Origin of the sequence: Sphingomonas trueperi, from assembly GCF_040545665.1 — a bacterium.
GTDB classification, from domain to species: domain Bacteria; phylum Pseudomonadota; class Alphaproteobacteria; order Sphingomonadales; family Sphingomonadaceae; genus Sphingomonas; species Sphingomonas trueperi_B.
In genome coordinates, this window is sequence record NZ_JBEPMH010000008.1 from 57264 (window position 1) to 114934 (window position 57671).

Consider the following 57671-nt stretch of genomic DNA (forward strand, 5'->3'; position numbering starts at 1 on the left):
TGTCGGATGAGCGCGACCATCCGGAGCTCTGGCCGGTATTCCCGCAATTCCTCGATCATTTTCCCGACCTGATCAGCCCCGTCGCGTTGCGCCTGAAAGTCGAGCGCGAACCGCGCGCGGTAGCGGCGCTGACGGTAGTGCTCGCGCTCTGCCATGGCGCGCTGGGGCAGGCGGCAGCAGGCGTGCAGGAGATCAACCGGTGCGCGGCGCAACGGCCGAGCGCATTGCTCGCCGGCGCGCGCCAGCACCTGATCGGCCTGGCAGCGACGGACGCGGCCGGGCAGCCCGATCTCGCGCTCATCTGGTCCCCTGCCGCCGAGGTCATTCTGCAGCGCGAGCATATCTACCTCGCACACGAATGGCGGGTAGAGGGCGTGTTCGCCTATGGCGAAACCGTGCGCATCCCCGGCGCGTGGCGCCCGGAACGCTTCGCATCGATGCCGCGTGGCGGCTGCGCGAATTTCGGCGCCTTCACCTATTGCCAGTCGCCGGGGCTGGTGCTGCCGTTCGAAGCCGGACGCTATTGTTCGATCGCGCTCGGCACGCGGGTGATGGGCCCGGCGCATCCAACCGATTGGGTGTCGACCCATTTCTGGCCGTGGCGCTGGCACATGAACGCGCTGTCGCAAAGGGCGTTCGGGCGCGACGTGCCGATACAGCCTTTTCAGAGCGATCTGGGACCCGTGCGGATCGGCAACGACGTGTGGATCGGGCAGGATGTGTTGATCAAGCCCGGCATCACGATCGGCGACGGGGCGATCGTCGCGGCGGGATCGGTGGTCAGCAAGGACGTGCCGCCCTATGCGATCGTCGGCGGCGTTCCCGCCAAGGTCATCCGCCAGCGCTTTGACGACGTTACCGTCGCGCGGCTCCGCGCGAGCCGCTGGTGGGACTATAAATATGCGGACTTTGCCGAACTGGATCCGACGGACCCCAATCGCTTCCTGGACGGCCTGGAACCGATGATCGCCAATGGCAAAATCGAGCGCTTCGAACCCGGGCGTGTCGCGGTCGCGGCACTGCTGCGCGCCGAGTTAGGGTAAGACGCTCACGCCGCGAACACATTCTCCACTGCTGCCCGCAGCGCGCTCGGCGAGCAGGGCTTGGAGCATACCACCGCCTGCGGATAGCGGTCGCGCAGCGAGGTTGCGTCGGCATGGCCCGAATGGAAGATGATCGGCACGCCCGCGTCGCGCAGCACGTCGGCGGCGGGAAACACCTCGCCGTCGGTCAGCCGGACGTCGAGGATCGCGCAGCCGGGCAGGTGGCTCGCCACCGCCTCCAGCGCCTCGGCGACCGAGACATAGGGGCCTTCCACCGCGAAGCCCGCTTCTTCCACCACGTCCTGCACGTCCAGCGCTACGAAAAGCTCATCCTCGATGAGCATCACCGTCTTCGTCATTCGCAAGCACTTTCGCAGGCAGATGGATCTGGATGGCGAAGACATGGTCCTCCGCCAATCGGGTGACCGCCACGCCCAGTTGGCGCGACGAGGTTTGTACCAGAATTGTGCCGAAGCCGGTGCCCGATTCCACCGAAACGGGTCGGTCTCCGGTCTCGCGCCAGTCGAGCCGAACCCCGTCGGGCACGCGTTCCCAGCGCACGGAGAGTTCCCCGCCGCTCGCACCGAGTGCCCCATATTTGACAGCGTTGGTCGCCCATTCGTGCAGCATCAACGCAAGCGGCGACAAACAGGTCCGGTGAATCTGCACGGCCGGGCCATTTATTTCGATGCTGGCATGATTCCGGTAGGGAGCGAGCGTCGCTTCGACCAGCTCAGCGAGGTCGATCGACTGCACCGCACCGGCCGGCGCCGCGAGCGAATGGGCGCGGCCGAGTGCGGCGATCCGCTCGCGCATGTCGTTGGCGAAGCGGATCACGTCGTCATGGCTGCGCGCACCGGCCGAGATCATCCCGCTGACGATCGCGAACAGGTTCTTCACCCGGTGGTTCATCTCGCGGAGCATCAGCTCGCGAGTTTCGGCGAGCTGATATTCGGGGGTGACGTCGATAGACACCCCTACCAGCCGACGCGGCCCGGCATCGTCCACCAGCCGGCCGAAGGTCTTGATCCGGCGAACTTTATCGTCGGAGAGAATGCGATAGCTGATCTCGAGATCGCCACCCTCGTCGACGACGCGCGCCAGCCTGGCTTCGAAGACCGGACGGTCCTCCGGGTGCATCCGGTCAAGCCGCGCTTCGGGGTCGTTGAGCGCCACCCCGGCGGGGATGCCGAGCACGTCGCGGGCATAATCGTCGACCACGGTTTCGCCGGTATCGACGCGATATTCCCACACCGCGATGCCGCCGGCACGGATCGCCATGTCGAGCCGCTCGCGCTCGGCCGCCAGCGCGCGTTCGAGCGACAGCGCGTCGGTGATGTCGGTCAGCACCAGCGTCGCGCCGTCGGTAGCGCCGTTCTGCGCGCGATAGGGCAGGGTGCGCATCGACAGCGTGCGGCTGCCGTCCTGGGTGGTCACCCGGCGCTGGAGCGGGCCCTCGCCGGCGATCACCGCGCGGGCATCCGTCAGATAGTCGTTGCCCGCCAGACGGCTGGCGACGTCCGCCAGCGGACGGCCGCGGTCGCTCGGCTGGAGCGGGAACAGCGCGGTGGCGGCTTCGGTGAAGCTGCGGATGCGCATCTCGGCATCGAGCACCACCACCGCGAGATCGGTCGATTCGAAGAAATTGCGCAGATCCGAATTGGCGACGGTGAGCTGGTCGACCTTCCCCTTCAGCTCGTCGTTGACCGTGGACAGCTCCTCGTTGGTCGACTGAAGCTCCTCGTTCATCGACATCATTTCTTCGTTGGAGCTCTTCAGCTCCTCGTTCGCGGTCTCCAGTTCCTCGACGGTGGTGCGCAGGCGGTGGCGGGTGACGCGCAGCTCGTCTTCCAGCGCATCGAGATGGTCGTCGCCTGCATCGAGCTCGGCGACATCCTCGTCGAGTGCGGGGCGGAAGGGCGCGGTTTCGCGGAACACGAAGAGCAGCGTGCCGTCGGGCATCGGATCGCAGACCACGTCAATCGTCTGGCTGCCATATTCGGACTCGACGGTGACGTCGCGCGCGACCACCCGCTTGCGCCGATCGCGACCGGCGCGGAGCAGCGGGCCCAGCACGTTGCGCAGGCCCGGGCGGGCGAGGCCGATCGCGCTCGATCCGCCGGTGCGGGTGACGGGAAAGTCGAAATAGCGGCCGAGCCGGCCATAGGCGGCGATGATCACGCCTTCCTGGTCGAGCACCAGGCTGGCGGGCGCATAGCGATCGATCAGCCGGCGGACCGCCGCGGTTTCCTCGGCGCCGACCCGGCCGGACTGGCGCTCGTGCCGGTCTTCGCGCGGGCTGCGGGCGCGGGAGCTGCCGGGGAGGTCGATCGGATAGTTGGGCGCACCCGGCGAACGCTGGAAGATGCGCGCCTGGCCATCGATCGCCGGGAACAGATGCTCGAACCGGCCGATCGTCTCGGAAGGCCCGAGGAACAGATAGCCCTCGGGCCGGATCGCATAGTGGAGCAGCGGCATCACCGATTGCTGCAGGCGATCGTCGAAATAGATCAGAAGGTTGCGGCACGAGACCAGATCGATCCGCGAAAAGGGCGGATCCTTGACCAGGCTGTGGTTGGAAAAGCGGATCATGTCGCGGATCTGCGGCACGATCTGGAAGCGGTCGCTGTGCGGCAGCGTGTAGCGCTCGCGCATCGCCGGCGGCAGGTCGATCATCGCCGAGGTCGGATAGACGCCGTTGCGGGCGATCTGCAGCATCTGCTCGTCGATATCGGTCGCGAAGATCTGCACGCCGGTGGAGGACAGCGCGAGCTTGCGCGCCGCCTCGGCGAACAGCATCGCGATGCTGTAGGCCTCCTCGCCCGAGGAGCAGCCGGGGATCCAGACGCGGATGTCCTCCTCGCCGGTCCAGCTGCGCATCAGCGGCTCGATCACCTGGGTGCGCAGGCGGTCGAACAGGTCGGCGTCGCGGAAGAAGCGGGTGACGTTGATCAGCAGGTCGCGGAACAGCGCCTCGCATTCGTCCGCGTCGGACTTGGCGCGGGCGAGATAGGCGCGCCCGCTGGTGATGCCGAGCACGTGCATCCGCCGCTCGATCCGGCGGATCAGCGTGGTGCGCTTGTAGCCCGAGAAATCATGGCCGACGGCGGTGCGCAGCACCTTGCACAATTCGTCGACATGGTCGGCGACGAGCGACGCCTCTTCCTTCTGCTCCTCGCCGCCGCTGCGGTGGAAGAAGGCGTGGAGGCAGTCGAGCATCTGGCCCGGCGCCTTGACGAAATCGACAAGGCCGGTGCCCACCGCCGACAGCGGCATGCCGTCATAACGCGCGCTTTCCGGCTCCTGCACCAGGCAGACGCCGCCATGTTCCTTCACCGCGCGCAGCCCGATCGTGCCGTCGGCGCCGGTGCCCGAGAGGATCACGCAAGCGGCATTGCCCTGCTGGTCGGCGGCGAGCGAGAGGAAGAAATCGTCGATCGGGCGGCGCAGCCCGCGCGGCTGGGCGAAATCGGTCAGCTCGAGCGTGCCGCCGCGGATGACGAGCCCGTGGCCGGGCGGGATGATGTAGACCTTGTCCGCCTCGATCCGCTCGCCGCCTTCGCACTGGAGCACTTCGAGATTGGTCTGCCGGTCGAGCAGCTGCGCCAGCATGCTCTCATGGTTGGGATCGAGATGCTGGACGATCACGAACGCCATGCCGGTCGGCGCACGCGCGGGCGCGAGCATCTCGCGCAGCGCTTCCAGCCCGCCGGCCGAAGCGCCGATACCTACGACCGGCAGCGTGGTGGTCTTGGCGTCGAAGGGCGCGTTCACAGATAGCTGCTCGTATCGAGGTCGGAGAGCGTCATCTTCGCCTGCGCGATCGTCGCCGCGGTGTTGGCAATGGTGATCAGCGTGCCCTCTACCGCGATGCCGCTTTCGGCGACCACCGGCGCGAGTCGCGCAATCGTTTGCCCCAGCGCTTGGTCATAGTCCGCGAGCCGTTCGGGCTGGGTGCGGCTGACGTCGAACTGCGAGGCGAAGATATAGCGCGTCTCACCGGTCAGCGCGCGCAGCTTCGACATGTAGAGCAGGTTCACGAAGGGGGTGCCGTCCTTGCGGAAATTGACGATCGCAGTGCGCACGCTGGTCTGCGCGTCGTCGTCGAGAAAGGCGTGGATGCGGGTGCGTGCTTCCCGGTTGTCGCTGTCACCCTGGAGAAAGCGGCAATTCTTTCCGGCGATTTCGTTCGAGGCATAGCCGGTAAGGTCGCGGAACCGCTGGTTGGTGAGCAGCAGCGGATGGTCGCCGGCCGCCTCGCCGAGCGAAAGGGCGACGGGCGAGCTCTCGAAATAGTCGCGGAGCGCGGGGGGAAGTTGCTGGGTCATGTCTGCTGGGCCTCGGTGGGAAGCAGAACGACCTGTCCCGGAAACTGATCCAGGATAGGCACGATTCAGGCACGAAACAACCCGAGACAAAGGGCCGGTGGTCGCTAGCGATTTGATTTCGCAGGTGTTCCGACTATCGGCGGAAGGCAGCGTCACCCCATACGATCGGCAGTCGCTCATTCACGGCACCGGCAGAGCGCGCCACCAGCTCGACCAGCTTCACGCCCGCGACATTGACGGTGAGCGGCTTGGCAGCCGTGCCGCGGCGAATGGGGGCAGAGGTGGCGAGCAGCCGGCCATCGCCATAGAGCTGGAAGGTGACGGCATGCGCCGCATCGGTCGCCGAATCGTCGACGCCGACCGAGACGCTGAGCTGGCGATAGCCGGCGTTGCGTACCTCCAGTCGTGAATTGGCGAGCACGCCCAGCCCGGCGTTGAAGTGTTTGCCGGCTACGGCGAGCTCGCGGCCATAGGGTGTCGAGTCCGCCTGCGCGCCGCCCCAGCCGGCGTAGAGCGGGCGCTGTCCCGCGCCGCGCGTGCCGCTCCAGGAGACCACCGCGCGGTGGATCATCGGATCGGCCATCGGCGCGGTGACGCCGTCCACCGCCGGGTTCACGCTGCCGGGCATTTCGGACAAATACAGCCCGTCGGCGAGCAGCCGCGTGCCCTTGGCGCGGAACACCAGGGTTTCGTGCGGGGCGAGCTTGAACTTGGTTTCCTTGCTGAAGCTGGAGGCGGCGCCGGTCCAAAGATCGGTCAGCGCAATGGGCGCATCGTCGCGCAGCTTGAGGTGCTGCGCGGTGAGGATCGCCTCGGTCGGCGCGGCGCTGCGGTTGAACAGCGCGACCGCCTTGTCGCCGTCCGCCAGCGTCTTGACGAGGATCTGGAAGTCGTCGCTGTCGAAGGCGAGGACCGCCTGGTTGCCGGCGGGGTCCTGGTCGATCGCGATCAGCGCGGCATTGCCGAAAATGTCCATCAGCGCTTGCGGGGTGGTGCGCAGGTCGGCGCCGATCAGCAGCGGCGCGGAGACCATCGCCCAGAGCGCGAAATGGGCGCGCGCCTCGGTCAGATGCTCGGCGTCGAACTCGCCCTTGCCGATGAACAGCATGTCGGGATCGTTCCACGATCCGGGATGCGCATAGAGCGGCCGGCGCGCGGCCGTGTCGAAATTGGTGAGCAGCCGCGTCCAGTGCGGGGTGATGTCGTCGCTGGTGCGCGAGATGTTGCCGACATCCTTGGCCCAGCTGCGCACGTCCGCCGAGCCCCAGATGCACAGCGACAGGAGATAGTCCTCGTCCGGATCGGCGCGGACCAGCGCGGCCTTCACCTGCGCGAACATCGCCCGCACTGCCGGGATGTTCGAGCGGTTGACGCTGTCCAGGTCGAGGATCGGGGCGAGGGCGCGGTGGCGGCCGGCGCGGACCAGCGGGCTGTCCTCGCCAAAGGCGCGCAGCCCGCAGCCGTCGATCTTGATATAGTCGAAGCCCCATTCGCCGAAATAGAGCGCGATGTCCTGGTCGATATGGCCGTAGAGCCCGACCTCGCGCTCAAGCACGCTGCCGCGCGGCAACTGGGGCTCGTTGGGGCCATAGGCCTGGGCGCAGGTGTTGCGGCCCAGATCGGTGTAGATGCCGGCCTTGAGGCCCATGGCGTGCAGCCGATCGGTGAACGGCTTGAACGAAGTAGCGCCGTCGGCGGTACGGGCGGAGGGGAACTTGTCCGCGCGCACCAGCATGCGACCATCGGCGCGGCGATGGTCCCACCAGCCTTCGTCGAGGTTGATATAGCGATAGCCCTTGGCCGCGAGTCCGGTGTCGACGATCTTCTGCGCCGAGGCGAGCACCTTCTCCTCGTCGACATCGGTGGCGAAGGCGTTCCAGCTGTTCCAGCCCATCGGCGGCGTGGCGGCGCGGCCATCGGTGTTGGCGGACCAGCGGCCGGTGGGGGCGAGCGGGTCGCGCGGCGCGGCCTGCACGCTCGCCGATGCCAGCAGTGCGATCGCCATGCCCGCCAACGTCCTGATCGCCATGCGTCTTCTCCCCCTGTTTATTTGTCGGACTAACCGGAGCGTCGGGGGCGAGGCAAATGCTTTCCGCCGCTCTACGACCATTGCCCGGCCCGCCGCCGCGCCGTAGCGTGGGCCGATGAACCCCATGCGGCGGATCCTGATCCTGGGCGGCGGCACCGCGGGCTGGCTCACCGCCGCCTATCTCGCCCGCTATCTCGACATCGCCCACCAGCGCCGCTTCGCGATCACGCTGCTCGAATCCCCTGCGCTGGGGATCGTCGGCGTGGGCGAGGGGGGCTTCCCGACCATCCGCGAGACGCTGCAGTTCCTCGGCATCGACGAGCGCAGCTTCGTCCGCCAGGCCAGCGCCACCTTCAAGCAGGGCATCCGCTTCGACGACTGGTTGCACGCGCCCCAGCCCGACGGCACCCGCCACCACTTCCTCCATCCGTTCGAGGCGCCGTTCCACACCGAGGGGGCGGGGCTGGTGCCGTATTGGCTGCTCCAGCCCGAGGCGCGCCGGGCGCCCTTCGCCGAGGCGATGACGATCCAGAACCGCGTCGCGGCGCAGGGCCGGGCGCCCAAGCGCGCCGAGGAGGCGGGGTTCGGCGGGCCGCTCACCTATGCCTATCATTTCGACGCGGTGCGGCTGGCGCAGCTGCTCCGCGACCGGGCGATCGAACTCGGCGTGACGCATCTGGAGGGCGAAGTCTTCTCCGCCCACACCGATGCCGAAGGGGCGATCGACCGGATCGAGACGCGCGAGCATGGCAGCCTGACCGCCGATCTCTATATCGACTGCTCGGGTTTCGAGGCGGCGCTGATCGGCAAGGCGCTGGGTTCGCCCTTCACGTCGGTGCGCCACCAGCTGTTCACCGACCGCGCGCTGGCCTGCAAGCTGCCCTATGCCGATCCCGACGCGCCGATCGCCACCACCACCGTCGCCGCGGCGCACGAGGGCGGCTGGACCTGGGACATCGGCCTCCAGCATGCGCGGGGCATCGGCTGCGTCTATTCCTCGGCGCATCTGGACGACGACCGCGCGGCGGAGATCCTCGACGCGCATCTCGGCGGTGCACCGCACGAGGCGCGGCTGATCCGCTTCGAGCCCGGCTATCGCCGCGCGCCCTGGGTGAAGAACTGCGTTGCCGTCGGGCTATCGGGCGGATTCCTCGAGCCGCTCGAGGCGACGGGCGTGGTGCTGATCGAAGCCGCCGCGGCGATGATCGCCGAGCTGTTTCCGCATGCCGGCCCGATCGACGCGCCGGCCGCGCGGTTCAACGCGCTGATGACCGCGCGCTACGAGCGGATCGCCGATTTCCTCAAGCTCCATTATTGCCTCAGCCGCCGCGAGGAGCCGTTCTGGCGCGACAATCGCGATCCGGCGACCATTCCCGACACGCTGCGGATGCTGCTGGAGCAGTGGCGCCACCGCCCGCCGAGCCGGTTCGATTTCCTGCTCGACGTCGAGAGCTTCGCCTTCTTCAACTATCAGTACATCCTCTACGGGATGGACTTCCGCACCGACCTCTCCGGCGCGCGCGACGGCTTCCCGCATGCCGAGGCCGCCGCGCGCCAGTTCGCCCGCATCCGCGGCTTCGGCGAACAGGCTGTGGCGGACCTGCCCGCGCATCGCGAGCTGATCCGGCAGCTCGCGGAGTAGCGGCGGCGGGCTTTCGTCCGAACGGGGGCACGGCGAGAATAAGTGATTTCGCGCAGAGGCGCATAGAGCGCAGAGGTGTTGGTCCCGCGCGCGAAGCGCTGGAAACCGAAAGGGCGCAGCGAGACTTGAGCGCGGAGGAAGACAGTCCGCCGGAGCGGGCAATCTCCCTCTGCGCTCTCTGCGCCTCTGCGCGAAACAAAACTCTCAGAGGCTCAAACCGTCGCCAGCTGCCCGTCGATCGCGTCGAGCTCGCCGCTCGCCCGCGCCTTGCGGCCGTAGACCGCCTCGAACAGCGGAGTGGCCATCACGGTCGTCACGATCGCCATCAGCACGAGCATCGAGAACAAAGTCGGGCCGATGATGCCCTTTTGCAGCCCGATATTGATGATGATCAGTTCCATCAGCCCACGCGAGTTCATCAGCGCGCCGATGCCGAGCGCGGTGCGGTTGTCCTCGCCGGCGAGCCGCGCCGCCGCCCAGCAGGCGCCGAACTTGGCGAGCACCGACACTGCCAGGATGCCGAGCGCGATCAGCAGCAGCGGCACCGAGTTGACCATGTCCATCCGGGTGTTGAGCCCCGAATAGGTGAAGAACATCGGCAGCAGCAGCACCACGGCGAGCGGCTCCACCTTGCGCTTGAGCTCGGCGACGAACAGCCCGCGCGGCATGCACACGCCCATCAGGAAGCCGCCGAAGATCGCGTGGATGCCTATTGCGTCCATGACGAAGGCCGACAGGCAGAACAGCATCATGGTGACGGCAAGCACGCCGCTCGTCATTTCGCCGCGCGCCTCGACGATCCGGCCGAGCGGCGCGAGCAGGCGGCGGCCGAAGACCAGCATGAAGCCGGCGTAGAGCACCGCGCCGCCGATCGCGAGCACCGCCACGCCGGGGCCCGCGCCGAAGGTCGCCAGCACCAGCGCAAGCACGCACCAGGAGGCGGCATCGTCGAACGCGCCGGCGGTCAGCGACAGCGTGCCGAGCGCCGAATTGGCGAGGCCGCGCTCGTTGATGATCCGGGCGAGCATCGGGAAGGCGGTCAGCGCGATGCAGGCGCCCATGAACAGCGTCGCATTGGCCTGGCTGATGCCCGGCGTGAACAGCCCCGGCACGGTGAGCAGGCTCGGCGTGATCAGCGCGGCGAGCAGGAAGGGCGCGGCGATCCCGGCGGCGGAGACGCCCGCGGCGCTCTTGGCCTTGGACTGGAAATGGTCCAGCCGAAGCGTCAGCCCGACCATGAACATGTAGAGCCCGACGCCGAGCTGCGCGCCCGCATAGAGCACGTTGCGCGTTTCCTTGGGGAAGATCGCCAGCTGCAGATCGGGCGCGACCAGCCCGAGCAGCGACGGCCCGAGCACCACGCCCGCGATCATCTCGCCGACCACCTGGGGCTGCTTGAGGAATTTCTGCCCCGCCCAGCCGACCACGCGGCAGGCGAGCAGGATGATCGCGAGCTGCAGGAAGAAGTGGATGCTGAAATCGCCGGGCGCAAAGGTCTTGGCGGCGTGCACCGCCGGGCCGTGCGGATTGAGGACGTCGGTCAGCGCATGCCAGGCGCCGGTCAGCAGCTCGTTCATCTGGATCCCCTCTTGCGCCCGACATCTCCCGCGTCGGCGCAAGGCCTTAGGAACCCCGCGCAAACGCGCTCGGCAAGAGCCGATCTGCCCGTGACCTTCATTTTTCCGGCGGCCTGGGGCCGACTGTTGCCGCGGGTCCACAAGGTAGGTACGTACCTACAGAATGGTGCCTAGACAGTGGCAGGGACAGGGTGCGCGATGAAGGTGATCACCAGCCGCGACTTCAACCAGGACGTCAGCGCAGCGAAGCGATTCGCTCGCACCGAGCCGGTCTTCATCACCGACCGGGGCAAGCCCACCCATGTGCTGATGAGCATCGCCAGCTTTCGCGCCTTTACCGGCGAGCGCGAGAGCATCGTCGACGCGCTGGCGGCGGCCGAGCCGTTCGACGTCGAACCCGGGCGCTGGTGAATGTACCTGCTCGACACCGCGGTGCTGCTCGACCTCCGCCACGCGCGCGCCGGCACCGCCGATCCGCGCCTGGCGGCATGGGCGGTCGCCGTGCCGCGCGAGCAGCTGTTCGCCTCGGTGCTGGTGCTGGCCGAGATCGAGGCGCAGGCGGCGCGCGCACCCCGCGGCGACGATGCAAATGCGCTGCGACGCTGGATCGACGACCAGCTCGTTCCCGCGTTCGGCGCGCATCTGCTGCCGGTCGATACCGCGGTGGCGCGGCGGCGCGGGCAGGTGGCGCTGGCGAGCGACCGGCATGCGCTGGTCGCCGCCACCGCGCTCGAACATGCGCTGACGCTGGTCACCTATGACGCCGCCGCCTATCGCGGCGTGCGGCTCAAGCTGTTCGACCCGCGCCGCTATGATCCCGACGACTCGGTGGACGACTGGCGCGCCGCGGCCGCGCGCAGCGGCCCGGTGTGGTTCCGCAATCTCTTCCTGCGCAGCTGATGCGCTGCAACCGGCGTGTCCCCCAAGCATTTGTCTGCCAAGGAGAAACGCGATGGCCGACGACAAGCAAGCGACCCTTTACCGCATGGTCCTGCCCGACCATGTCTGCCCCTTCGGCGTCCGCGCCCGCGAGCTGCTGCTCGAGCGCGGCTATGACATCGACGACCGCGTGCTGCGCACCCGTGACGAGGTGGAGGCGGTGAAGGACGAGTTCGGCGTCGCCACCACCCCGGTGATCTTCCTCGGCGAGGAGCGGTTCGACGGGGCCGACGCGCTCGCACACGCGCTGGCCCGTCGCTGACCGCGCCTCAGGCGACCGAGGCCGCCGCTTCCAGGATGACCTTCGCCACCGCCTCCGGCTGCGAGAGCAGCGAAAGGTGACCTGCGGCGAGTTCGGTCGTCGTCGCTTTCATCCGCGCGGCGAATTCGCGCTCCAGCTCTACGCTCACCACCCGGTCCTCGGTGGAGACGATGTACCAGCTCGGCACCGTTTCCCACGCCGCCTGGCTGATGACGTCGCCGAACGTGCTGGCGGGGAGCGGCGGCTGGAGCACCGCCAGCACGCGCGCCTCGGCCTCGGGCAGATCGTTCGCGACGTCCTCCACCCAGCCTTCGGTGCTGAGGGTGAGGTTGCCCTTGCCGTCGTCCTGAATCTTGCCGAGCGCGGGCGGGTTCGGATATTTGCCGACCAGCGGGCCCAGCGCCTCGCCGGCGGCGGGTGCGAAGGCGGCGACATAGACCAGCGCCTTCACCTTGGGATCGGTGCCGGCCTCGGTAATCACCGCCCCGCCCCAGCTATGGCCGACCAGCACCACCGGCCCCTCGACCGCGTCGAGCGCCTGGCGGGTCGCGGCGACGTCGCCCGCGAGCGACTGGGTGGGGTTCTGCACCGCGACCACCTTGTGGCCGGCGCCCAGCAGGATCGGGATCACGCGCTGCCAGCTCGATCCGTCGGCCCAGGCGCCATGGACGAGCAGGATCGTGGGCGAAGAAGTGGTCGTCATGCGAAAAGCCTCCATGCAGGATGTTGCTGCAGGATCTAAGTCACGGGAAGCACGGCGGATTGTCGTATCCGCCGGTTTCTTGGCGGTTCTGCCCGCGCACTCGGCTCGTCGCGTCCGCGGTACGCTCTCGGAACAAAGTGCCGCGTCGTTGATTTTCGCAGCCAACGATTTTCGACTGTACCAACGTAAAAGGGTAATGATGATGAAGAAGATGCTCGTGCTCGGTGCCGCTGCCGGCCTGATCGCGCTCTCGGCGTGCAACAACACCCCGCGGGAGCAGGCGGCCGACAACATCGAAGCGAACGCCGAAGCGCGCGCTGACAACATCGAGGCGATGGCCAGCAACGCCACGACCGATGCGGCGCAGGACAATCTTGAGAACAAGGCCGATGCCGTGCGCGCCGAGGGCGACGCCAAGGCCAAGGACATGCGCACCCACGACGCAGACACCAACCTGCACAACGGGATGTAATTCCGGAAGCTTTCCGGTCCGGGTTCCCGCCGTTCCCACGCAGGCGGCGGGCCCTAGCGAAGGGCGCTCGCAATTGCGGGCGCCCTTTTGCGTTTGCGCCTTTTGCTCCACTTCGATTGCAATCGATTGTTGCTCCGTGTCGCTAAACCTTCCATAAAGGAAGGCTAGAACAAACGGGCCCGGTGGAGAGGCGCGACGATGAACCCTGCTAGCGCGAAGCCGCGCCTTTCGCTGTGGCGCATCCTGGAGATGAACCTTGGCTTCCTGGGCCTGCAGTTCAGTTTCGGGCTGCAGCAGGGCAACATGGCGCCGATCTATTCCTATCTCGGCGCCTCCGAAGCCTCGCTGCCGTTGCTCCAGCTGGCGGGACCGATGACCGGGCTGCTCGTCCAGCCGTTGATCGGCGCGATGAGCGACCGTACCGACAGCCGCTGGGGCCGCCGCACTCCCTATTTCCTGGCCGGCGCGGTGCTGTGCTCGGCGGGGCTGTTCTGGATGCCGCTCAGCAGTTCGATCGTGATGGCGGTGTCGCTGCTCTGGCTGCTCGATGCCGGCAACAACATCACGATGGAGCCGTATCGCGCCTATGTGTCCGATCGGCTTGACCCCAGCCAGCACGGGCTGGGCTTCCTCACCCAGAGCGCGTTTACCGGCCTCGCGCAGATGCTCGCCTTCCTCACGCCCTCGCTGCTCGTCTGGGCGGGGATGAGCCAGGACTGGGTCGATGCGCATCACATCCCCTATACGGCGCGGGTCGCCTTCATGGTCGGCGCGGTGCTGGCGCTGGGCACGATCCTCTGGTCGGTGCTGCGCGTGCCGGAGTTGCCGCTGACCCCGGCCGAGCGTGCGCATATCGCCGCACAGCCCAAGTCGCTGGGCGCCACCCTTGCCGAGATCGGCGGCGCGATCCGCGACATGCCGCCGGCGATGCGCAAGCTCGCGCTGATGAGCCTGTTTCAGTGGTACGCGATGATGGCGTACTGGACCTATGTCATCCTGGCCATCGCCCGATCGGTCTATGGCACGGCGGATTCCACCGCGCCGGGTTTCCGTTCCGCCGTTCTCACCAATGGCGAGATCGCCGCCTTCTACAACGCCGTCGCCTTCGTCGCCGCCTTCGCGATGGTGCCGATCGCGCGTCGGATCGGCGCCGCGCGGCTCCATGCCGCCTGCCTGGTCTGCGCCGGGATCGGCATGTTCTGGCTGCCCCAGGTGCAGGACAAGGCGCTGCTGTTCGTCCCCGCGATCGGCCTCGGCCTCGGCTGGGCGAGCATGATGGGCAATCCGTACGTGATCCTCGCCGGATCGATCCCGCCCGCGCGGACCGGGGTCTATATGGGCATTTTCAACATGATGATCGTGATTCCGATGCTGCTGTTCTCCGTCACCCTGCCGTTCCTCTACGGGCCGCTGCTGGGCGGCGACGCGCGCAACGTGCTGCGCCTGTGCGGGCTGCTGCTGTTCTGCGCCGCGCTCGCGGTGTGGACCGTACGCGAGCGCAAAACAGCATGAACGCAACCGCCGAATGGACGCGTGCGGCGGTTGCCGGAGTCGCTACGCAGGCCGGCGCGGCATTGCCGCTGCTCGCGCCGGGTGGGAAATCGCCGGTGCCGGGCATGGACCTGTGGGACATGTGGCCAATCGCCGATCCCGAGGGCCGCACGGTGCTGCGCGGCGGGCGTAGCTGGTGGTTCTTCCTCGCCGCGCCCCGGCTCGACGATCCCGAAGGCCGGCACGACGTCGCCCGCATCCGGCTTACCAGCCATGGCGACGATGGCTGGCGAGACCATGGCGACGCCTTCCCCGATGGCTTCACGCCGGGCTCGCGTGAATGGTCCGGCTCGGCGGTGCTGGCGGCGGATGGGGTTACGCTGACACACTATTTCACCGCCGCGGGCCGCCGCGGCCAAGCGACCAGCTATGAGCAGCGGCTGTTCGTAAGCCAGGGCCGGTTCGTGCTCGACGGCGAGTCCCCGCGGATCGAGGACTGGACTGCGCCGCAGGAGATCGTCGCGGCCGATGGCGTGCTGTACACGGTCGCGGACGAGACGGTTGCCCCGGCGCACGGCATCCAGGGCTTTCGCGACCCCGGCTATTTTCGCGATCCCGCCGATGGCGCGGACTATGTCCTGTTCACCGCCAATGCCGCCTGGAGCGACGCCCGAGTCAACGGCGTGATCGGCATCGCGCGCCGCGCGGGGGATGGCTGGAGCCTTCAGGCGCCGCTGCTCTCGGCGATTGACGTCAGTAGCGAGCTCGAACGGCCGCACATCGTCGTCCGCGACGGACTCTATTATCTGTTCTGGAGCACCCAGGCGCGCCGCTTTGCCGAGGGCCTCGCCGCGCCTACGGGGCTGTACGCGATGGTCGCCGAGGGGATGGCGGGTCCATGGTGCCCGGTCAACGGCACCGGCCTCGTCGCCGGCAATCCGCCCGAGGCGCCGACCCAGGCCTATTGCTGGTGGGTGACGGGGGAGGGCGAGGTGCTCAGCTTCGTCGACTATCCCGGGGTGGCGCCCGCGGACGCGGCGCTGCTCGCCGATCCCGCCCAGCGTCGCCGCATCTTCGGCGGGGTGGCCGCACCGTTCTTCCGCCTGGCCTTCGACGGCGACCGGGTAACGATCGCGCCTTAAGCCGAGTCCCGCACCACCAGTTCGGGCGCCATCACCAGCGACGGCGCATCCTGCCCGGCGATCCGCGCGAACAGCCGCTCGACCATCGCGCGGGCGCCTCTCGCGATGTCCTGCCGCACCGTAGTGAGGCGCGGTACGGTCTGCAGGCCGAGCGGCAGGTCGTCATAGCCGATCACCGGCACGTCACTCGGCACCGCCATGCCCTGGTCGGCGAGCGCGCGCAGCGTCGTCATCGCGATCATGTCCGATCCGGCGGCAATGCCGTCGATCCGGTCGAGGTGGCGGGTGAGGTGGGCGGCGATCTCCTGCTCCATCATCTCGGAAGCGAGATGGGTGTCGAGCTGGAGCGGCGCGGGCAGCCCTGCCGCGGCCGCCGCGGCGCACACGCCCTCGAAGCGCGCGCGGATTTCAGGTGCGCGCAGTTCGCCGAGAAACGCGATCCGCCGCACGCCACGCGCGATCAGATGCTCGGCGGCGATCCGGCCGCCGGCGACATTCTCGGTGCCGACCGCGCAATGCACCTGCCCGGGCAGGCTGCTGCCCCAGGCGACCAGCGGGCGATAGCGCCGCGCGACCCGCTCGATCGCCTCCATCTGGTCCGACTGGCCGATCAGCAATACGCCGTCGAGCATGCCGGAATCGACGATCCGCTCCAGCCAGTCCGCGGCGTCGGGAATGACGCGCGAGAGCATCACGTCATAGCCATTCTCGGTCAGTGCGTCGGCGAGATGGCCGAGGATGGTCATGAAGAACGGGTCGGAGAGATGCTGGCGGCGTTCATGCCCCAACGGCACGACGACGCCGATCACGCCGGTCTTCTGCGTGCGCAGCCGCCTCGCCATCTGGTTGACCCGGAAGTCGTGCGCGGCGGCAAGCGCCTGGATCCGCTCGCGCGTCTCCGCATTGACCAGGCTGCTGCCCGCCAGCGCGCGCGAGACGGTGCCGGTCGAAACCCCGGCAAGGCGCGCGATATCGGCCAGCGTGCGGGCCGGCCGATCGGAAGGCGGTGCATCTTGGCTCACGACCAAGGTGTGGCCGGATTGGCGGGAAACCGCAAGATCGCGCCGCTCCGGACAAATACGGGGCTTGTTGCAATCGATTGCAATAGGGGATATACGGATTTGTGAAGGGTTCCCAGCAAGGAGAGCCCGGATCAGGGAGAGAGGCTCATGGCCATGTCTGTGCGCGCGAACCAATTGCGTCGTCTGCTGCTGATCGGCAGCATGCTGGCGATCCCCAGCGTCCCCGCCTTCGCGCAGGACGCGATCCCGCCGCAGGAAGTGGAAGCGTCCAACTATACCGAAATCGTCGTCACTGCCGTGGCCCGCGGCCGTGACCGGCTCGACACCGCCGTGTCGACCAGCTCGCTCAAGGCCGACGACATCCAGAAGGCGGCGCCGCGCTCGGTGGCGGAAATCTTCCGCAGCCTGCCGGGCATCCGCTCGGAAAGCTCGGGCGGCGAGGGCAATGCCAATATCTCGATCCGCGGCCTGCCGATCGCCTCGGGCGGCGCCAAGTTCCTGCAGTTGCAGGAAGACGGGCTGCCGGTGCTCGAATTCGGCGACATCACCTTCGGCAATGCCGACATCTTCCTGCGCGCCGACCTCAACCTGGCGCAGGTGGAGTCGATCCGCGGCGGCTCGGCCTCGACCTTCGCGTCGAACTCGCCCGGCGGCGTGATCAACATGATCTCCAAGACCGGCGACACGGAAGGCGGCGCGGTGCAGGCGAGCACCGGGCTCGATTACAAGGACTATCGCCTCGACTTCGATTACGGCGCCAAGCTGAGCGATAGCCTGCGCTTTCACATGGGCGGCTTCTACCGCCAGGGCACCGGCCCGCGCCGCATCGGCTATGACGGCAACAAGGGCGGCCAGTTCAAGTTCAACGTCACCAAGGACTTCGAGGGCGGCCATATCCGCCTGTACGGCAAGTTCCTCGACGATCGCGCGGTCGGCTATCTGCCGATGCCGGTGCGGGTGACCGGCACCAACGCCAACCCGAGCTATCAGGACCTTCCCAATTTTCGCTCCAACCGTGACCAGCTGCTGACGCCCAACTTCACGCGCAACGTGACGCTGGACGGCAACAACAACCTGGTGACCGACGATCTCCGCGACGGCCAGCACCCGCTGGTCAAGTCGATCGGCTTCGAGGCGGAGACGACGCTCGCCGGCTGGACGGTCACCGACCGCTTCCGCTATTCGGACATTTCCGGCCGGTTCATCTCGAACTTCCCGGCCGCGGTGGACAGCGCCAGCACCATCGCCACCTCGATGGGCGGGGCAGGGGCGACGCTCGCCTATGCCAGCGGCCCGAGCGCGGGCAAGGCGATCACCAATCTCGCCGGGCTCAACGGCAACGGGCTGCTCGCACAGATCGTGGTGTTCGACACCAAGCTCAACAGCCTCGACAACATCACCAACGACCTGCGCGCGAGCCGGGCGTTCGATGTCGGCACCGGCAAGCTCACCGCCACCGCCGGCTTCTACAAGTCGCGCCAGACGATCGACACCGATTGGCTGTGGACCTCGATCCTCACCGACGTGCGCGGCGGTGGCGACGCGGCGCTGGTCAATGTCCGCCGCGCCAACGGGACGGCGGTCACCCAGGACGGCTTCTACGGCTACAGCGCCGCCTATTTCGGCGGGTGCTGCCGGCGCAGCTACAATGTCGACTATAACGTCAACGCGCCCTTCGCCTCGCTCAACTACCAGGTCGGCAAGGTCTCGATCGGCGGCAGCGTGCGCTATGATTTCGGCGATGCGAGCGGCTCGATCGCTGGTGCCGATCTCGGCGGCGGCCGGGTCGGCACCACCAGCCGCGACATCAACGGCGACGGCGTGATTTCCGATGCCGAGACGCGCGTCGCGGTGATCCCGCTGACCAGCCCCGCGCCGGTCAACTACAGCTATAACTATTGGAGCTATTCGGCGGGCATCAACTATCGCTTCGTCGATTATATGTCGGTCTTCGCCCGCTACAGCCGCGGCGGCCGCGCCAATGCCGATCGGCTGCTGTTCGGTCCGGCGGTGAGCACCACCGACGGCCATCTGGTGAGCTCGGCGGCGGCGGTGGACTTCGTCAACCAGGCCGAGCTCGGCGTGAAGTATCGCGAGGGTCCGCTGACGCTCAACCTCACCGGCTTCTGGGCGCGCACCGAGGAGCAGAATTACGAGGCGACGCGCCAGGTGTTCATCGATCGCACCTACCGTGCCTATGGCCTCGAATTTGACGGCGCGGTGCGGCAGGGGCCGTTCAGCCTGACCGCGGGTGCGACCTGGACCCATTCCCGGATCGTCGCCGATGCGCTCACGCCCGCATCCGTCGGCAACACCCCGCGGCGCCAGGCGAGCCTGATCTTCCAGGCGACGCCGCAGGTGGAACTGGGCCGCGCCTCGATCGGCGCCAATGTGATCGGCACGACCAGCAGCTATGCGCAGGACAACAATCAGCTCAAGCTGCCGGGCTATACCCAGGTCAACGCCTTCGCCCAGTTCCGGCCGATCCCGAAGCTGCTGGTGTCCCTGAACGCCAACAACCTGTTCAACGTGCGTGGCTTCACCGAGGCGGAGGAGGGGGCGATCCCGGCCAACGGCATCGTCCGGGCGCGCTCGATCAACGGTCGCACGATCAGCACCTCGGTGCGGATCGACTTCTGAAGCCGACCAATCCTCCCCCTGGCGGGGGAGGATTTTACGGGCTTACCAGATCCGCACGCGATCCGCGGGCGCGACATATTGCTTCTGGCTGGGATCGATGTTCCACGCCGCATACCAGGCATCGACGTTGCGCAGTGGGTTCACCGCGCGGATCTGCCCGGGCGAGTGCGGATCGCTGACCAGCTGCTGGCGCAGCGCCTCGTTACGGAACAGCGTGCGCCACACCTGGCCCCAGCCGAGGAAGAAGCGCTGGTCACCGGTAAAGCCGTCGAGCACCGGCGCCGGCTTGCCGCCGAGCGAGGCGTGATAGGCATCGAGCGCGATCATCACGCCGCCGAGATCGCCGATATTCTCGCCCATCGAGGCGCGGCCGTTGATGTGGAGGCCCGGCAGCCCCTCGAAGCTGTACGCCTCGTACTGCGCACCCAGACGCACCGCCTGCGCCTCGAACTTGGTCGCATCCTCGGCGGTCCACCAGTCGCGCAGCACGCCGTTGCCGTCGGACTTACGGCCCTGGTCGTCGAAGCCGTGGCTGATCTCGTGGCCGATCACCCCGCCGATGCCGCCATAATTGACCGCGTCGTCGGCCTTGGGATCGAAGAAGGGCGGCTGCAGGATCGCCGCCGGGAACACGATCTCGTTCTTGACCGAGTTGTAGTATGCGTTGACCGTCTGCGGCGTCATGCCCCACTCGGCCTTGTCGACCGGGCCGCCCAGCCGGTTGCGGCGATAGTCCCATTCGAACTTGCCGGCGCGCTCGGCATTGCCGACCAGATCGCCCGGGCGGACCTCCAGCGCAGTGTAATCGCGCCACTTGCTCGGATAGCCGACCTTGACGGTGAAGCCCTGCAGCTTGGCGAGCGCCTGCTCCTTGGTCGCCGGGCTCATCCAGGCGAGGTTCTTGATGCGGCCGGCGAGCGCCACGCGCAGATTGCCGACCAGCACGTCCATCTTCGCCTTGCTCTCGGGCGGGAAGTAGAGCGCGACATAGTCGCGGCCGACGCCTTCGCCGATCCCGCGCTCGGTGAACGAGACCGCGCGCTTCCAGCGCTCGCGCTGCTGGGGCTGGCCGTTGAGGAAGCGCGAGCGGAAGTCGAACTGCGCGTCGGCGAAGCGCTTCGAGAGCAGCGGCGAAATGTCGTCGGCGATGCGGAAGGCCTGCCACGCCTTGAGCGTTTCCAGGTCGGTATCGGCGAAGACCTGCGCGATCTTCGGCACCGCGCTGTTCTGCGCGACGATCACCCGGCTCGCCTTGGTGAGCCCGGCCGCCTGCCAGAACGGATCCCAGGCGAAGCCCGGCGCCTGCGCCTTGAGCTCGGCGACGCTGACGGGGTTGTAGGTCTTGTCGCGGTCGCGGCTCTGCGCGCGCGTCCAGTGCGCCTCGGCAATGCGCGTCTCCATCGCGACGACCTTGTCGGCTGCCGCTGCCGCATCGGGCCAGCCCGCCATGCCGAGCAGCTGCGCGACATATTGGCGGTAACGCGCGACTTGCGGCGCGAACTTGGGATCGAGATACAGGTCGCGGTCGCCCAGCCCCAAGCCGCCCTGGCGCAGGTACAGCGCATAGGTGTCGGGCTGCTTGGCATCGTCGCTCACGCCGACGCCGAAGAAGCTCGCGCCGAACCCGCCCATCGAGGCGCCCATCTGCGCGGCGAGCGCCGCCTTGGTCGTCGCCGCCTTGACCGGCGCGAGGCGCTGGGTGAGCGGCTGGGCATCGAGCTTCTCGATCGTCGCCTCGTCCATATAGCCGCGGTAGAGCGTCGCGGCCTTCCGGCGATCGGGGTTGGCGGCGTCGGTGGGGCTATAGCCTTCGATCAGCCCGCGCAGCCGCATCTCGGAGAGGTCGCGCAGCACGATGAACGCGCCGAAGGAGGAGCGGTCGTCGGGGATCTTGGTGCGATCGATCCAGGCGCCGTTGACGAAGCGGTACCAGTCGTCGCCCGGCTTCACGCTGCGATCCATGCCCGACAGGTCGAAGCCCCAGCTGCCATAGCGAGTCGCTTCTGCGCTGGGCGCGGCGGGGGCGGTCTGTTGCGGCTTGCGGCTGAGCGCGGGGGCGGCCAGCGCCGCGATCGACAGGGTAGAGGCCAGGAGGACGTGCTTCAGCGCCAAGGAAAGTCTCCAAATCAGTCGGTTAGCCGACAATTAAGCCTAGTCTACACAGTGGCGGGCGGCTGGCAATCCGTCGCGGGAAATTGGCGGTTGGGCGCAGGGGACGGGCTTGCCGATCGTGCGGGCGGCGGTAGAGCAGGCGGCGATGCAGACCTCGCCCGAACTCGCCATCCGCATGGCCCGCGCCGCCTTCAACCGCGCGCTGGCGGCGGCTGACCTGGCCGCGATCGGACCCTTGCTCGCGCCGGACGTGGTGCTGGTCGCCGGCACCGACAGCGCGGTGATCACCGGCCGCAAGGCGCAGCTCCAGGCGTGGAAGCATGAGTTCGCCGCGCGCGAGCGCAGCATCTACAGCCGGGTCCCGGAAACGGTGCTCGTCTCACCCGTTGCCCCGATCGCCTTCGAGCATGGCTATTGGCAGGGCGTGTCGGCCGCAGACGGGGCGGTGCAAGCCAGCGGCGGCTACACCGCCAAGTGGCGCGAGATCGGCGGCGCCTGGATGATCGAGGCCGAGCTCTACCTCACGCTCGCCTGAGCGAACGCCGAGGAACGAAAGGCGCGCGGCATCGGTTGAAGCGACTACCTCCGCCCCTGTGGGACGTGCCGTCGTCCCGGGAGATGCGCCCATGCCAAGTTCCCGTTCCTTCTTCGAACGCCGTGCCCAGGAAGAGCGCGCCCGCGCCGCATCGTGCGGGAACCCGGTCGTTGCCGCCGCCTTTCGCAGGCGGGCAGAGGCATTCCAGCATCGCGCCAATGCGCAGTTCGAGGACGGTCTCGAGCTGCGATAAGGCGCTCCGCGCTGCGTTTCCGCCCCCCAATCTTTTCTTTCCTGCATTCCCAGCCGGAAGATGGGAAATCACCTGCAGACAAGAACGAGATCAAGGGGTTGACCATGCGTACCATTCGCCACGCGCTGCTGATCGCAGCCTCCACCGCGGCATTGGCCTCCGGCACCGCGCAGGCACAGCAGACGAGCGCCGAGCCGGCGCAGGCGGGCGCCGCGGGCAATGGTGGCGGCGACGAGATCGTCGTCACCGGTACGCGCAGCCAGGGCCGCTCGCGACTCGACACGGCCTCGCCGGTCGACGTGCTGAGCAGCGAGGCACTGGGCCGCCAGGGCACGACCGAGCTTGGCGCCGCGGTGGCCGCAGTCGCGCCGTCGATCGACTTCCCGCGTCCCTCCGCCACCGACGGCACCGATGCGATCCGCCCGGCGACGCTGCGCGGTCTCTCGCCCGACCAGGTGCTGGTGCTGGTCAACGGGGTGCGGGTGAACAGCTCCGCGCTGCTCAACATCAACGGCTCGGTCGGGCGCGGCTCGGCGGCGGTCGACCTCAACACCATCCCGACCGCAGCGCTGGAGCGGATCGAGGTGCTGCGCGACGGGGCGTCGGCGCAATATGGCTCGGATGCGATCGCCGGCGTGATCAACCTGCGGCTGCGTGAGGCGCGCTCGGGCGGCGCGGCCTCGGCCACCTACGGCGTCTATCGCACCGATATCGACACGGCGCGCGGCAGCCGCAGCACCACCGGCGAGCCGGCCTTGACCGCCTCGGTCTGGCAGGGTTTCGGCCTCGGCGAGGACGGGTTCGTCACGGTCACCGGTGAGTATGTGAGCCGCCAGGCGACCAATCGCGCCGACTTCGACCCGCGCGTCACGCCCACCCGCGTCACCGGCCGCTTCGGCGATCCGCAGGTCGAGCAGTACACCGGCACGGTCAATGCCGGGAAGGGCATCGGCGGCGGCTGGAGCCTCTATGGCTGGGGCAGCTACCAGGATCGCGACACCCGCAGCGCCGCCTTCCCGCGACTGGCCAGCGCCGCCACCGCGCTGGCAGGGTACCCGGACGGCTTCCTGCCGATCATCAACACCAAGTCGACCAACGCCGTCGGCGCGGTCGGCGTGAAGGGCGATCTCGGCGACTGGGGTATCGACCTGCACGCCGGCTATGGCCGCAACAAGATCGCCTATCGCACGGCCAATTCGGCGAACTATGCCTATGGCGCGGCGACGCCGAAGAATTTCTACGACGGCGCGCTGATCTTCGACCAGTGGGTGGCGGGGCTCGACGTGCGACGCAAGTTCGACGTGCTGCAGTCGCTCAACCTCGCCTTCGGCGCCGAGGGGCGGCGCGAGGGCTACAAGATCACGCCGGGCGAGGCGGCGTCCTATGGTGCGCCGGCTACCGGCGCGGTCGCCGGTGCGTCGCCGGGCGCGCAGGGCTTTGGCGGCTTCGCGCCGGTCAACGCGGTCGAGCGGTCGCGGCGCAGCGTCTCGGGCTATCTCGACCTCGAGGCGCAGGTGACCCAGGCCTTCCTCGTCGACGTCGCGGTGCGCGGCGAGCATTATTCGGACTTCGGTGACACCGCCAACGGCAAGCTCTCGGCGCGCTACGACGTGGCGCCCTGGTTCGCATTGCGCGGCACCGTCTCGACCGGCTTCCGCGCGCCGAGCCTGCAGCAGCAATATTTCACCTCGATCGCGCAGGTCGTCCAGAACGGCACCCCGATCCTCACCGGCACCTTCCCGTCCACTGCGCCCGTCGCCGCTGCCTTGGGCGGCAAGCCGCTCCAGCCGGAGAAGTCGACCAATTTCTCGGTCGGTACGGTGATCCGTGCGGGCGGCTTCGACCTCAGCGTCGACGCCTATGAGATCCGGCTGCGCGACCAGCTTGGCCTGTCCGAGAACATCCAGGCGAGCTTCAGCCCGCAGGTGGCGGCGATCCTCAATCCGTTCAACGTGCCGTCGGCGCGCTTCTTCATCAACGGCCTGCGCTCGCGTACCCGTGGCATCGATGCGGTGGCGCATTACCGGCTGGGCAACGCCGCCGATCCGGCGGGCGCGTTCGACTTCACGCTGGCGGGCAACGTCAACGAGATCGTGGTGACCCGCGTGCCGACCAACACCGCGACGGTGAACCCGGCGCCGGTGCTGTTCGCGCGCAGCCGCGTGCTGACGATCGAGCAGGGCACCCCCGGCGAGAAGGTGACCGGCACGATCGACTGGGCGAAGGGCCCGATCGGGCTGACGCTGCGCGGCACCTATTATGGCGACGTCAACCAGCCGGGCACGACGCCGGCGGCCGACATCCATACGGGCCAGCACCTGATCAGCGACCTCGAACTGCGCTTCCAGCCCCGCAAGGGCGCCCAGATCGCGCTGGGCGCGAGCAACCTGTTCGACGTGTATCCCGACCGGACGATCCCGGCGAACAATTCGACCGGCGTGGTGGGCTTTCCCTATTATTCGCCGTTCGGGTTCAACGGGCGCTATCTCTATGCCCGGCTCGGCGTGAACTGGTAAGGCCTGTGCGTGGGTGCGGGCGGTGGTGTCCGCCCGCACCCGGGCCCGCACTGGCTTTACATAAGATGTATTATCGATGCTATGCCTCGTTGCGTTCGCCGCCCCCGCGCACCACACCTAAACTGCCGTATGATTTCCGCGCCGTCTCCTTGCGCGCCAAGTTGGGCAGTCGATGGTGGAGAAGAAGATGGCCGGTTCGGACAAGCCCGTGGACGGCGTCGCCCCCTATGGTGGGCCGGCCGGCGGCTGGGGCGCCCTGCGCGCCGTGGCCCTGGCCGTGAAGAACGAGATGGGTGCCAGCGCGCGGGCGCGGGCGTTGCTCGAGGTCAACCAACCCGAAGGCTTTGACTGCCCCGGCTGCGCCTGGCCCGACCCCAAGCACACCTCTTCCTTCGAGTTCTGCGAGAACGGCGCCAAGGCCGTCACCTGGGAAGCGACCGAGAAGCGCGTCGATGCGGATTTCTTCGCCTCGCACACGGTGTCCGAGCTTTGGGACTGGTCCGATCACGCGCTGGAACAGGCCGGGCGGCTGGTCCACCCCTTGCGCTACGACGCGGCGACCGACCATTTCGTGCCCATCGCATGGGAGGAAGCCTTCGGGCGCGCCGGCGCGGTGCTGCGCGGGCTGGACGATCCGAACGAGGCGGAATTCTACACCTCCGGCCGCGCCTCGAACGAGGCGGCGTTCCTATACCAGCTGTTCGTCCGCGCGTTCGGGACCAACAATTTTCCCGATTGCTCCAACATGTGCCACGAGGCCACCAGCGTTGGCCTCCCCCAGTCGATCGGGGTGGGCAAGGGCACCGTCACGCTCGACGATTTCGAGCATGCCGACGCGATCTTCTGCATGGGGCACAATCCCGGTACCAACCATCCGCGCATGCTGGGGACGCTGCGCGAGGCCTCGCGGCGCGGCGTGCCGATCATCGTCATCAACCCGATGCGCGAGCGCGGGCTGGAGCGTTTCCAGGACCCGCAGGCGCCGCTCCAGATGCTCACCAACGGCTCGACCCCGCTGGCCTCGGCCTATCACCTGGTGAAGGTGGGCGGCGACGTCGCGCTGCTGAAGGGCGTGATGAAGGCGCTGCTCGCCAAGGATCGGGCGCAGCAGGCGGAAGGCGGCCCGGCGGTATTCGACCATGCATTCATCGCGGCGCATACCGCAGGCTTCACCGATCTGGTCGAGGACCTGGACCGGCAGGCCTGGCCCGCGCTGGAGCGGCGGTCCGGGCTCACCCAGGCCGCGATGGAGAGCATCGCCGAGGTCTATGCCCGCGCCGACCGGGTGATCCTCTGCTACGGCATGGGCATCACCCAGCACCGGCATGGCACCGAAACCGTCCAGCAGATGGCCAATCTGCTGTTGCTGCGCGGCAATATCGGGCGCGAGGGCGCCGGGATCTGCCCCTTGCGCGGCCATTCCAACGTCCAGGGCGACCGGACGGTGGGCATCACCGAAATCCCGGCCGAGCCGTTCCTGGCCCGCCTCGATGCGCACTTCGGCATCACCAGCCCGCGCGCGCATGGCCACAATGCGGTCGAAGCGGTGGCGGCGATGCAGGCGGGGCGCGCAAAGGCGTTCATCGGGCTCGGCGGCAATTTCGCGGTCGCGATGAGCGATCCGCAGACGACCTTCGCGGCGTTCCGCAAGCTGGACCTCAACGTCCAGATCTGCACCAAGCTCAACCGCACCTGCCTGCTGACGGGGCGCGAGAGCATCATCCTGCCCTGCCTCGGACGGACCGAAAGCGACGTGCAGGCCGCTGGCGAGCAACGGATCACCGTCGAGGATTCGATGTCGATGGTGCACGCGTCGCGCGGCTTCCTGAAGCCCGTCTCGGACCAGCTTCGCTCGGAACCGGCGATCATCGCCGGGCTCGCCAAGGCCGCGGTGCCGGCGGCGCCGATCGATTGGGATGCGCTGGTCGGCGACTATGCCCGCATCCGCGAGGCGATCGAGGCGGTGTTCCCAGACTTCGCCGATTTCAACGCGCGGATCCAGGTGAAAGGCGGGTTCCGGCTGCGGGTAGGCGCATCGGCGCGCGAGTGGGACACCCCCGATGGCAAGGCGCATTTCCTGGTCTATCCGTCCACCCAGGAAGATCCCGACGCCGCCGACGACCAGCTGACGCTCACCACGATCCGCAGCCATGACCAGTACAACACGACGATCTACAGCCTCAACGACCGCTATCGCGGCGTGACCGGGCGGCGGGACGTGGTGTTCGCCAATGCCGAGGATCTGGCGGCCCATGGCCTGGCGCATGGCGACCGGGTGGACCTGGTAGCGGGCGACCGGGTGCTCGCCGGCCAGACCGTCCTCGCCCATGCGATCGCGCGCGGGTCGCTCGCGGCTTATTATCCCGAGGCCAATTGCCTGTTGCCGCTGGCGGACTTTGACGGGCGCAGCGGCACGCCTTCGTACAAGTCGATTCCGGTACGGCTGCGCAAAGCCGTCGAAGCCGTCGGCGGATAGCGCGCGCGGTCTTGACGATTAAATCTATATATGTTGAAAACGACATATGTCGCGGACTCGTGCCCATCCCTGTAGATGCTGACGCTGCTGGCGGCGCTCGATGAACGTTCGCCCCTTGGGTGGCATAGCTATGAGTTGGCGAAGGTAACCGCCCTGCTTTCGGGCATTGTCTATCCCCTGCTGATGCGGATGGCCGGTCAGGTTTTGGTCGAGGTGGAGTGGCGTTCGCCCGAGCAGCCGGGGCGAACGCCCCGGCATGCCTATCGACTGACCGCGACGTGTGGCGTTGGCACGCGAATGCGCAGAGCCGGGGCGGCGTGCGGTCCGCGGCATGATCCGCCTTCTCTCCCGATGGATCCCGGCGCTGGCGGTGGGCAGTCTGGGCACGCATCGCAGGGGCTGGGGGCACGCGATGTTTTGCAAGAGGGGCACTGACCCCCGATCAGATGGAGGGGTGGATGACGCGTGTAAAGGCAGCCTTGTCGAACGTTCGGGCGCGATCGCTGGCGATGGTCGCGACGGTCTTGCTGGCACCCTGGCCGGCGAGCGCGCAGCCGCAGGACCTGACGCTCGGCGCCAGCGACTGGGCGATCTGGGGAGCAGCCTATCGCCACCAGCGCGACACTGCGGTGCCGGGCCACGGCATCGTTGTCCCGCAGCCCGACGCGTACCCGAAGGTCGCCTGGTCGAGCGGGGCAACCATGCCGATCCCCTCCGCAATCGCTGCGGGAGAGCAGGTGACGGCGGTGTTCTGGGCGCGAGCGGCGCGACCGATTCTAATGACGATCGCGCTGCAAGGCGGGGCTCCGGGCTATACCCGGTTCGGAAGCGCCGACCTCCGCTTGACCTCACGCTGGCAGTCGGTCTCTGTTCGCGGCACGGCGCCGCCGACCTTTGCCGCGAACTCCCAATCCCTGTCTGTACCGCTCGGGGAAACCGGTGCGGCCGTCGAGCTGGGGCCCGTCGCCTTCCTCCGCGGCACGCCGAGCAAGGCCGCCGTCGCGCGCGCCTTCGCCGCCTTCCGCCCGTCCGAGGTGGCGACCGACATACGCATCGTCTCCGAGCCCGGCGTGACGCTGGCAGGCACACTCCACCTGCCCGTCGGGACCGGCCATGCGCCCTACCCGCTTGCGATCGTGCTTCAGGGGCATGGGCCCAATGGTCGCGGCGGGTACACGGAAATCATCCGCCGCCTGACGGCGCACGGCATCGCGGCACTGGAATATGACAAGCGCGGCATCGGCCAGTCGACGGGCATCTTCCAGGAGGATGTCGAAAGGCTGACGGCCGACGCCAGGGCCGCGGTGGCGACGATGCGCCGCAATCCGGCAATCGACGGCCGCCGCATCGCACTGGTCGGCCACAGCCAGGGCGGTGTGATCGCGCCTGCCGTCGCCGCTGCCGACCCGACGATTGCCGCGGTCGTCACGCTTGCGGGCTCGGTCGGCGACGGCCTGCCCTATCTCCGCCAGGCAATGCTCAGTCAGATGCGCGCCGCCGGTCGGCCCCAGGCGGTCGCCGAGCCTGCGGCGGACGCCGCCCTGGCGCTGCTCCAGGCGCGGGTCGACCGCAAGGATGCGGCCACGATCGCGCAGCGCCGCGCAGAGGTGATCGCGCGGTTCGAGGCGGCGGGCTTTCCCCGGCCGCTGGCCGAAGGCGCGCTCGCGAGGATCGATACCGAGGAAGTCTGGCGGGCGGACAAGCTCCGCTCCGCGTCCGATCTCAAGGCGCTGCAGATGCCGGTACTCGCCGTCTTCGCCGAAAAGGATCCGCTGGTGGTGGCGTCGATCGAAGCGGCGGACGCGCGCAAGGCGCTCGCCGCGAATCCGCAGGCGTCGGTGGTGGTGCTCGGCGGGCTGAGCCACTGGTTCCAGGAGGGCGCGGTCACCGGCGGCGAGGAGGAGGTTGCGAAACTGGGCCCCAATGCGGGATCGCCCCGGCTGGTGGCGCTGGTGGGGGATTGGCTCGACCGCGTACTCGGCGAGAAGCCGCAGGTCGCAGCGACCGCCCCGCCCCGCTAGTCGGCTGGGCTCAGACGGTGCAGGTGCGTACCGCCTGGGCGAGCGCGGTCAGCGGGTCGCCGGTCGGCATGAACTCGTGCGCGAAATAGCCTTGGAAGCCGAGATCGGCGATGCTCTTCGCCACCGCGTGCCAGTCGACTTCCTGGCTGTCGTCGAGATTGTGGCGGCCGGGCACGCCGCCGGTGTGGAAATGGCCGATCCACGGCAGGCTCTCGCGGATCGTGGCGATCAGGTCGCCCTCCATGATCTGCATATGGTAGATGTCGTAGAGCAGCTTCACCCGCGGCGAGCCGACTTCCTTGGCGACCTGCACCCCCCAGGCGGTGTGGTCGGCCATGTAATCGTGATGGTCGCGCTTGCTGTTGAGCAACTCGACGCAGATCGTCACGCCGTGATCCTCGGCGATCGGCGCGAGCCGCTTGAGCCCGGCAATGGTGTTCTCCGCCCCCTCGGCATCGGACATGCCCTGGCGATTGCCGGAAAAGGCGATGACGTTGGGCACGCCGGCCTTGGCCGCCTGCGGGATGCCGGTGCGGAATGCCTGCTCGAACGCGGCGTGATGCTCGCGCCGGTTGAGGCCGTGGGCGATCGTCATCCCCGGGGCGGCATAGCCCATGGTGCAGCGCAGGCCGTAGCGGCGCGGCGTCTCATAGTCGGCGGGTTCGAGCAGATCGATGCCCTGCAGGCCCATCTTCGCAGCGGCCGCGCACAGCGTGTCGAGCGGAATGTCCTGATAGCACCAGCGGCTCACCGACTGCTTGAGCCGACCGGCGGGCGCCGAGCAGGCGGGCACGGCAGACAGCGCCCAGGTCGCCAGAGACGAAGCCATCAGTCCGCGCCGCGTGATCATTGCAATCCCTCTCCTCTTGTGCGGCCGAGGATAGGCACTGCGTCGCATTTGTCATCTAATTCGTTGCTGCGGGACTCAGATCCGCGCGATCGAGGCATGGATCGGCAGCAGCGCGGCACCCAAGGCCGATCCCGCGCCGCCCAGCTGCGAGATTTCGATCGGGTAGCGCCCGCGCTCGCTTGTCGAGACATGGTCGCCCCAGGCGATCGCGCGGCGGTTCAGCCGCTCGGCCAGGCCGTGCATGATCGGCGCGGGCAGCGGGCTCATCAGCCGGATCGCGCCGGGATCGAGCCACGCCAGCGCCGAGTTGATCGTCTGGAGCAGCTGGTCGGCGGCGCGCTCCTGCCAGCCTTCGACGATCGCCTCATAGCCGGGGATCGCCTCCTCGAAATCCGCGAGCGACTCCACCGGGCAGCCCGCCGCCTGCAGCGTCGCGATCAGGTCGAGCGTGGTCGGGCGCGGCCGGTCGCCGGGGTAGAACATGCCGATCTCCCCTGCCCCGCCTGACTCGCCACGCATCAGCCGCCCTTCATGGACGATCCCCGCCCCGACGCCGTGGCCGAGCAGAATTACAACGGCGGTGGTGCAGCGCTGGATGAGCCCGCCCAGATAATATTCGGCGAGCGCAGCCGCGGTCGCGTCGTTCTCGATCCACACCGGCAGGCGCAGCGTTTCCTCGAACAGGTCGCGCAGCGGCGCGTCCTTCCAGCCGGGCAGGTTGCGGACGATGTGCCAGCGATTGCCGTCGCGCGACAGCGCCGGTCCGGGCGCGGCGAAGCCGATGCCATAGAGTCGGCGGCCGAGCAGGCGATGCTCGAGCGCGAGATCGTGGATGCGGCGGTCGACATGGCGCGCGAACCCCTGCGGATCGAGCGGCGCGATCTTCTCGGACGTGAGCGCGATGGTGCCGCCAGCATAGTCGACCACGGCGATCTCCAATATGCCTGCATAGAGCGCCAGGCCCACGGCATAGCCACCCGAGGGGGAGATGCGCAGCGGCACCGTCGGCCGTCCGCGCCCGGCCAGCGGCGCGGCAGGCAGTTCCTCGATCAGCGCCTGCCCGATCAGCGCCTTGGTCAGCTTCGAGATCGCCGCGTTGCTGATCTGCAGCACATTCGCCAGGTCCGAGCGAGACTGGGGGCCATGGGTGCGCAGCTGCCAAAGCAGGCGCTTCTCCTCGTCGAGCAGCGAGACCGGCGGATATCTCATGATAGGTACGCGGATAACGATTGGTGATTAATTTTCCCAGGAATAAATAAATCTGTCATCGACCCCGCGCATCGGCGCATCCAAGTTCAGAACAACTCGGGGGAACGATCCGATGAAGAAGCACCATTTCGCCACCGGCTGCGCCGTGCTCGCGCTCAGCCTCGCCGCCGTACCCGCCTTCGCGCAGACCAGCGACGCGCCCGCCGCCGATCCGGCCCAGGCCGATGCGGATACCGGCGGCGACATCATCGTCACCGGCTCAGCCCGCGCGCAGCGCCGCTTCGACGTCTCCTATGCGATCAACTCGCTGAGCCAGGCTGACGTCCAGAAGATCGCGCCGAAGAGCTTCGCCGATCTGCTCGGCACCGTCCCCGGCATCCAGGTCGAGGCGACCGGCGGCGAGGTGCAGAACATCACCCGCATCCGCGGCATCCCGACCGATCGCGGCTATCTGATCTTCCAGCAGGACGGCCTGCCGCTCTACCACGAGATCGACGGTGTGTTCTTCAACTCCGGCGAAGGCATGAACCGCTACGACCTGATGACCGAGCGGGTCGAGATCGTCCGCGGCGGCCCGGCGCCGATCTATGCGAGCAGCGCTGCGGCGATCGCCAACAACATCACCGTCTCGGGCACCCAGCAGGCACGCGGCAAGGCGCAGCTGACGCTGGGCGATACCGGCCTCTACCGGCTCGACGCGATGCAGTCGGGCCCGCTCAGCGACAACACCACCTACGCGATCGGCGGCTTTATCCGCCAGCATGACGGCTATCGCTATGGTGGCTTCCCGAGCGACAAGGGCGGCCAGATCCGCGCCAACCTCAAGCGCCAGCTGAGCAACGGCACGCTCAAGGTCTCGGCCGAGTACGTCAACGACCACAACGTCTTCTATCTGCCGATCCCGACCAACGATCCGCGCAATCCGTCGGTGTCGCTCAACAACTATATCGACTATTTCGAAGGCACGCTGAACTCGCCGTCGCTGCGCAACGTCAACATCAAGTATCGCGACGGTTCGGGTGCGCTGCAGAGCATGACCCGCGACCTCTCCAACGGCCGCCACATGCGCTTCTTCAACGCGGCGATCGACTATGATGCGGACTTCAACGGCTGGCAGGTCTCGGCCAAGATCGGCGGGACCAAGGGCAAGTCGAGCTTCGACGCCTTCTACTCGACCACCAACCCGGCCGATGCGGCGACCTTCGCCGCCGGCTATCTGACCGCCGCGCGCACCGCCTTCGGCCCCAATGTCGCGCGGCTCGGCTATGCGTTCGCGGGGACAAACGGCGCGTCGGTCTACGATCCGTCGACCGCCTCGGGCCTCGTCATGTCCGGCCAGTATCGCGCCTCGGAATCGGACTTCTACTCGGTCCAGGGCGACCTCAGCGTCACCCGCAAGTTCGAGACCGGCCTGGGCAGCCACGACGTGCGCGTCGGCGTGTACAGCGCCTTCTACGGCAACACGCTGCTCCAGGCCTATCAGGACATGCTGATCGAAGTGCGCAGCCAGCCGCGCACGCTTGACCTGCTCGCCTATTCGGCGACCGGCCAGGTGCTGGGCTCGGTCACCCAGAACGGCGTGCTGCGCTACACCACCACGCTCAACCAGGGCGAAGGCGACGCGCAGATGATCGCCTTCTACGCCAACGACACCTGGGAGATCACCCGGGGCCTCCGCGTCGATGGCGGCATCCGCACCGAGATGTACGACTACAAGGGCATCGCGCTGCCTACGACGCAGGTGAACCTGGGCGACGCTACCACGCTGGCCGACGACACCACCCGCGCCTTCACCGGCCAGGTGCTTGACCAGCGCCTGAAGCCCAAGGCGACCAACTGGACGGTCGGCGTCAACTACGACCTCAACGGCCATTTCGGCGCCTATGGCCGCATCTCGAACCTGGAAGTGCCGCCGCAGCTCGGCGTGGTGACCGGCATCAACGCCACGATCCTCAAGACCAAGGCGCGCCAGTATGAAGTCGGCCTCAAGGCGAGCTTCGGCCCCAACTATCTCTATGCCACCGGCTTCTACACCAAGTTCAACCCGTTCAACGCCTCGTTCGCGGCGTTCAACCCGCTGACCGGCCGCAACGACCAGACGCTGCCGTTCATCGGCGAGGCCTCGGTCAAGGGCGTCGAGGTCGACGGCCGCGTCTCGCCGATCCGCTGGTTTGCACTTGATGGCTCGGTGACCTGGCAGAACCCCGAATATGCCAATCTCCAGAACACCTCCGGTGCGGATCCGAGCGCGGTCAACGGCAACCAGATCATCCGCGAGGCCAAGTTCTTCGGCAATCTGCGCCCGAGCGTCGATTTCGCGCTGGGCGAGCAGAAGGTCTCGATCTTCGGCCGCTACGAATGGGTCGGCAAGCGCTATGTCGACCTGTTCAACCGCACCGCGATGCCGGGCTACCAGACGATCGGCGGCGGTGCCTCGCTCGACTGGGGCGCGTGGCACTTCCAGGTGGTCGGCGACAATCTGTTCAACGCGCACGGCCTGACCGAGGGCAATACCCGCACCGACCAGTTCGCCGGCCAGGGCTCGAGCCAGGCGATCTACGGCCGCCCGCTGTTCGGCCGCAACTTCCGCTTCATCGTCAGCCGCAGCTGGTGATGCGGGCAATGCTCGCCACCGCGGCGCTGGCGGTGACCGTGTTCGCCGTCCCGGCATGGGCGTCGGACGATGCGGTGATGGCGGCGCTGTCGGCACGGCTGTTCCCCACCCTCGACGCCGCCGGGCACGACCCGGCGGCGCTCGATCGGATCGCCAAGGCGCCGGGGATGGAGGGCGTGCTGCGCGCGCGGCGGGAGCGTCGCGCTGCGTGCGGGCAGGATCTGGCCTGCCGTGCGCAGGCGCTGCTGTGGAGCGAGATTGAGGCGGCGGCGCTGCGCACTGCGGTGGCGGGCGAGGCCCGCCTCCCCGCGGCCGAGGACGGGCGCGCCGCGCAGCTCGACCGCGAGATCGCCGGCATCAACGGGATCGTGCGCGTCTATGCGCTCGGTGCCGCCCCGGCGACGCCGATCGACGGCCCCGGCCCGATCGCACCCAAGGACCTCGCCGCCCGGCTCCAGGCAGCCGACTGGCTTGCCGAGACGCCGCGCGACGGATCGGTGCAGCGGCTCGACCCCAGCATCGACTATGTCCTCGCGCTGCTCGATGCGAGCGACCGCACCGATGCGATCGGCCATGAACCGCTGACCGGCGGCGCCAACGCCGCGCCGATGGCGCGGGCAAAGAAGCTGGATTGGAAGCGCTATCGCTACAGCGCGATGATCGTCACCGGTGTTGGCCCGGAGATCGAGGGCGAGCCGCTCAGCCCCTTCGGCAAATACCATCTCCGCCTTGCCGCGCAGCGGTTCGCACGCGGCGACATCGCCTTTGTTCTCGTCACCGGCGGCCGGGCCCACCCGCGCGCGACGCCGTTCACCGAGGCCGACGAGATGCGCAAGGCACTGATCGAGCGCTACGGCATCCCCGCTGACGCCATCGTCAGCGAGCCCTATGCCCGCCACACCACCACCAACCTGCGCAACGCCAGCCGACTTCTCGCCGCCATGGGCGCACCGCTGGCGATGGAGACGGTGATCGTCTGCAACCCGCTGCAAAGCGGCTATATCGAAAGCGCCCGGTTCACCGAGCGCAACGCCGCCGAGCTCGGCTACCAGCCCGGCAAGGTCGTCCGCCGCGTCTCGCCCACCGAACTCGTGTTCCGCCCGTCGCGCGCGTCTGAGCGCGTCGACCCGCGCGATCCCCTCGACCCCTGAAAGAACCCGCCATGCGCCGCTTCGCCCTGGCCGCCGCCTTGCTGCTCGCCCCCGCCGTCGCCCATGCCTGGGGGCATACCGCGCATGCGGTGATCGACCGCGCGGCGATCCAGGCGATTCCCGAGGGCGGCCCGACCTTCCTGCGCCGCTATGCCGACTATATCGCGACCTCTGCGACGCTGCCCGACAGCTGGCGCGGCGATTCCGAAGGCTTCTCGAAGATCGAGGAGGATCCCAACCATGGCTGGTTCCGCGAGCAGTTCGCCTTCCTCAAGCCGATCCCGCGTTCGCGCTATGCCTTCGTGATCGCGCTCTACAAACACTATGAGACGATCAAGGACAGCGATCCCGCCACTGCCGCGCGGACCAATGTCCGCTGGACCGGCACGCTGCCCTATGCGGCGATGGAGGCCTATGAGCGGGTAATCGTCTGCATGCGCGCGATCCGCGCGGCGCAGGCGAGCGGCGGCGATGCCGCGGTGCCTGAGCAGCACTGCGCTTTCGACGTGATCCGGCTTGGCCATTATATCGGCGACGGCGCGCAGCCGCTCCACGACTCAATCAACTCGGACGGCTGGCTCGGGCCCAACCCCAACAACTATACCCGCGACCGCAGCATCCATGGCCGCTTCGAGAGCCGCTTCGTCGATGCGATCGGGCTGACCCCGGCCGATATCGCCTCGCGGATCGCCGCCCCCGCGCACCAGCAGGGCGACATGTTCACCGCCGTGCTCGGCTTTCTCGACCAGTCGGGCGACCGGATGGAGCGCGTCTACCAGCTCGAGAAGCGCGACGGCTTCGCCAACGCCGCCGACCAGGACGTGCGCGCGCTGGTCTATGAACGGACCGCGGCGGGGGCGGCGATGCTGCGCGACATGCTCTGCCGTGCCTGGGCAGAGAGTGCGCGGCCGCCTGCCAAGGTGACGCCGTCGCCGCTCGACTTCTCCAACCCCAAGTTCGATCCCGAAACCGGCTCGGCACCCGCCTGACGCCGGGCCAGCGCGCGCAGCAGCCGTGCGTGCTGGGCATGGCCGAGCGTGAAGCGGCGGAGCAGCAGCAACGCCAGCAGTGCGCCCGCCAGCGGCACGCCGAGGCCCAGGCCCAGCATGCCGAGGCGGACGCCCGCCGGTTGGATCGCACCGGGAATATAGCCGAGCCCGCCCAGCACCCAGCCGATCATCGCGGTCGAGGCGGCGCCGCTCGCCTTCACCAGCACCAGGTAGAAGGCGAACAGCCCGGTTTCGTAGCGCCGTCCGTGCCGCCACTCTACGACGTCCACCGCGTCGGCGAGCAGTCCCCAGGGCAGCATAAACACGCTCGCGAAACCGAAGCCGATCAGCACGGCACCGGCCATCTGTCCCGAGGGCCAGGCGGTGCAGAGCGCGAAGACCAGCAGGCCGGCGGCACTCACGCCGTGTCCGGCGGCGAGCAGGCGGCTCTTGCCGAAGCGATGGGTCAGCGCGGTCCAGGCGAGCACGCCGCCGAATTGCCCGACGGTCATCGCGCCGAGCAGCAGCGTCACCGCGCCCGGCCGCGCGAGCACATAGGTCCCCAGATACATCAGCATCCGGCCGAAACAGGGCATCGCGAAGCCGGTGATCAGCGCCAGCGCGCCCATCCCCAGCACCATCGGGTCGCGCAGCGGCACCGCGATCCGGTCGCCGCAGAGTGCCGGCGCAGCGCCGCGCTGCCCGCCACACGCCCAGACGCAGAGCAGCATCGTCAGCGCGAAGGTAAGCCCCGCGCCGATGCCGGTGAGCGCCAACGCGCCGAACTGACGCGCATGTCCCGCCTGCTGCACCAGCGGCGTGAGCACACCGGCGATCGCCAGCGCGCTCGCGGTGCTGAAGAACAGCCGGTAGCCGGAGACTCGCCCACGCGCGCGGCTGTCGCGGCTTACCTGCGCCATCAGCGCGTTGTGCGGCACGTCGACCACCGCATAGGCACCGCGAAACACCAGGATCGCCGCCGCCAGCATCCAGCCGCGATGCAGCCCCAGCGCGGGCACCGCATAGATCAGCGCGAAGGCGGCGCCGCACGGGATCGCGGCAAAGCCCACCGCCCAGCGATAGCCACGCCCTGCCGCCCGCCAGCGCAGCACCAGCCGCGCGGCGAGCAGGTCGAACACCAGGTCGCCGAGCAGCGCGAACAGCATCAGCCCCGCCGCCCGCGCGCCGTCCAGCCCCAGCACATCGGTGAGCAGGAACAGGATCGTCAGGTCGGCACCGCTGAACAGCAGCGCCTTGCCGAAATTGCCGGCGGCATAGGCCAGCATCCGGCCTTCGGTGGCGAGCGTCGCGATCGGAGGCGTCCTTCGTGCGGAAACGTTGGCGTTTCTCGCCTAGGTCAATTCCATTGCAGTTTGGCGACGCGTCTTCCGTCAATAAGCCCAGTCCATCTGCAGCCAGAAGCGGCTGGTGTCGGTAGCGAAGCGGTCCGCCTCGTAGCGGGCGTAGCGGACCGAGAGCTGGGTCTTGCGCAGCTTGGCGGTGGCGAGCAGGTTCCACTCGTCGCCATAATGCTGGTTCAGCCGGTCGCTCTGGTAGCGGTGCCACACCGCCTGCAGCGACAGCGCATCGATCCGCCCCAGCTTCTTCCAGCCATAGCCACCACCCGCATAGAAATCGCGCACGCCGTTGGGCGGGGTGACCGTCAGCTTGTCGGCCCAGCCCTGAAACTTGAACACGCTGCCGAGCGGGGTCTGGAAGCTGGCGAGCGGCTGCCCGCCATCGGCGCCTAGCACTTCATAGCCGGTGTTGAGCGTCCAGCCGCGCACGTCCAGCGCCGCATCGGCGAGCCAATAGTCCGCCCGATATCGGGTCGGGTTGTGGTGATAGTCGGACTGGCGCGCCCAGCTCAGCTGGTAGCGCAGCTTGGCCTGCGGGGCGAGCGCGCGGCTGCCGGCCAGCCGCACGCCATAGCTCTGGCTGGACAGGCGGAAGCCCTGCACCTCGGCCTCGTCCTGGTCGATCAGATAGGCGAAGCCGGTCAGCGTGCCGAGCGGGGTCGCGGCGCCGAGATTGGCGAAGACATTGTGGCCGCCCACCCCGCGCTGGCGCGCTCCCCGCCCCTCGGTGCCCCAGATGGTCCGCACGTCCCAGGCATAGGTGAGGTCGAGCTTGAGGCCCTTTACCGGCACGATCTCGGTGCGGACGGCATCGAAGGTCTGGGCGTTGTTGCGGATCTGCGCGCCGCCGACGAAGCGCTCGTCGTCGAGCGTGATCCGCTGGCGCCCGGCGGTGACCGTGAGCGGCGCCGAGCGATATTGCAGCTGCGCGCGGTAGATCGCGACATTCTCGGGATCGCCGATCGTCGGGCGATTGGCCGGGCCGTGCAGCCCGTCATAATAGTCGCCGATCACCGCGAGATTGCCCTGCGCCTCGCCCAGCGCGACCCAGCGGCCGCGGGTCATCTCGGCGCCGGCGCGGACGCGGATCGTCACGGCATCGGAGGCGTCGGCGAATTCGGCCTGGTCGAGATGCTCGTAGCGGGTACGCGCCTCGATCAGCGGCTTGATGGCGACCTCTTGCGCGCAGGCCGGCGTTGCGGCGGCGAGCGTCGCCGCGGTGGTGATCCAGAGCCGCATCTATCCCCCATTTCACGAAACGGCGGCGCTAGCCGCACGTTCGCCCCTCTCCCAGTTACAAAGTTTGTCCGAGCAGGGGCTTGCAGGTCAAGTTTGTGGAGAAGCCCGGGAGGTTTTGGGCTAGCTAGGCGGGAACAACCGCGTGGGAGCGAGGCGCATGAAGGCATGGAAAGCAGCGTTGATCGGCGGCATGGCGGCATGGATGCTGCCCGGTGCCGCGCTGGCGCAGGCAGGCGGCCCGGTGGTCGCGACGCAGAGCGGCCAGGTGCAGGGCGCGATCGAGGACAGCGTAGTAAGCTGGAAGGGAATCCCCTTCGCCGCGCCGCCGGTCGGTCCGTTGCGCTGGCGCGCGCCCCAGCCCGTCGCAGCATGGAGCGGCATCCGCCCGGCGACCGAATACAGCCATGACTGCATGCAGAAGCCCTTCCCCAGCGATGCCGCGCCGCTCGGCACCGCGCCCGCCGAGGATTGCCTCTATCTCAACGTCTGGAAGCCCGCGGCGGCAAAGGCCAAGCTGCCGGTGATGGTGTGGATCTATGGCGGCGGCTTCGTCAACGGCGGCTCGTCGCCGCCCACCTATGCCGGCGCCAACATGGCGAAGCAGGGCGTGCTGTTCGTCAGCTTCAACTACCGCGTCGGCCGGTTCGGCAGCTTCGCGCTGCCCCAGCTCAGCGCCGCGAATCCCGACGGGCTGTTCGGCAACTACAATTTCATGGACCAGATCGCCGCGCTCAAATGGGTGCAGCAGAACATCGCCGCGTTCGGCGGCGACCCGGCGAACGTGACGATCATCGGCGAGAGCGCGGGCGGGATGTCCGTCCACACGCTGGTCACCTCGCCGCTCGCGCGCGGGCTGTTCCACAAGGCGGTGGTGATGTCGGGCGGCAATGCCCGGACCGCGACGAGCGCGACCCTCAAGGAGGCCGAGGCGATCGGCGAGAATCTCGCGCGGGCTCATGGCATCGATCCCGCCGCGCCCGATGCGCTCGACAAGCTCCGCGCACTGAGCGCCGAGCAGGTGACCGACGGGCTCAGCATGATCGAGCTGTTCCAGCCCAAGCCCGGCCCGCGTACCTATGGCGGGCCGATGCGCGACGGGACGCTGCTGGTCGACCAGGAACAGGCCTATGCCAGCGGCAAGTTCGCGAAGGTGCCGATGCTGATCGGCGCGACTAGCGCGGACATGGGCGGCAAAACCGGCTTCATGATCGCCGGCGCGCGCGAGGCCAGCGCCCGCATCGCCGCGCAGAAGGTGCCGGTGTGGGAATATCGCTTCTCCTATGTGGCGGACTCGGTCGGCAAGCCCGGCGCCGGCCACGCCACCGACATCCCCTTCTTCTTCGACAATGCCGCGATCAAATATGGCGCGGCGACGACGCCGCGGGACGTGCAGATGGGCAGGACGATCAGCGCCTATCTCGCCAACTTCGCAAGGAAGGGCGATCCGAACGGCGCCGGGCTGCCGGCCTGGCCGCGCTTCACGGCCAAGGACGACACGATCCTCGACTTCACCCCCGACGGCAAGGCGGTGGCGGGGCGCGATCCCTGGGGCGCGGAAATCGACGCGGCAGGCCCTTCGCAGCGCTAGAGCCAGCCATTCGCCCGCGCGGTGCGGCCAGCCTCGATCCGGTTGGCCGCACCGAGCTTGCCCGCGGCTTCGGACAGGTAGTTGCGCACCGTGCCGGGCGAGAGGCCCAGGCGGCGCGCGATGTCCTTGTTCGACAGCCCCTCCTCGGCGAGCCGCAGCGCGTCGCGCTCGCGATCGGTGAGCGGGTCGCTGCCCGCTTCCCAGGCGGCCGCGGCGAGTTCGGGCGGAATCACCCGCCCGCCGGCGGCGACGGTGCGGATCGCGGCGACCAGCGTGTCGACCGGCGCGTCCTTGAGCAGATAGCCGCGCACCCCCGCCGCCCGTGCGCGGGCGAGATAGCCGGGGCGCGCGAAGGTGGTGACGATCACCACCGCCGTGCGCGCCTTCTCGGCCGCGAGGACCTGCGCGCAGTCGAGCCCGGTGCGTCCGGGCATCTCGATATCGGTGAGCAGAATGTCGGGCGTGTGCGCGCGGACCAGCGCAAGCGCCGCATCCCCATCGGCTGCGCGGCCGACGATCTCGAAGTCGCTCTCCAGCGCCAGCAGCGCGGCGATGGCGCCGAGCACCAGCCCCTGGTCCTCGGCGATGACGATGCGGATGGTCATGCCGGCACGCTCGCTTCCAGCCGGGTGCCGGGCTGGAGCGCCTGCAGCTCCAGCCGCCCGCCCGCCGCGACCAGCCGCTGGCGCATGCCGCGCAGGCCATTGCCCTCGCGGAAGGAGAGCCCGACGCCGTCGTCCTCCACCACCAGCCGGGCGTCTCCCTCGGCGGACTCGAAGCCGATCGCGCAGCGTCGCGCCCCGGCATGGCGGATCACGTTGGTCACCGCCTCGCGCAGCGTCATCGCCAGGATCGCCCCGGCATCGGCGGGCACCGCCGTGGGATCGCCGGTGACGACGGGCTCGATCCCCGCGGTCTCGAGCGCGGCCAGCGAGGCGCTGGCCTCGGTCGCGAGCGAGCCGCCCAATTGCCCGGTCAGCGCCGCCCGCACTTCCGCAAGGCCCGAGCGGGCCGCCGCCGCGATCGCTGCCAGCTCTTCCCGGGCGGCAGCGGCATCACGGTCGACCAGCCGCGCCGCGAGGTCCGCCTTGAGCGCGACCAGCGTCAGCGTGCGCCCGACCACGTCGTGCAGGTCGCGGGTGATCCGCTCGCGCTCGGCGGTGCCGGCGAGGCGGCGGACCTCTTCCTGGCTCGCGAGCAGCGCCTGGGTGCGCTCGTAAAAGGCGAAGCTCGACATGGTGGCGACGCCGCTCATCACCACGAAAAGCACGCCGGGCGCGAACCACAGGATCGGCTGGTGCCAGGCAAGGCCGGTCACCGCAGTGACCGCAGCGATGGCGCCGATGCCGATGCCGGCACGCCGGCGCGACCGCAGCCGGGCGGCCGTCACCCCTGCATAGATGCAGAAGGTCGTCCAGCCCAGCGGCAGGCCCGCGACCGCGATGCCGAGCGCCAGCATGGCCAGCGCGATGGGGATCAGCGCGCGGTCCGGAACCCGGGTCGAGGCCAGATAGAGCGGCAGGAACAGGCCGATCGCCACTGCCGCCACGAGCATGGTGGTGGCGTCCGGCTTGGCCCAGAGCCAGGGGAAGGGCACGAAGATCAGATAGGCGAGCCAGGGCCAGCCATTCCCCCGCAACCGCTGATAGGACGTCTCGCTCTGCATCGTGCCAGCCTCGCGGAGGACGGGGTGCGCGGTCAAGCCGGGCTCCGCCGCCAGCCGGTCCAGGCCCAGGCGGCGTCGGCGAGCGTCATCGCGAGGATGGCGGCGGCATGCATCCAGGGGCTGCCGATGGTGTCCGCGCCGACGATTCCGCGTGCGAGCTGGCCGAGGTGGTAGGATGGCGTCCAAGCGCCGATCGTCTGCATCCAGCCGGGCAGCAGCCGGCTCGGGATCCAAAGCCCGCCCAGCACCGAGCAGCCGAGGAACAGCGCGTTGGCCACCGCCACCGCCCCCTTGGCGCTCATCCGCATCCCCATGCCGAAGCCGATCAGTGCGAAAGGTATGGCGGAGGCGAGGTGGAGCAACGTAAGCAGCGCCCAGGTGCCCGCGGAGAGCCGCACGCCCGCGACGATCGACAACGCGTCGATCAGCACCAGCGCCAGCGCAGTCATCGCCACGGCGGCGGTCAGCTTCGCGGCGACATAGGCGCCGGCGGGCATGGGCGAGACGCGCTTGAGCTCGATCAGCCCCTGTTCGCGCTCCACCGCCACGCCGGCACCGAAGCCGAACAGCGCCGGGCCGGTCGCGGCGAACACGCCGTACCCCGCCAGCGTCGCCGCGGCGAATCCGGGCGCGGGATCATGCGACAGCGCGAGGGTGAACAGGCCGTAGAAGCCGGCGGGTGTCAGCACCGTCGGCAGCAGGAATTGCGGCAGGCGCAGGCTGCGCTTCACTTCGGTAAGCGCCTCGCGACGCCAGACGCCGTGCGGGAGGGCAAGGGCGGTCATGCGGCGATCCTTTCCTGGACGGGCGCGAGCAAGGTCGCGATGGCGTCTTCGAGCGTTGCGTCGGCGATCCGCAGCGCGGTGAGCGCCGGATCGGCATCGAGCAGCGCGCGGACGGTAGCGGCGGCATCGGCGCTGACGATGCGCAAGTCCGCGCCCTCCATCTCGGCATCGCGCGCGGCAGGCAGCAGCGCGGCGGCCGCGGGGATCAACCTCGTGCGGCAGCGGATCACCGAGCCCCCTGCCCGCGCCCGCAGCGCCGCCGGGGTGTCGTCGGCGACGACCCGGCCGGCGTCCATCACCAGCACGCGGTCGGCCAGCGCATCGGCCTCGGCAAGATCGTGGCTGGTCAGCAGCACCGCGGCACCGTCGTCGGCAAGATCGCGGACCGTGCCCCACAAGGTGCGGGCCGAACCTCGGTCCATCGCCGCGGTAGGTTCGTCGAGCACCAGCAGGTCGGCGCGGCCGCAGATCGCCAGCGCATATTGCACCCGCCGCGCCTGCCCGCCCGACAGCGCGCCGCAGCGGCGATCGGCGAGGTCGGCGATCCCGGCCAGCGCCAGCACTTCGTCGATCGGGCGCGGATCGGGGTAGTAGCCGGCGTGCAACGTCACCAGCTCGCGGATGGTCAGCACGTCGGGCAGCCCCGCGCTCTGCAGCATCACGCCCAGACGGCGGCGCGCGGCGGGACGGCGCGGATCGAGCCCGAACAACTGCGCGGTGCCCGCATCGGGCGCCAGTCGGCCGGTGAGCAGCGCGACCGAGGTCGTTTTCCCCGCCCCGTTGGGCCCCAGCAGCGCGGTCACTTCGCCGGCGCGGATCGTCAGGTCGAGGCGATCGAGCACTGCCCGCCCGCCCAGCCGCTTCGATACGCCGGACAGCCGCGCGACGGCGGCGAGATCGTCGATCATCGGTCGAAACCCCTTTCAAGAACGCGGCGAACCTGCCCTGTCGCGGGGGACGGGCCCAGTGACAGATGTCACCCGCGGGGCATGCCATCGCGCACCGGGCTCCTTCGGAACGCATCGGCGGTTCCGCGGTTTTGCTCCCTTGTTCCGGTTGGGCAACAAGGGGAAGCGGATGCGCGGGCAGGTTTATTCGGCGCTGCTGCTGCTCGCGCTGGCCGGTTGTTCCGGCAATCGCGGCGGCGGCGCGCCGCCCCACGCCAAGGACCGGATCGAGGTAAAGCCCGAACTCTCCACCCTCACTTTGCCGCTGGAGGCCAATCTCGACGACCTCGCCGCCACGCTGGAGCGGGCGGTGCCGCGGCAGCTCTGGGCGATCGACAAGCCCGACCAGCCCTGCGTGCGCCCCAAGAAGCTCGATCTCGGCATCGCCAAGGTGAAGACGCCGACGATCAAGTGCCGCATCGTCGGCGAGGTGACGCGCGGGCGGATGACGATCGGCGGCCAGGGCCAGGTGATCCGGCTGGCGATGCCGCTCCACGCCGTGGTCCGCGCCGAAGACATCGGCGGCGTGCTCAAGCGCGAAACCGCGACGGCAGATGCGATGGCGCACGCGGTGATCACGCTGTCGCTCGGCCCCGACTGGAACCCGCGCGGCAAGATCGACATCGACTATGACTGGGCCAACGTCCCTCATGTCGACATCCTCGGCCAGCGGATCGAGTTCACCGACAAGGCCGACCAGAAGCTGGCGCCGGTGATCGCCAAGCTGGAGCGCGAACTGCCGGGCGAGCTGCAGAAGCTCGGCGTGCGCCAGAAGATCGACGATGCCTGGCGCTCGGCCTTCACCACGCTGTCTCTGAACCGCGAGAATCCGCCGGTATGGATGCGGGTGACGCCCAAGCAGCTGCGCTATGGCGGCTATGCCATCACCGGACGGCGGCTCGAGCTGCGGCTCGGCATGGAGGCGATCACGGAGACCTTCGTCGGCCAGAAGCCTGCGGATCCCGCCCCCACGCCGCTGCCGCCGATGCAGCCGCTGCAGGGGTCGATCGGCAAGGTCTCGCTGTTCCTGCCGGTGATCGCCGATTATCGCGAGCTGGAGCCGGTGCTGATGAAGGCGCTGGTCAAGCGCCAGGCGCGGCCCTTCGACGTGCCCGGCGTCGGCCCGGTGCGCGCGCAGTTCGAGAAGGCGACGATCTACGGTACCAAGGGCGGGCAGATGGCGGTGGGCCTGTTGTTCGCGGCGGAAGACGTGGGCGGGAAGATCGGCCGGACGCGCGGCACCGTGTGGCTGACCGCCACGCCGGTCAACCTGCCCAATTCGCGCAAGGTCGACTTCCAGAATCTCGGCGTCAGCGGCACCACCGACATGACCGGCGGCGACCTGATCCTACAGCTGATGAACGCGCCCGGCATGAGCAGCTTCATCGCCGCCGCGCTCAGCCAGAATTTCGAGCGCGATTATGGCGAGCTGCTCGGCAAGGTCAGCCGCGCGATCTCCAGCCGGCGCGAAGGCGTCCTGCGCATCGATGCCAGGCTGGAGCGCACCCGCACCGGCACGCTGCAGGCCTCGGGACGGGGGCTGTACCTGCCGGTCTGGGCCGAGGGCACGGCAACCGTGCGCCTCGCCAGCCCCGGCTCAGGCGGAGAGGAACACCACGCCCGGTAAGGCCACACCCTTGGCAGCGGTGCCGAGTTTCCCGTCCGCGCCGATCGCCAGCCGGGCGATATTGCCCGAACGCTCGTTGGCGACGAGCATCTCGCGCTCGCCTTCGCGGAGCAGGAAAAGCCGCGGCCAATGCCCGCCGCTGCCCGCGTGCTGGAGCGGGGTCAGCCCGCCGTCGCGCTGGATCGCGAACACCGCGATGCTGTCATGCCCGCGATTGGAAATGTACAGCCGCGTGCCGGCGGCGTTCACCGCGATGTGCGCGGCGGCCGAGGCGCCCGTGAAGCCCTTGGGCAGCGTCGACAGCGTCGCCAGCGCGGTGAAGCGGCCATCGGGGAGAGCGCGCAGCACCGTCACCGTGTTGGCCAGCTCGGTAACGAGATAGGCGATCGGCAGCTTCGGATGGCGGGCGATATGGCGCGGACCCGCACCCGCTTCGGTGCGATAGGCGATGCTGGTGTCGACCGCGCCGCCCGCGCCCAGCCGGTGCAGGAACACCGCGTCGGCACCGAGATCGACCGAGTGCAGCTGATTGGCGCCAGAGAAGCCCACCCAATGCGCGTGCGGGCCGGCCTGCCGCTCGCGATTGGGGCCGCTGCCCTCATGCTGGATGCGGCGCGCGTCGCCCGCTAGGCGGCCGGTGCGGTCGAGATCGAACAGCGCGACGCTGCCGCTCGAATAATTGGCGACGGCAAGGTGGCGGCCATCGGCGGAAAGCGCGGCGTGGCACGGGTCAGCGCCTAGCGTCGAGGCGGTGCCCAGCTTGGCGAGACCGGCCGTGTACACGCCGACCGCGCCCTGGGTCTGCTCGTCGAGCAGGTAGCGCATGCCCGTGGTGGCCGAGCGGACGCCGAACGAGGCGTTGCGGATCGCCGCCACCGGGGCGCCGAGCTGCCAGCCTTGCGCGCCGTGCGTCAGCGGCATCAGTCCGGGCCCGCCCTCGTTGACATAGGTGCCGGCGATCAGCCCGCCGCTGGTGCGGGCGAGCAGCGCGGTCGGGCAGGCGCCGAGCGCCATTGTGGCGCCGACCAGCGCACGGCGCGTCAGCGGAAATGCGGAGATAGTCATATCCTATTGAAGCCTTTCGGTTTCTTTGCCGTCAACGCTGAACCTTCGCCGGTCTTGCGCGCTGAACCCGATGCAACAGGGAGCTGCGTCATGACCGAAGACCCAAGCCGCCGCGATCTTCTGAAAGGTGCCGCTGCCGCCGGTGCCGCTACTGCCGCCGGACCGGCCTTCGCGCAAGCCGCGAACGGCGGACCGGCCCCCGATCCGCAGACCAAATATACCGACAGGCCCTTCCCCGAGCAGCGCCAGAAATGGCCGGCGCTCCAGCGCGAGATGCACCCGGTGCCAGATTGCGGCGAGCGCAGCTATCGCGGATCGGGCAAGCTCGCGGGGCGCAAGGCGCTGGTCACCGGTGGCGATTCCGGCATCGGCCGCGCCGCCGCGATCGCCTTTGCACGGGAGGGCGCCGACGTCGCGATCAACTATTTCCCCACCGAGGAGCCGGACGCGCAGGACGTCGCCAAGCTGCTCCGCGCCGAGGGCCGCAAGGTGGTGCTGCTGCCGGGCGACCTCACCGACCAGGGCTTTTGCGTCGATCTCGTCGGCCGCGCCCACCGCCAGCTCGGCGGGCTCGACATCCTGGTCAACAACGCCGCCTATCAGCAGTCGAAGGCGTCGATCGACGAGATCAGCTTCGAGCAGTTCGACCGGACGATGAAGACCAATCTCTACGCGATGTTCTGGATCACCAAGACCGCGCTGCCGCTGATGCAGCCGGGTTCGGCAATCATCAACACCGCCTCGGTCAACAGCTTCGCGCCCGAAAAGGAGCTGCTCGACTATGCCACCACCAAGGGCGGCATCGCGATCTTCACCAAGGCGCTGGCCAAGCAGATGGCCAAGAAGGGCATCCGCGTGAACGCCGTCGCGCCGGGGCCGATCTGGACCCCGCTGCAGGTCGCCGGCGGCCAGCTGCCGGGCGAGATGGGCAAGTTCGGTCAGGACACGCCGCTCGGCCGCGCGGGCCAGCCGGCCGAGCTTGCGCCGCTCTACGTCGCGCTCGCCTCGAACGAGTTCAGCTATACCGACGGCAGCGTGTTCGGCGCGAACGGCGGCACCGGCGCGGTGTGAGCCGCCGGGCCGTGCGGATCCTCAGTGGTTCAAGCGGAAGATGATCGGCGCATCCTGCGCGGCGCAGGCAACGCCGTCTTCCGGCCGGTAGCTGCTGGTGTAGCGCAGGCCTTTCGCCATGTTGCTGGCGGCGGCGTCGAACACGAAGGCAGGGTAGGAACTCACCACCCGCGGGGCGATCGTCTTGCCGTCGGTGGCGACGTCGAACTCGGTGCGTACCCAGCCTTCGAAGCCGAGGCGCTGGGCCGTATCGGGGAAGGCATTGCTGAGGTCGCCGGTGCTGCGGACCGCGGGCTTGAGCCCCAGCAGCGCACATTGGCGACTGGTGAGGCCGGTCTGCTCGAAGGCATGCTGGGCGGCGGCGAGATCCCCGTTCTTCGCCGCGAGGTTCGCGCGCTGGAGCTGCGCGGCCACCTTGAGCGGGTGGCGTTCGGGCAAGCCGGGCGCCGCGACCACCGCTGCGAGCAGCGCGTCGGCATCGGACGGCGCCGACGTGCGGAAACCGGGCATGGAGATCAGCAGGCGCAGCGTCGCCGCGGCCAGGGGATCGTTCTGGAATTCGGGCCGTGCCAGCAGGGCGCGCCGCCCCGCCGTGCGCCCGCGATGGCCGGCCGCCAGGTCGCTCTTCTGCAGTTCCAGATAGGCGCGTGCCGCAGGCGGTGCGCCCAGCGCCTCGCCCCATGCGGCGGCCTCGACCGCCAGCGTCTTCCGCTCGGCTTCGGGCACCACGCTGTTCTCGACCAAGGCGAGCGCTGCCGCGGTCATGCCGGGACGATCGTCCTTCGCCCTGGCAGCGGCGAGCGCGGCGCGCTCGAGCGGTGCCGCCTTGGCATCGGGCAGCGTCTTCCAGCCGGCATCCGCGACGCCCTTGCTCTCCAGCCATTCCTCGGCGGCGGCGGCGAGCGGCTGGGTCAGGTCGGGCCGCTCGCCGGCATTGGTGCAGCGCATCTCGATGCGGGTGGTCAGGCGGAACAGCAGCGGTATGGCCCGCGCTTCTTCGGGCGCCCAGGACCAGCCGCTCACTTCGCGGGCAAAGGCGATCGCCGCGGTGCGACCCGCCGGCGCATAGATCGGCAGCACGCCGGCGACATGCCCGTCCTCGGCGAGCGAGAATTGGATGATCGCCATGTCGTCGGGCTTGAGCCCGGTTTCCGGGCCGCAGGCGGGCAGCGTCATGTCGCGGGCGCGTTCGAAGGGCGACTTCTCGAAGCGCCCCGCACCGGTATAGGCGAGATAGTTGCGCGCCGATTCCGCGTCCCGATTGAGCCAGGCGGCGATCGCCAGGTCCGAACGCGTCGCCAGGTCGGAGACGCCGACCTTCATCGTCAGCCCGCCCTGCTTGCGCAGGCTGTCCTTGAGCTCGGCATAGGCTTCGGGCGCCCGGCCGGCGTTTAGCAGCGCACGAGCATATTGGGTCTGCACCGACGCCCGCGCCTTTTTATCGAAACTCGCATCGGCCAGCGCGATACTGCGCGCCTCGCTCGCGTAGCGCAGCGCCTCGCCGTCCTGGTCGAACATCGTCACCTGGCTGAGCGCCATCAGCGGCCTGATCCGGTCGGCACCTGCGGACGAATCCCGCGCCAGCCGGTATTCGGCGGCCGCGCCGCCATAGTCGAAGCGCAGCATCGCCACCTGGCCGAGCGCGAGATGCGCCTGGCGCACCTCTTCGGCAAACCCGGCGCCCTTGGTGGCGAGCACCGGCAGGCCGCGACGGATTGCCGCCTCGCCTTCCTCGGCGCGCTCGAGCTGTGCCAGGCAATAGCCCTTGCGGACGTCCACCGCCGCGCGGACGGTGGGGTTGGCCATCGCCTTGGCGTTCTTCTCGATCTCCTCGAACGTCTTCACCGCGTCCGCGCACTGGCCTTCGGCGCCCGCCTTGGTCGCCTGGTCGAACAGTTGCTGCAGTGTCGGCGCGGCACTGGATGGTTGTGGTGCTGCCTGCTGCCCGCCAACCAGCAAAAGCGCGAGAATCACCGAAGCCATTATGCTACCCCTCCCCCATAGGTGTTGTATTCCAATCATGATGCGGCGGGATTGTCGAGCAAGATGCGTGTATTGATCCGGCAACTTGGCAGGATCGCATGCTTGCCGCTTCTATTCGGCGCCGCGCCGGTGCCGTTCGGACCGCCCGAAAGCATTTTGCTGTTCGTCGCTTCCTGGTGTGCGCCTTGTCATGGCGAGCTGGCCCGACTCGACGCGATCGGCCGCGGGGCGCAACCCTTTCGCGTGCTGGTGGTGCCGTTCGACGACAGCCGCGCCACCCGCGCGATGCTGGAGCGGGTGCCGCTTGCGCAACGCTGGCAGCCCGATCGCGGCACCCAGCGCCGCCTGACGGCCGAAGTGGCCCGTCGCAGCGCGGGGCTGCCGTTCAGCCTCGCCCTCGATCGCGATGCGCAGATCTGCGCCGCCCACGCCGAAGCGCTCGACGCCAGGAGCGCCGCAGCGATCGTCGCCGCCTGCCGTCGCTAACCTCCGGTTAACCATAATCGCGAGCCGGCGATTAACCTTATCTCCTTAATAACCAAGACATTCCCAGTGCGCGATCGAAGGAGCGGGGGGCGTGTCAAGCGTAACGAAACGAGCCATGGCGGCAGGTGCCGCCATGGCGATGGCCATGCTGGCCGCCTGCGACGGCGGCGGTGGCAGCGGCGGTTCTTCCGGCGGACTGGTCTCCGCCCCGCCCAGCCCGGCACCGGCGCCGGTGGTGTCCACCGCGCTCGACGATTCGGTGCGCCTTGCCCAGCAGGCAAGCTTCGGCCCGACAGTCGCGCTGGTCGATCGCATCCGCGCGCTCGGCATCAACGCCTGGCTCGACGAGCAGTTTGCCGCGACCGGCAGTACCTATAGCGACCTCGCGGTCGACGTCCGCGCCGATTCCTGCGCCTCGGGCGACACCGCCTGCTCGACCCAGCGCTTCACCCGCACGCCGGTGGCGATGCGCTTCTATGCCGATGCGATCACCGCGCCGGACCAGCTGCGTCAGCGCGTCGCCTTCGCGCTCTCGCAGATGATCGTCGCCTCGGAAGCGGGCGTGCGCTCGACCGCAGGCATCGCCGCCTTCAACCAGCTGTTCCTCACTGGCGCCTTCGGCAATTATCGCGACCTGCTGCTCGGGGTGACGCTCAACGCCTATATGGGCGACTATCTCGACATGGCGGACAGCCGCAAGGGCACGCCGTCCGAGAATTACGCCCGCGAGTTCCTCCAGCTGTTCACCATGGGGCCGGACCGGCTGGACATGGACGGCAGCATCCAGCGCGACGCGAGCGGCGGGCCGATCCCCAACTACACCGCCGACGATATCCGCGACATCGCCCGCGCGCTGACCGGCTGGACCTATGCCAGGGTCGGCAGCGCCGCGGCAAACGACGGCCAGGCGGTCGCCTATGCCCAGCCGATGATCCCGGCGCCCGCCCGCTATGACAGCGCGGAGAAGCGCTTCCTCGGCACGGTCGTGCCCGCAGGTGCCTCGCAGCAGGCTAGCGTGACGGCGGTGGTCGACGCCGCGTTCAACAACGCCTCTACGCCGCCCTTCGTGGCGCGGCACCTGATCACCCATCTCGTCACGCCCAACCCCTCGCCTGCCTATATCGGCCGGATTGCGGCGGTGTTCGCCAACAACGGCAGCGGCGTGCGCGGGGACCTGAAGGCCGTGGTCCGCGCGATCCTGACCGATGCCGAGGCACGCGGGCCGCAGCTCTCCACGCCGGGCAAGCTCAAGGAGCCGGTACTGGCGATGACCAGCCTCGCCCGCGCGATCGGCTTCACCACCGACGGCTATGTCTTCCAGGTTCGCGACGGCACTTTCGGCCAGCCGGTGATGCGCGCGCCCTCGGTGTTCAACTTCTACCCGGACGACTTCCCGCTGCCCGGCAGCGCGACGCTGCGCAGCCCTGCCTCGAAGCTGCTGACCAGCGCCAACCAGCTGCGGCTGCACAATCTGGTCTATGACTGGACGGTGAGCGGCGACGCCGGCCGCAGCGAATATGCCGCGGTGACGACGATTGCCGGCACCTCGGGCACCGCCCCGGTCTGGGCCGATTGGGAAGCGCTTGGCGACAATGTCGACGCGATCGCGGACCGCATCGACCTGCTGCTGTTCGCCAAAGGCCTGAGCAAGACCCAGCGCGACGCGCTGAAGGCGGCGGGCACGGCGATCACCAATGCCGATCCCAAGCTGCAGGCCCGCAAGCGGGCACAGATGATGCTCTACATCGCGGCCACCAGCCCGATGTTCCTGGTCGATCGCTGAGGAATTTCCCGATGACGCTTTCCCGTCGCGATTTCGTTCGCCTCACTGCCGGCACCGGCGCGCTCGCAGCACTCGGCCAGTTCGGCCGCACCGCCGCCATCGCCGCGCCCACCGGCAGCTACCGCGCCATGGTCGGCATCTTCCTGTTCGGCGGCAATGACGGCTGGAACATGGTGATCCCCACCGATGCCCGGCACAGCACCTATCTGGCGTCGCGCGGCAGCGTCGGCATCGCGCGTTCCGCGCTGACCCCGCTGACCAACAGCGCCTATGCGCTCCACCCCGCCATGGCCGCGCTGCGGCCGGTGTGGGACGAAGGCTCGCTGGGGCTGGTGCTCAACGCCGGTACGCTGTTCGCGCCGCTGACCAAGGCGACCTACCAGTCGCGCACCGACCTCCGCCCCGCCAACCTGATGAGCCATGCCGACGAGCAGGACCATTGGCAGGGGCTGCGCGCGAAGGAGACCAGCCGCGACGGCTTCCTCGGCCGCATTGCCGACAAGATGCCGGCGGGCTCGCTGCCGCCGGTCATGTCGGTGGCGGGCTCGACCGTCGCGGTGCTCGGCCGCCAGACCACCCCGCTGATCCTGCCGAGCACCGGCGGTCTGCCCGGCCGCAGCGGCTTCACCGCCGGCAGCAGCGCCAAGAACAGCGCGATCACCGCGCTGGGCAGCAATGGCGACGGCAGCGCGATCCTCGACGGCGTCGCCCAGACGCTGACACGCAACTATGACCAGGCGGCGACGGCGAACGGCATCCTCGTCGGCACCGCGCCGACCGACGCCTACTTCGTCAACCCGACGACCGGCGCCGCGCTGACCAGCGATGTCGCGCGGCAGCTGATGGTGGTCGCGCGGATGATCGCGGCGCGCGGCACGCTGGGCCATACGCGGCAGAATTTCCTCGTCAGCCAGGGCGGGTTCGACACCCATGCCGGCCAGGTGCAGACCGGCAATACCGCCGCCGGCCTCCATGCCGGGCTGCTCGGCGACCTCGCCATGGCCATGGCGGGCTTCCACAAGGCGATGGGCTCGCTGGGACTGGCGGGCAACGTCACCAGCTTCACGATGAGCGACTTCGGCCGCACCTATCTAGGCAACGGCCAGGGCGGCACCGACCATGCCTGGGGCAGCAACCATCTGGTGATGGGCGGCGACGTCGCGCCCGGCGCGGTGCTCGGCAGCTATCCCGATCCGGTGCTGGGCGGCGCGGACGACATCACCAAGGAAGGCCGCTTCGTGCCCGGCGTGGCGCAGGAGGAATATCTCGGCGCGATCGCCCGCTGGCACGGCGTCGCCGATGCCGACCTGCCCTATGTCTTCCCCAACTGGTCGACCTGGAGCAGCGCCGGGCGCGGGCCGCTGGCGCTGTTCAAGCCCTGAAGCACGGAGGGAGGCGCACAACGCCCGCCAACGTCCGTCATCCCGGCGGAAGCCGGGATCCATTCGCCTCTACGTCGTGGCAAAAGCCTCGCAGGTGACCCCAATGGATCCCGGCTTTCGCCGGGATGACGCGGGGGGCAGTGGCTCTGCGCAGAACGCGCGTTACCGCTCCTCGTCCGGGTAGGGGCCCTTGCCGCCTTCCTGGATGAACTGGTCGGTGCGCTGGTCGATCACGGTCAGCGGCACCGATCCGAGCTGCAGCATCGCATCGTGCCAGGCGCGGATGTTGAACTTCGGGCCCAGCGCCTTTTCCGCCCGCGCGCGCGCATCAAGAAAGGCCAACTCGCCCATATAATAGCTCAGCGCCTGGCCCGGCCAGGCGATGTAGCGATCCACCTCGGTCTCGATCTCGTGGTTGCTGAGCGCGGTGTTGTCGCGCAGGAACGCCTGGGCCTGTTCGCGGGTCCAGCCCATCGCGTGGATGCCGGTATCGACCACCAGCCGCGCGGCGCGCCACATCTGGTAGCTGAGCATGCCGAACTGGTCGAACGGCGTCTCGTACATCCCCATCTCGACGCCGAGCTTCTCCGAATAGAGCGCCCAGCCCTCGCCATAGGCCGACAGGTACGTGTCGCGGCGGAAGGGCGGCAGCGCCTTGTTCTCGTTGGCCAGCGGCATCTGGAAGGCGTGGCCCGGCGCGCTTTCGTGCAGGGTCAACGCGGTGAGCTGGTAGAAGGGCCGCGACTTGAGATCATAGGTGTTGACCAGATAGACGCCCGGGCCCCCGCGGCCGCCGGTGTAGAAGGGCGCGAGATCGTCGGGTACCGGAATGATCGCGAAGCGGCGGCGCGGCAGGTGACCGAAATATTGCCCGGCCTTGCCGTCGAACTGCTTGGCCGCCCAGGCGGCGTGGTAGAGCAGCTCGCGTGGGGTCTTGGCGTAGAATTGCGGATCGGTGCGCAGGAAGTTCAGGAAGGCCGGCAGGTCGCCATTGAACTTGGCCTCGGCTTTCACCGTCATCATCTCGGCGCGGATCTTGGCCACTTCGCGCAGGCCGACGGCGTGGACCTGCTCGGCCGTCATGTCGCGCGTCACATATTCGCGGATCTTCGAGCGGTAATAGGCCTGACCGTCGGGTAGCGTCGTCGCCGCCAGCTCGGTGCGGGCGCCGGGGATGTACTCGGTGCGGAGGAAGGTGAGCAGCTTCTGGTGCGCGGGCACCACCGCCTCGCGGATCGCCGCGGCACCTTCGCGGCGCAGTTCGGCCTGTACCGCCGCGGGGATGGCACCCGGAAACTTCTTAAACGGCGTGTAGAATAGATTCTCTTCGAACGGCGCGTCGACCACCTGCGCCACGCCGATGTCGCGGCCGGTCAGCGTCACCTTGGGCGGGGTGAAGCCGCGCGCGAGGCCGGCGCGCATGTTGGCGATGTTCTGGTCGAAATAGCGCGGCATGTCGCGCAGCGTCTTGATGTAGGCGCGGTACTGGTCCTCGCGGACGAAGGCATCGCGCGCCGAACCGGCGATGTCGCTCCAGAAGCTGCTGTCCGAGTTGAGCGGCTTCTCATAGTCGCGAAAGCGCTGGGCGGCGAGCAGTGCGTCGATCTGCCCCTTGTAGACCAGATAGTCGATCCGCCCCTTGGCGCTGAGCTTCGCCGGATCGATCGCGGCGAGCGCCTGCGCGGTCGCGGTCCAGCGCGCCAGCCGCGCCGCCTGCGCCGCCGGGCCGACATCGGGCAGGCCCCCCTTTGCCGCCGGACTGTCCTCGCCCGGGCCCTGCTGGTCGACCCGCCATTTGTACTCGCTGTCGATCAGCGCCTTGAGCCGGGCATCGGCGCCGACCGGCTTGGGCGCGGGTACGGCAGCGGTAGCGAGCAGGGCGGCGGTGAGGAGGAGGATGGGCTTCATGACGTAAGGCTCGCTTCCAGCGCTAGAATGTCGGCATAGAGCTTGTCGGGGATGCGTACCCCCTCGGCAAGGCTGCGGGTGCGGGCGGCATAGCGGCGCGACGAGGGCAGCCGCGCGCCTTGCGCCGCGATACTGTCGAACATCGTCTCGGCGCGGGCGAGATGCTCGAGCACCGCATCGCCCAGGAAACCCGCCGGATCGATCGCGACGATCAGCTCGCCGCCGAGCGGGGAGGCCCCGGCGCCACCGTCCGCGGCGATCGATTCCGCGCTGGTCAGGTCGCCGATCAGCGGCCCGGCAACGAGCTCGACCATCGCCGCCAGCGCCGATCCCTTGTGTCCGCCGAAGGTGCGCATCGCCCCGTCGAGGATCGCGGCGGGATCGCTGGTCGGGCGGCCCTCGGCGTCGATGCCCCAATCCTCGGGCACGGCCTTGCCGGCGCGGCGATGGAGCTCAATCTCGCCGCGCGCGACCATGCTGGTGGCAAAGTCGAAGACGAAGGGCGGCGCGGGCGCCGGGCGCGGCCAGCCGAACGCGATGGGGTTGGTGCCGAATACCGGGCGCGTGCCGCCGGCAGGGGCGACCCAGGCATGGCTGGGGGTGAACGCCAGCGCGACAAGTCCCTCTTCGGCCAGCGCCTCCACCTCGGGCCAGAGCGCGGCGAAATGGACGACATTGTTGAGCGCCAGTGCGGCGATGCCAAAGGCGCGCGCCTTGGCGATCAGCGCGGGCTTGCCGACCGCGAACGCCAGCTGCGCGAACCCGCCCCCGCCGTCGACCCGCGCCAGCGCCCGGGCAGGCTCGGAGAGCAGCGGCACCGCATCGCGCACCACCTTGCCCTTGGCGATGGTGTTGGCCGCGACGAGCAGCCGGTAGATGCCGTGCGAGGCGCAGCCGTCGCGCTCGCCCGCGACCATCGTCTCGGCGACCGCAGCGGCATGATCCTCGGCGAGGCCCGCGGCGCGCAACACCCGGCGGGCGAGCGCGCGCACCTCGTCCAGCGTCAGCGCGACGTCGCTCACGGCTTGGCGGTGAGCAGCACGACGCCGAACACGGGGCCGGCGGTGTTGCCGTCGTGCGGCACGAAGCGGACGCGGACGCTCTTCTTGCCCTTGGTCAGCGCCTCGGGGAGCTTGTAGGTAACGTCGAAGAACTTGCCCGGCGCATCCTTCTCGCCGAGGTGCTGGGTCGCGATCTTCTGGCCGTCGACGAGGATATCGAAGTCGCGATCGCGCTCGCCGCCCCAATAGGTCGCCTGGAGGAGCAGCGGGCCGTCCTTCACCTTCATCGTGAAGTCGAACCAGCTGCCGGTACGCGCGTCGCGCCCCTGTCGCCCGCGATAGGCGACCGGATACGACGCGCCCTCGGTGCGCAGGTCATGGTCGCGCTCGGGCTGCATCTCGCCGAGATGCATCACGTCGACCGAGCGGGCGGCGACGTCCTTCAGTCGCGCCTGTTCGGCGAGGAAGGCGGCTTCCTCGTCCTTCCACTGCGCCTCGCTGAAGCGCTTGAAATAGACCGCGCTGCGGCGATCATATTGGCGATAGAAGGGCACGAAGCGCAGGTCGCCGGGACGCACCACGCCGCGCGTCTGGAAGATCGCCGACTCGGCGGTCGGCGCGAAGCTCGCGAGTAGGTCCTGCCCGACCAGCGCCGGATCGGCACCCGTCCACGGCGTCGCCGCGGCGCCAAGGTCGCCCGCCAGCACGATCGGGCCGCGCAGCACCGCGACGACGCTGTCGTCGCCCGGCGTGGCTTCGAGGCGCAGGTCCATCGGCAGCGTGATCGCCAGCGTGTCGCCCGCCTTCCAGCTGCGCGACACCAGCGCATAGCCGCGCTCGAACCGGGCACCGGCGGGCGCGCCGTTTACGGTGACGATCGCCTTGCCCGCCGCCCAGCCCGGCACGCGCAGCGCCACGGTGAAGCGCCCGGCCCGCGCCAGCCGTGCGAGCTTCAGCGTCGCGGTTCCCTCGAACGGATAGGCGGTATCGAGCACGAACTGCGCGCCCTTCGCCTTCCAGTCGATCGTCGCGGGGATGTAGAGGTTGACCAGGAAGGCGCCTTCGCCCTGCCAGAACGCCGCCTCGCCATGCTTGGCATGGCTCTCCATTCCCGAGCCGACACAGCACCAGAATTCCTCGGCCTCGGGCCCGGCGAACTCGCGCTTGGTGCCGCTCATCAGCGGGGTCATGTACGTGAAGCCGCCGGTCTTCGGGTCCTGCTGCGCCATCACGTGGTTGAGGTGCGCGCGCTCGTAGAAGTCGAACAGCGCGCCGTCGGGCTGCCAGGCATAGAGATGGCTGGTCAGCTTGAGCATGTTGTAGGTGTTGCAATGCTCGCAGGTCTGCTCGGTGATGTGCTGGGCGATGCTGTCGGGTGCCGCGAAATATTCGCGATCGGCATTGCCGCCGATGACGTAGCTGTGATGCTGCGTCACCCGTTCCCAGAAGAAGCGCGCGGCCTTGGCATCCCCCGCATCGCCGGTCAGCTCGTGGATGCGCGCCAGCCCGATCAGCTTGGGCACCTGGGTGTTGGCGTGGAAATTGGCGAGCTTGTCCTCGCCCGCCTTGAGCGGATCGAGCACGCGATCGTCGTAGAGCCGCTTGGCCACCACCATCCAGCGCGCGTCGCGGGTGCGGGCATAGAGCTCGGCGAAACTCTCGTTGAGCCCACCATATTCGCAGCCCAGCATCTGATGCATCTGCGCGTCGTTCAGTGCTGCGAACACCTTCTCGAAATAGCCGGCCAGCCCGAGCGTTACCTGCAG

42 protein-coding genes and 1 pseudogene (1 of these 43 only partly in view) are annotated in these 57671 nt (G+C 68.8%); 22 read left to right on the forward strand and 21 right to left on the reverse strand.

Annotation, left to right across the window (positions count from 1 at the left end; genetic code table 11):
* Positions 1–686: 686 nt before the first annotated feature.
* Positions 687–828, forward strand: a pseudogene (locus tag ABIC65_RS22345) (DapH/DapD/GlmU-related protein); the annotation flags it as partial.
* Positions 829–1048: 220 nt separating this feature from the next.
* On the opposite strand, the gene ABIC65_RS20640 reads toward ABIC65_RS22345, so the two are convergent.
* From ABIC65_RS20640 to ABIC65_RS20655, 4 genes are all read right to left on the reverse strand, one after another.
* Positions 1049–1402, reverse strand: coding sequence for a response regulator (locus ABIC65_RS20640; RefSeq protein ID WP_183049534.1), 354 nt, complete (start codon positions 1400–1402; stop codon positions 1049–1051).
* Positions 1371–4817: a CheR family methyltransferase gene (locus ABIC65_RS20645; RefSeq protein WP_354311264.1), complete on the reverse strand. Its 3447-nt coding sequence runs from the start codon at positions 4815–4817 to the stop codon at positions 1371–1373. The genes ABIC65_RS20640 and ABIC65_RS20645 overlap by 32 nt, the downstream gene beginning before the upstream one ends.
* Complete coding sequence (locus tag ABIC65_RS20650; RefSeq protein ID WP_354311266.1) at positions 4814–5371, reverse strand: PAS domain-containing protein; 558 nt, start codon at positions 5369–5371, stop codon at positions 4814–4816. The genes ABIC65_RS20645 and ABIC65_RS20650 overlap by 4 nt, the downstream gene beginning before the upstream one ends.
* 133 nt (positions 5372–5504) lie before the next feature.
* Positions 5505–7400 (reverse strand): NPCBM/NEW2 domain-containing protein, encoded by a 1896-nt coding sequence (locus tag ABIC65_RS20655; protein ID WP_354311267.1) that lies wholly within the window; start codon positions 7398–7400, stop codon positions 5505–5507.
* Between the two features lie 115 nt (positions 7401–7515).
* On the opposite strand from ABIC65_RS20655, the gene ABIC65_RS20660 reads away from it, so the two are divergent.
* On the forward strand, positions 7516–9042 hold the full coding sequence (locus ABIC65_RS20660; protein ID WP_354311269.1) for a tryptophan halogenase family protein: 1527 nt from the start codon (positions 7516–7518) through the stop codon (positions 9040–9042).
* Between the two features lie 212 nt (positions 9043–9254).
* Here ABIC65_RS20660 and ABIC65_RS20665 read toward each other — a convergent pair whose 3' ends face one another.
* Positions 9255–10619 (reverse strand): cation:proton antiporter, encoded by a 1365-nt coding sequence (locus ABIC65_RS20665; protein ID WP_354311271.1) that lies wholly within the window; start codon positions 10617–10619, stop codon positions 9255–9257.
* A gap of 198 nt (positions 10620–10817) precedes the next feature.
* On the opposite strand from ABIC65_RS20665, the gene ABIC65_RS20670 reads away from it, so the two are divergent.
* From ABIC65_RS20670 to ABIC65_RS20680, 3 genes are read left to right on the forward strand one after another with little or no spacing between them, the layout of a single operon-like run.
* Complete coding sequence (locus ABIC65_RS20670; RefSeq protein WP_354311273.1) at positions 10818–11030, forward strand: type II toxin-antitoxin system Phd/YefM family antitoxin; 213 nt, start codon at positions 10818–10820, stop codon at positions 11028–11030.
* Positions 11031–11519: a PIN domain-containing protein gene (locus ABIC65_RS20675; protein WP_354311275.1), complete on the forward strand. Its 489-nt coding sequence runs from the start codon at positions 11031–11033 to the stop codon at positions 11517–11519. It abuts the gene before it with no gap.
* A gap of 52 nt (positions 11520–11571) precedes the next feature.
* A complete protein-coding gene (locus ABIC65_RS20680; protein WP_354311276.1) occupies positions 11572–11820 on the forward strand; it encodes a glutaredoxin domain-containing protein in 249 nt (82 codons plus the stop codon).
* A gap of 7 nt (positions 11821–11827) precedes the next feature.
* Here ABIC65_RS20680 and ABIC65_RS20685 read toward each other — a convergent pair whose 3' ends face one another.
* Positions 11828–12523 (reverse strand): alpha/beta fold hydrolase, encoded by a 696-nt coding sequence (locus tag ABIC65_RS20685; RefSeq protein WP_354311278.1) that lies wholly within the window; start codon positions 12521–12523, stop codon positions 11828–11830.
* On the opposite strand from ABIC65_RS20685, the gene ABIC65_RS20690 reads away from it, so the two are divergent.
* The 3 genes from ABIC65_RS20690 to ABIC65_RS20700 all read left to right on the forward strand — a co-directional run bounded on the left by ABIC65_RS20690 (position 12501) and on the right by ABIC65_RS20700 (position 15628).
* Positions 12501–12995: a hypothetical protein gene (locus tag ABIC65_RS20690; RefSeq protein WP_354311279.1), complete on the forward strand. Its 495-nt coding sequence runs from the start codon at positions 12501–12503 to the stop codon at positions 12993–12995. The two genes, ABIC65_RS20685 and ABIC65_RS20690, sit on opposite strands and share 23 nt — an antisense overlap.
* A gap of 198 nt (positions 12996–13193) precedes the next feature.
* On the forward strand, positions 13194–14507 hold the full coding sequence (locus tag ABIC65_RS20695; protein ID WP_354311280.1) for an MFS transporter: 1314 nt from the start codon (positions 13194–13196) through the stop codon (positions 14505–14507).
* Positions 14504–15628 carry a glycoside hydrolase family 68 protein gene (locus ABIC65_RS20700; RefSeq protein WP_354311281.1) on the forward strand — a complete coding sequence of 375 codons (1125 nt, stop codon included), beginning with the start codon at positions 14504–14506 and terminating at the stop codon, positions 15626–15628. The genes ABIC65_RS20695 and ABIC65_RS20700 overlap by 4 nt, the downstream gene beginning before the upstream one ends.
* Here ABIC65_RS20700 and ABIC65_RS20705 read toward each other — a convergent pair.
* On the reverse strand, positions 15625–16650 hold the full coding sequence (locus tag ABIC65_RS20705) for a LacI family DNA-binding transcriptional regulator (protein ID WP_354311282.1): 1026 nt from the start codon (positions 16648–16650) through the stop codon (positions 15625–15627). The two genes, ABIC65_RS20700 and ABIC65_RS20705, sit on opposite strands and share 4 nt — an antisense overlap.
* 153 nt (positions 16651–16803) lie before the next feature.
* Between ABIC65_RS20705 and ABIC65_RS20710 the strand changes: the two genes are divergently transcribed.
* The gene (locus ABIC65_RS20710) at positions 16804–19290 is read left to right on the forward strand and encodes a TonB-dependent receptor domain-containing protein (RefSeq protein ID WP_436286758.1); all 2487 of its coding nucleotides are present in this window, start codon (positions 16804–16806) and stop codon (positions 19288–19290) included.
* A 42-nt stretch (positions 19291–19332) separates the two neighbouring features.
* Here the strand turns inward: ABIC65_RS20710 and ABIC65_RS20715 are convergent, their stop codons facing one another.
* Positions 19333–21402, reverse strand: coding sequence for a M13 family metallopeptidase (locus ABIC65_RS20715; protein ID WP_354311285.1), 2070 nt, complete (start codon positions 21400–21402; stop codon positions 19333–19335).
* 145 nt (positions 21403–21547) lie between these two features.
* Between ABIC65_RS20715 and ABIC65_RS20720 the strand changes: the two genes are divergently transcribed.
* The 5 genes from ABIC65_RS20720 (at position 21548) to ABIC65_RS20740 (ending at position 29203) form a co-directional block, all read left to right on the forward strand.
* Entirely contained in the window at positions 21548–21937 is a 390-nt protein-coding gene (locus ABIC65_RS20720; RefSeq protein WP_354311386.1) for a nuclear transport factor 2 family protein, read from the forward strand.
* 91 nt (positions 21938–22028) lie between these two features.
* The gene (locus ABIC65_RS20725) at positions 22029–22190 is read left to right on the forward strand and encodes a hypothetical protein (RefSeq protein WP_354311286.1); all 162 of its coding nucleotides are present in this window, start codon (positions 22029–22031) and stop codon (positions 22188–22190) included.
* 104 nt (positions 22191–22294) lie between these two features.
* Entirely contained in the window at positions 22295–24706 is a 2412-nt protein-coding gene (locus ABIC65_RS20730) for a TonB-dependent receptor plug domain-containing protein (protein ID WP_354311288.1), read from the forward strand.
* A 187-nt stretch (positions 24707–24893) separates the two neighbouring features.
* Positions 24894–27182, forward strand: a complete 2289-nt coding sequence (locus ABIC65_RS20735; protein WP_354311289.1) for an FdhF/YdeP family oxidoreductase — start codon at positions 24894–24896, stop codon at positions 27180–27182.
* 458 nt (positions 27183–27640) lie between these two features.
* Positions 27641–29203 carry an alpha/beta hydrolase gene (locus ABIC65_RS20740; protein ID WP_354311290.1) on the forward strand — a complete coding sequence of 521 codons (1563 nt, stop codon included), beginning with the start codon at positions 27641–27643 and terminating at the stop codon, positions 29201–29203.
* Positions 29204–29213: 10 nt separating this feature from the next.
* On the opposite strand, the gene ABIC65_RS20745 is transcribed toward ABIC65_RS20740, so the two are convergent.
* Together ABIC65_RS20745 and ABIC65_RS20750 are read right to left on the reverse strand one after the other, a co-directional pair.
* Entirely contained in the window at positions 29214–30053 is an 840-nt protein-coding gene (locus ABIC65_RS20745) for a hydroxypyruvate isomerase family protein (RefSeq protein WP_354311291.1), read from the reverse strand.
* 75 nt (positions 30054–30128) lie between these two features.
* Positions 30129–31262 carry an ROK family transcriptional regulator gene (locus tag ABIC65_RS20750; RefSeq protein ID WP_354311292.1) on the reverse strand — a complete coding sequence of 378 codons (1134 nt, stop codon included), beginning with the start codon at positions 31260–31262 and terminating at the stop codon, positions 30129–30131.
* A gap of 112 nt (positions 31263–31374) precedes the next feature.
* Here ABIC65_RS20750 and ABIC65_RS20755 point away from each other — a divergent pair, with 112 nt between their 5' ends.
* Both ABIC65_RS20755 and ABIC65_RS20760 read left to right on the forward strand, forming a co-directional pair.
* On the forward strand, positions 31375–33876 hold the full coding sequence (locus ABIC65_RS20755; RefSeq protein WP_354311294.1) for a TonB-dependent receptor: 2502 nt from the start codon (positions 31375–31377) through the stop codon (positions 33874–33876).
* Complete coding sequence (locus ABIC65_RS20760; protein ID WP_354311387.1) at positions 33876–35027, forward strand: YdcF family protein; 1152 nt, start codon at positions 33876–33878, stop codon at positions 35025–35027. The genes ABIC65_RS20755 and ABIC65_RS20760 overlap by 1 nt, the downstream gene beginning before the upstream one ends.
* A gap of 835 nt (positions 35028–35862) precedes the next feature.
* Here the strand turns inward: ABIC65_RS20760 and ABIC65_RS20770 are convergent.
* Complete coding sequence (locus ABIC65_RS20770) at positions 35863–37302, reverse strand: MFS transporter (protein WP_436286756.1); 1440 nt, start codon at positions 37300–37302, stop codon at positions 35863–35865.
* Positions 37303–37407: 105 nt separating this feature from the next.
* Positions 37408–38613 (reverse strand): alginate export family protein, encoded by a 1206-nt coding sequence (locus ABIC65_RS20775; RefSeq protein WP_354311296.1) that lies wholly within the window; start codon positions 38611–38613, stop codon positions 37408–37410.
* 157 nt (positions 38614–38770) lie between these two features.
* Here ABIC65_RS20775 and ABIC65_RS20780 point away from each other — a divergent pair, with 157 nt between their 5' ends.
* Complete coding sequence (locus ABIC65_RS20780; RefSeq protein WP_354311297.1) at positions 38771–40201, forward strand: carboxylesterase/lipase family protein; 1431 nt, start codon at positions 38771–38773, stop codon at positions 40199–40201.
* Here ABIC65_RS20780 and ABIC65_RS20785 read toward each other — a convergent pair.
* The 4 genes from ABIC65_RS20785 to ABIC65_RS20800 are packed head-to-tail and all read right to left on the reverse strand — an operon-like array spanning position 40198 to position 43560.
* Complete coding sequence (locus tag ABIC65_RS20785; protein ID WP_354311298.1) at positions 40198–40806, reverse strand: response regulator transcription factor; 609 nt, start codon at positions 40804–40806, stop codon at positions 40198–40200. The genes ABIC65_RS20780 and ABIC65_RS20785 overlap by 4 nt on opposite strands.
* Positions 40803–41903: a sensor histidine kinase gene (locus ABIC65_RS20790; protein WP_354311299.1), complete on the reverse strand. Its 1101-nt coding sequence runs from the start codon at positions 41901–41903 to the stop codon at positions 40803–40805. Before ABIC65_RS20790 ends, ABIC65_RS20785 begins: the two co-directional genes overlap by 4 nt.
* Positions 41900–42652: an ABC transporter permease gene (locus ABIC65_RS20795; RefSeq protein ID WP_354311300.1), complete on the reverse strand. Its 753-nt coding sequence runs from the start codon at positions 42650–42652 to the stop codon at positions 41900–41902. The genes ABIC65_RS20790 and ABIC65_RS20795 overlap by 4 nt, the downstream gene beginning before the upstream one ends.
* Entirely contained in the window at positions 42649–43560 is a 912-nt protein-coding gene (locus ABIC65_RS20800; protein ID WP_354311301.1) for an ABC transporter ATP-binding protein, read from the reverse strand. Before ABIC65_RS20800 ends, ABIC65_RS20795 begins: the two co-directional genes overlap by 4 nt.
* A gap of 169 nt (positions 43561–43729) precedes the next feature.
* On the opposite strand from ABIC65_RS20800, the gene ABIC65_RS20805 reads away from it, so the two are divergent.
* Positions 43730–45226, forward strand: a complete 1497-nt coding sequence (locus tag ABIC65_RS20805; protein WP_354311302.1) for a DUF4403 family protein — start codon at positions 43730–43732, stop codon at positions 45224–45226.
* Here the strand turns inward: ABIC65_RS20805 and ABIC65_RS20810 are convergent.
* Positions 45197–46291, reverse strand: coding sequence for a lactonase family protein (locus ABIC65_RS20810; RefSeq protein ID WP_354311303.1), 1095 nt, complete (start codon positions 46289–46291; stop codon positions 45197–45199). The genes ABIC65_RS20805 and ABIC65_RS20810 overlap by 30 nt on opposite strands.
* A 90-nt stretch (positions 46292–46381) precedes the next feature.
* Between ABIC65_RS20810 and ABIC65_RS20815 the strand changes: the two genes are divergently transcribed.
* Complete coding sequence (locus ABIC65_RS20815) at positions 46382–47362, forward strand: SDR family oxidoreductase (RefSeq protein WP_354311304.1); 981 nt, start codon at positions 46382–46384, stop codon at positions 47360–47362.
* Positions 47363–47383: 21 nt separating this feature from the next.
* On the opposite strand, the gene ABIC65_RS20820 is transcribed toward ABIC65_RS20815, so the two are convergent.
* Positions 47384–49345 (reverse strand): energy transducer TonB, encoded by a 1962-nt coding sequence (locus tag ABIC65_RS20820; RefSeq protein ID WP_354311306.1) that lies wholly within the window; start codon positions 49343–49345, stop codon positions 47384–47386.
* Between the two features lie 102 nt (positions 49346–49447).
* Here ABIC65_RS20820 and ABIC65_RS20825 point away from each other — a divergent pair, with 102 nt between their 5' ends.
* The 3 genes from ABIC65_RS20825 (at position 49448) to ABIC65_RS20835 (ending at position 52996) form a co-directional block, all read left to right on the forward strand.
* Entirely contained in the window at positions 49448–49831 is a 384-nt protein-coding gene (locus ABIC65_RS20825; protein WP_354311308.1) for a TlpA family protein disulfide reductase, read from the forward strand.
* Positions 49832–49922: 91 nt separating this feature from the next.
* Positions 49923–51614 (forward strand): DUF1800 domain-containing protein, encoded by a 1692-nt coding sequence (locus ABIC65_RS20830; protein WP_354311309.1) that lies wholly within the window; start codon positions 49923–49925, stop codon positions 51612–51614.
* A gap of 11 nt (positions 51615–51625) precedes the next feature.
* Positions 51626–52996: a DUF1501 domain-containing protein gene (locus tag ABIC65_RS20835; RefSeq protein WP_354311311.1), complete on the forward strand. Its 1371-nt coding sequence runs from the start codon at positions 51626–51628 to the stop codon at positions 52994–52996.
* Positions 52997–53158: 162 nt separating this feature from the next.
* Here ABIC65_RS20835 and ABIC65_RS20840 read toward each other — a convergent pair whose 3' ends face one another.
* The 3 genes in view from ABIC65_RS20840 to ABIC65_RS20850 are tightly spaced (each overlapping or abutting the next) and all read right to left on the reverse strand, a layout consistent with a single transcriptional unit that may run on beyond the window.
* Positions 53159–54904, reverse strand: a complete 1746-nt coding sequence (locus tag ABIC65_RS20840) for a DUF885 domain-containing protein (protein ID WP_354311313.1) — start codon at positions 54902–54904, stop codon at positions 53159–53161.
* The gene (locus tag ABIC65_RS20845) at positions 54901–55926 is read right to left on the reverse strand and encodes an Ldh family oxidoreductase (protein ID WP_354311314.1); all 1026 of its coding nucleotides are present in this window, start codon (positions 55924–55926) and stop codon (positions 54901–54903) included. Before ABIC65_RS20845 ends, ABIC65_RS20840 begins: the two co-directional genes overlap by 4 nt.
* Positions 55923–57671 carry the 3' portion of a glycoside hydrolase family 127 protein gene (locus tag ABIC65_RS20850; RefSeq protein WP_354311316.1) on the reverse strand. Its footprint extends 624 nt past the window's final position, so the window shows 1749 of its 2373 coding nt (coding positions 625–2373); its start codon lies beyond the right edge, outside the window; its stop codon occupies positions 55923–55925. Before ABIC65_RS20850 ends, ABIC65_RS20845 begins: the two co-directional genes overlap by 4 nt.

Excerpts from the sequence above, each read along its gene's own strand:
- ABIC65_RS20640 (WP_183049534.1), bottom strand. The coding sequence starts at position 1,402 with ATGACGAAGACGGTGATGCTCATCGAGGATGAGCTTTTCGTAGCGCTG.
- ABIC65_RS20650 (WP_354311266.1), bottom strand. The coding sequence starts at position 5,371 with ATGACCCAGCAACTTCCCCCCGCGCTCCGCGACTATTTCGAGAGCTCG.
- ABIC65_RS20655 (WP_354311267.1), bottom strand. The coding sequence starts at position 7,400 with ATGGCGATCAGGACGTTGGCGGGCATGGCGATCGCACTGCTGGCATCG.
- ABIC65_RS20660 (WP_354311269.1), top strand. The coding sequence starts at position 7,516 with ATGAACCCCATGCGGCGGATCCTGATCCTGGGCGGCGGCACCGCGGGC.
- ABIC65_RS20665 (WP_354311271.1), bottom strand. The coding sequence starts at position 10,619 with ATGAACGAGCTGCTGACCGGCGCCTGGCATGCGCTGACCGACGTCCTC.
- ABIC65_RS20670 (WP_354311273.1), top strand. The coding sequence starts at position 10,818 with ATGAAGGTGATCACCAGCCGCGACTTCAACCAGGACGTCAGCGCAGCG.
- ABIC65_RS20675 (WP_354311275.1), top strand. The coding sequence starts at position 11,031 with ATGTACCTGCTCGACACCGCGGTGCTGCTCGACCTCCGCCACGCGCGC.
- ABIC65_RS20680 (WP_354311276.1), top strand. The coding sequence starts at position 11,572 with ATGGCCGACGACAAGCAAGCGACCCTTTACCGCATGGTCCTGCCCGAC.
- ABIC65_RS20685 (WP_354311278.1), bottom strand. The coding sequence starts at position 12,523 with ATGACGACCACTTCTTCGCCCACGATCCTGCTCGTCCATGGCGCCTGG.
- ABIC65_RS20695 (WP_354311280.1), top strand. The coding sequence starts at position 13,194 with ATGAACCCTGCTAGCGCGAAGCCGCGCCTTTCGCTGTGGCGCATCCTG.
- ABIC65_RS20700 (WP_354311281.1), top strand. The coding sequence starts at position 14,504 with ATGAACGCAACCGCCGAATGGACGCGTGCGGCGGTTGCCGGAGTCGCT.
- ABIC65_RS20710 (WP_436286758.1), top strand. The coding sequence starts at position 16,804 with ATGTCTGTGCGCGCGAACCAATTGCGTCGTCTGCTGCTGATCGGCAGC.
- ABIC65_RS20720 (WP_354311386.1), top strand. The coding sequence starts at position 21,548 with ATGCAGACCTCGCCCGAACTCGCCATCCGCATGGCCCGCGCCGCCTTC.
- ABIC65_RS20725 (WP_354311286.1), top strand. The coding sequence starts at position 22,029 with ATGCCAAGTTCCCGTTCCTTCTTCGAACGCCGTGCCCAGGAAGAGCGC.
- ABIC65_RS20730 (WP_354311288.1), top strand. The coding sequence starts at position 22,295 with ATGCGTACCATTCGCCACGCGCTGCTGATCGCAGCCTCCACCGCGGCA.
- ABIC65_RS20735 (WP_354311289.1), top strand. The coding sequence starts at position 24,894 with ATGGCCGGTTCGGACAAGCCCGTGGACGGCGTCGCCCCCTATGGTGGG.
- ABIC65_RS20740 (WP_354311290.1), top strand. The coding sequence starts at position 27,641 with ATGACGCGTGTAAAGGCAGCCTTGTCGAACGTTCGGGCGCGATCGCTG.
- ABIC65_RS20745 (WP_354311291.1), bottom strand. The coding sequence starts at position 30,053 with ATGATCACGCGGCGCGGACTGATGGCTTCGTCTCTGGCGACCTGGGCG.
- ABIC65_RS20750 (WP_354311292.1), bottom strand. The coding sequence starts at position 31,262 with ATGAGATATCCGCCGGTCTCGCTGCTCGACGAGGAGAAGCGCCTGCTT.
- ABIC65_RS20755 (WP_354311294.1), top strand. The coding sequence starts at position 31,375 with ATGAAGAAGCACCATTTCGCCACCGGCTGCGCCGTGCTCGCGCTCAGC.
- ABIC65_RS20760 (WP_354311387.1), top strand. The coding sequence starts at position 33,876 with ATGCGGGCAATGCTCGCCACCGCGGCGCTGGCGGTGACCGTGTTCGCC.
- ABIC65_RS20770 (WP_436286756.1), bottom strand. The coding sequence starts at position 37,302 with ATGCTGGCCTATGCCGCCGGCAATTTCGGCAAGGCGCTGCTGTTCAGC.
- ABIC65_RS20775 (WP_354311296.1), bottom strand. The coding sequence starts at position 38,613 with ATGCGGCTCTGGATCACCACCGCGGCGACGCTCGCCGCCGCAACGCCG.
- ABIC65_RS20780 (WP_354311297.1), top strand. The coding sequence starts at position 38,771 with ATGAAGGCATGGAAAGCAGCGTTGATCGGCGGCATGGCGGCATGGATG.
- ABIC65_RS20785 (WP_354311298.1), bottom strand. The coding sequence starts at position 40,806 with ATGACCATCCGCATCGTCATCGCCGAGGACCAGGGGCTGGTGCTCGGC.
- ABIC65_RS20795 (WP_354311300.1), bottom strand. The coding sequence starts at position 42,652 with ATGACCGCCCTTGCCCTCCCGCACGGCGTCTGGCGTCGCGAGGCGCTT.
- ABIC65_RS20800 (WP_354311301.1), bottom strand. The coding sequence starts at position 43,560 with ATGATCGACGATCTCGCCGCCGTCGCGCGGCTGTCCGGCGTATCGAAG.
- ABIC65_RS20805 (WP_354311302.1), top strand. The coding sequence starts at position 43,730 with ATGCGCGGGCAGGTTTATTCGGCGCTGCTGCTGCTCGCGCTGGCCGGT.
- ABIC65_RS20810 (WP_354311303.1), bottom strand. The coding sequence starts at position 46,291 with ATGACTATCTCCGCATTTCCGCTGACGCGCCGTGCGCTGGTCGGCGCC.
- ABIC65_RS20815 (WP_354311304.1), top strand. The coding sequence starts at position 46,382 with ATGACCGAAGACCCAAGCCGCCGCGATCTTCTGAAAGGTGCCGCTGCC.
- ABIC65_RS20820 (WP_354311306.1), bottom strand. The coding sequence starts at position 49,345 with ATGGCTTCGGTGATTCTCGCGCTTTTGCTGGTTGGCGGGCAGCAGGCA.
- ABIC65_RS20835 (WP_354311311.1), top strand. The coding sequence starts at position 51,626 with ATGACGCTTTCCCGTCGCGATTTCGTTCGCCTCACTGCCGGCACCGGC.
- ABIC65_RS20840 (WP_354311313.1), bottom strand. The coding sequence starts at position 54,904 with ATGAAGCCCATCCTCCTCCTCACCGCCGCCCTGCTCGCTACCGCTGCC.